Source organism: Kocuria sp. CPCC 205235, assembly GCF_040980905.1.
In the GTDB taxonomy this organism is placed as follows: Bacteria; Actinomycetota; Actinomycetes; order Actinomycetales; family Micrococcaceae; genus Kocuria; species Kocuria carniphila.
The window spans coordinates 1-57017 of sequence record NZ_JAVKPR010000007.1; the positions used below are offsets into that span (position 1 = coordinate 1).

The 57017-nt window shown below is 64.7% G+C and carries 54 protein-coding genes, 1 tRNA gene, 2 pseudogenes and 1 riboswitch (1 of these 58 running past the window's edge); of the genes and pseudogenes, 33 read left to right on the plus strand and 24 right to left on the minus strand.

Annotated elements, in window-relative coordinates; translation table 11 throughout:
- Nucleotides 1-72: 72 nt before the first annotated feature.
- The 5 genes and pseudogenes from RF638_RS06745 to thiO form a co-directional block, all read right to left on the minus strand.
- Nucleotides 73-198 (minus strand): annotated as a pseudogene (locus tag RF638_RS06745) (short-chain dehydrogenase); the annotation flags it as partial.
- Nucleotides 199-384: 186 nt separating this feature from the next.
- Nucleotides 385-1581: a molybdopterin-synthase adenylyltransferase MoeB gene (gene moeB, locus RF638_RS06750; RefSeq protein WP_129699596.1), complete on the minus strand. Its 1197-nt coding sequence runs from the start codon at nucleotides 1579-1581 to the stop codon at nucleotides 385-387.
- Between the two features lie 224 nt (nucleotides 1582-1805).
- Nucleotides 1806-2678 (minus strand): annotated as a pseudogene (locus RF638_RS06755) (thiazole synthase); the annotation flags it as partial.
- Between the two features lies 1 nt (nucleotide 2679).
- Nucleotides 2680-2934, minus strand: a complete 255-nt coding sequence (thiS, locus tag RF638_RS06760; protein ID WP_165189176.1) for a sulfur carrier protein ThiS — start codon at nucleotides 2932-2934, stop codon at nucleotides 2680-2682.
- A 12-nt stretch (nucleotides 2935-2946) separates the two neighbouring features.
- Entirely contained in the window at nucleotides 2947-4197 is a 1251-nt protein-coding gene (gene thiO / locus RF638_RS06765) for a glycine oxidase ThiO (RefSeq protein ID WP_368841686.1), read from the minus strand.
- A riboswitch (TPP riboswitch) is annotated at nucleotides 4195-4320 on the minus strand. It overlaps the preceding gene by 3 nt.
- Before the next feature lie 53 nt (nucleotides 4321-4373).
- On the opposite strand from thiO, the gene thiE reads away from it, so the two are divergent.
- A complete protein-coding gene (thiE, locus tag RF638_RS06770; RefSeq protein ID WP_129699598.1) occupies nucleotides 4374-5030 on the plus strand; it encodes a thiamine phosphate synthase in 657 nt (218 codons plus the stop codon).
- Here the strand turns inward: thiE and RF638_RS06775 are convergent, their stop codons facing one another.
- From RF638_RS06775 to RF638_RS06790, 4 genes are all read right to left on the minus strand, one after another.
- The gene (locus tag RF638_RS06775; RefSeq protein WP_238663006.1) at nucleotides 5031-5450 is read right to left on the minus strand and encodes a thiol-disulfide oxidoreductase DCC family protein; all 420 of its coding nucleotides are present in this window, start codon (nucleotides 5448-5450) and stop codon (nucleotides 5031-5033) included.
- Complete coding sequence (locus RF638_RS06780) at nucleotides 5447-6301, minus strand: PhzF family phenazine biosynthesis protein (protein WP_095796430.1); 855 nt, start codon at nucleotides 6299-6301, stop codon at nucleotides 5447-5449. Before RF638_RS06780 ends, RF638_RS06775 begins: the two co-directional genes overlap by 4 nt.
- Nucleotides 6294-7205 carry an alpha/beta hydrolase gene (locus RF638_RS06785; protein WP_165189179.1) on the minus strand — a complete coding sequence of 304 codons (912 nt, stop codon included), beginning with the start codon at nucleotides 7203-7205 and terminating at the stop codon, nucleotides 6294-6296. Before RF638_RS06785 ends, RF638_RS06780 begins: the two co-directional genes overlap by 8 nt.
- A gap of 62 nt (nucleotides 7206-7267) precedes the next feature.
- A tRNA-Pro gene (locus tag RF638_RS06790) sits at nucleotides 7268-7344 on the minus strand.
- A gap of 143 nt (nucleotides 7345-7487) precedes the next feature.
- Here RF638_RS06790 and RF638_RS06795 point away from each other — a divergent pair.
- Entirely contained in the window at nucleotides 7488-8756 is a 1269-nt protein-coding gene (locus RF638_RS06795; RefSeq protein ID WP_129699599.1) for an MFS transporter, read from the plus strand.
- Nucleotides 8757-8882: 126 nt separating this feature from the next.
- Here RF638_RS06795 and RF638_RS06800 read toward each other — a convergent pair whose 3' ends face one another.
- From RF638_RS06800 to RF638_RS06810, 3 genes are all read right to left on the minus strand, one after another.
- The gene (locus RF638_RS06800; RefSeq protein ID WP_368841636.1) at nucleotides 8883-11744 is read right to left on the minus strand and encodes an FAD-binding and (Fe-S)-binding domain-containing protein; all 2862 of its coding nucleotides are present in this window, start codon (nucleotides 11742-11744) and stop codon (nucleotides 8883-8885) included.
- 169 nt (nucleotides 11745-11913) lie between these two features.
- Complete coding sequence (locus RF638_RS06805; RefSeq protein ID WP_368841638.1) at nucleotides 11914-12828, minus strand: metallophosphoesterase; 915 nt, start codon at nucleotides 12826-12828, stop codon at nucleotides 11914-11916.
- Nucleotides 12825-14966, minus strand: coding sequence for a transglycosylase domain-containing protein (locus RF638_RS06810; protein WP_129699602.1), 2142 nt, complete (start codon nucleotides 14964-14966; stop codon nucleotides 12825-12827). Before RF638_RS06810 ends, RF638_RS06805 begins: the two co-directional genes overlap by 4 nt.
- A gap of 116 nt (nucleotides 14967-15082) precedes the next feature.
- On the opposite strand from RF638_RS06810, the gene RF638_RS06815 reads away from it, so the two are divergent.
- The 3 genes from RF638_RS06815 to RF638_RS06825 are packed head-to-tail and all read left to right on the plus strand — an operon-like array spanning nucleotide 15083 to nucleotide 16698.
- Nucleotides 15083-15277, plus strand: coding sequence for a hypothetical protein (locus tag RF638_RS06815; protein WP_095796646.1), 195 nt, complete (start codon nucleotides 15083-15085; stop codon nucleotides 15275-15277).
- A gap of 31 nt (nucleotides 15278-15308) precedes the next feature.
- Nucleotides 15309-15788, plus strand: a complete 480-nt coding sequence (locus RF638_RS06820) for a RidA family protein (protein WP_368841639.1) — start codon at nucleotides 15309-15311, stop codon at nucleotides 15786-15788.
- Entirely contained in the window at nucleotides 15772-16698 is a 927-nt protein-coding gene (locus tag RF638_RS06825) for a hypothetical protein (RefSeq protein ID WP_238663007.1), read from the plus strand. Before RF638_RS06820 ends, RF638_RS06825 begins: the two co-directional genes overlap by 17 nt.
- Before the next feature lie 78 nt (nucleotides 16699-16776).
- On the opposite strand, the gene RF638_RS06830 is transcribed toward RF638_RS06825, so the two are convergent.
- Nucleotides 16777-17454 (minus strand): Crp/Fnr family transcriptional regulator, encoded by a 678-nt coding sequence (locus RF638_RS06830; protein WP_016996325.1) that lies wholly within the window; start codon nucleotides 17452-17454, stop codon nucleotides 16777-16779.
- A 250-nt stretch (nucleotides 17455-17704) separates the two neighbouring features.
- Between RF638_RS06830 and RF638_RS06835 the strand changes: the two genes are divergently transcribed.
- On the plus strand, nucleotides 17705-18889 hold the full coding sequence (locus tag RF638_RS06835) for a MarP family serine protease (protein WP_095796438.1): 1185 nt from the start codon (nucleotides 17705-17707) through the stop codon (nucleotides 18887-18889).
- Here RF638_RS06835 and RF638_RS06840 read toward each other — a convergent pair whose 3' ends face one another.
- The 3 genes from RF638_RS06840 to acs form a co-directional block, all read right to left on the minus strand.
- Entirely contained in the window at nucleotides 18890-19714 is an 825-nt protein-coding gene (locus RF638_RS06840) for a glycine betaine ABC transporter substrate-binding protein (RefSeq protein WP_368841640.1), read from the minus strand. It lies immediately after the preceding gene.
- A gap of 10 nt (nucleotides 19715-19724) precedes the next feature.
- Nucleotides 19725-20189 carry a type II 3-dehydroquinate dehydratase gene (gene aroQ / locus RF638_RS06845; protein ID WP_368841641.1) on the minus strand — a complete coding sequence of 155 codons (465 nt, stop codon included), beginning with the start codon at nucleotides 20187-20189 and terminating at the stop codon, nucleotides 19725-19727.
- A gap of 98 nt (nucleotides 20190-20287) precedes the next feature.
- A complete protein-coding gene (acs, locus tag RF638_RS06850; RefSeq protein WP_368841642.1) occupies nucleotides 20288-22240 on the minus strand; it encodes an acetate--CoA ligase in 1953 nt (650 codons plus the stop codon).
- A gap of 203 nt (nucleotides 22241-22443) precedes the next feature.
- Here acs and nth point away from each other — a divergent pair, with 203 nt between their 5' ends.
- Entirely contained in the window at nucleotides 22444-23307 is an 864-nt protein-coding gene (gene nth, locus RF638_RS06855) for an endonuclease III (RefSeq protein WP_095796442.1), read from the plus strand.
- 17 nt (nucleotides 23308-23324) lie between these two features.
- Nucleotides 23325-24092 carry a CoA pyrophosphatase gene (locus tag RF638_RS06860; protein WP_095796443.1) on the plus strand — a complete coding sequence of 256 codons (768 nt, stop codon included), beginning with the start codon at nucleotides 23325-23327 and terminating at the stop codon, nucleotides 24090-24092.
- 68 nt (nucleotides 24093-24160) lie between these two features.
- Here RF638_RS06860 and RF638_RS06865 read toward each other — a convergent pair whose 3' ends face one another.
- From RF638_RS06865 to RF638_RS06875, 3 genes are all read right to left on the minus strand, one after another.
- Nucleotides 24161-25927 (minus strand): bifunctional 3'-5' exonuclease/DNA polymerase, encoded by a 1767-nt coding sequence (locus RF638_RS06865; RefSeq protein ID WP_368841643.1) that lies wholly within the window; start codon nucleotides 25925-25927, stop codon nucleotides 24161-24163.
- A gap of 96 nt (nucleotides 25928-26023) precedes the next feature.
- The gene (locus RF638_RS06870) at nucleotides 26024-26578 is read right to left on the minus strand and encodes a DUF1697 domain-containing protein (RefSeq protein ID WP_129699605.1); all 555 of its coding nucleotides are present in this window, start codon (nucleotides 26576-26578) and stop codon (nucleotides 26024-26026) included.
- 9 nt (nucleotides 26579-26587) lie between these two features.
- Nucleotides 26588-28003 (minus strand): aldehyde dehydrogenase family protein, encoded by a 1416-nt coding sequence (locus RF638_RS06875; protein WP_129699606.1) that lies wholly within the window; start codon nucleotides 28001-28003, stop codon nucleotides 26588-26590.
- 84 nt (nucleotides 28004-28087) lie between these two features.
- Here RF638_RS06875 and RF638_RS06880 point away from each other — a divergent pair, with 84 nt between their 5' ends.
- On the plus strand, nucleotides 28088-28762 hold the full coding sequence (locus RF638_RS06880; protein WP_368841644.1) for a peptidyl-tRNA hydrolase: 675 nt from the start codon (nucleotides 28088-28090) through the stop codon (nucleotides 28760-28762).
- A 33-nt stretch (nucleotides 28763-28795) separates the two neighbouring features.
- Here RF638_RS06880 and RF638_RS06885 read toward each other — a convergent pair whose 3' ends face one another.
- Nucleotides 28796-29494, minus strand: coding sequence for a Type 1 glutamine amidotransferase-like domain-containing protein (locus tag RF638_RS06885; RefSeq protein ID WP_095796447.1), 699 nt, complete (start codon nucleotides 29492-29494; stop codon nucleotides 28796-28798).
- A 155-nt stretch (nucleotides 29495-29649) separates the two neighbouring features.
- On the opposite strand from RF638_RS06885, the gene ssd reads away from it, so the two are divergent.
- The 7 genes from ssd to RF638_RS06920 all read left to right on the plus strand — a co-directional run bounded on the left by ssd (nucleotide 29650) and on the right by RF638_RS06920 (nucleotide 34668).
- Nucleotides 29650-30783, plus strand: coding sequence for a septum site-determining protein Ssd (gene ssd, locus RF638_RS06890; RefSeq protein ID WP_368629473.1), 1134 nt, complete (start codon nucleotides 29650-29652; stop codon nucleotides 30781-30783).
- Nucleotides 30780-31994 carry a TadA family conjugal transfer-associated ATPase gene (locus RF638_RS06895; protein WP_315277789.1) on the plus strand — a complete coding sequence of 405 codons (1215 nt, stop codon included), beginning with the start codon at nucleotides 30780-30782 and terminating at the stop codon, nucleotides 31992-31994. The genes ssd and RF638_RS06895 overlap by 4 nt, the downstream gene beginning before the upstream one ends.
- Nucleotides 31991-32782 (plus strand): type II secretion system F family protein, encoded by a 792-nt coding sequence (locus RF638_RS06900; RefSeq protein ID WP_315277791.1) that lies wholly within the window; start codon nucleotides 31991-31993, stop codon nucleotides 32780-32782. Before RF638_RS06895 ends, RF638_RS06900 begins: the two co-directional genes overlap by 4 nt.
- The gene (locus RF638_RS06905) at nucleotides 32779-33372 is read left to right on the plus strand and encodes a type II secretion system F family protein (RefSeq protein WP_095796450.1); all 594 of its coding nucleotides are present in this window, start codon (nucleotides 32779-32781) and stop codon (nucleotides 33370-33372) included. Before RF638_RS06900 ends, RF638_RS06905 begins: the two co-directional genes overlap by 4 nt.
- An 80-nt stretch (nucleotides 33373-33452) precedes the next feature.
- The gene (locus RF638_RS06910; protein ID WP_254049227.1) at nucleotides 33453-33701 is read left to right on the plus strand and encodes a DUF4244 domain-containing protein; all 249 of its coding nucleotides are present in this window, start codon (nucleotides 33453-33455) and stop codon (nucleotides 33699-33701) included.
- Between the two features lie 177 nt (nucleotides 33702-33878).
- Entirely contained in the window at nucleotides 33879-34214 is a 336-nt protein-coding gene (locus tag RF638_RS06915) for a TadE family type IV pilus minor pilin (RefSeq protein ID WP_238663010.1), read from the plus strand.
- Entirely contained in the window at nucleotides 34201-34668 is a 468-nt protein-coding gene (locus tag RF638_RS06920) for an Rv3654c family TadE-like protein (RefSeq protein ID WP_256382219.1), read from the plus strand. Before RF638_RS06915 ends, RF638_RS06920 begins: the two co-directional genes overlap by 14 nt.
- Before the next feature lie 57 nt (nucleotides 34669-34725).
- Here the strand turns inward: RF638_RS06920 and RF638_RS06925 are convergent, their stop codons facing one another.
- Nucleotides 34726-37074, minus strand: coding sequence for a DEAD/DEAH box helicase (locus RF638_RS06925; RefSeq protein ID WP_368841645.1), 2349 nt, complete (start codon nucleotides 37072-37074; stop codon nucleotides 34726-34728).
- A 251-nt stretch (nucleotides 37075-37325) separates the two neighbouring features.
- Between RF638_RS06925 and RF638_RS06930 the strand changes: the two genes are divergently transcribed.
- From RF638_RS06930 to proC, 7 genes are all read left to right on the plus strand, one after another.
- Nucleotides 37326-37790 (plus strand): pyridoxamine 5'-phosphate oxidase family protein, encoded by a 465-nt coding sequence (locus tag RF638_RS06930; protein ID WP_095796455.1) that lies wholly within the window; start codon nucleotides 37326-37328, stop codon nucleotides 37788-37790.
- A gap of 3 nt (nucleotides 37791-37793) precedes the next feature.
- Entirely contained in the window at nucleotides 37794-39524 is a 1731-nt protein-coding gene (locus tag RF638_RS06935; RefSeq protein WP_368841646.1) for a methyltransferase, read from the plus strand.
- A gap of 10 nt (nucleotides 39525-39534) precedes the next feature.
- The gene (locus tag RF638_RS06940) at nucleotides 39535-39969 is read left to right on the plus strand and encodes a pyridoxamine 5'-phosphate oxidase family protein (RefSeq protein WP_095796457.1); all 435 of its coding nucleotides are present in this window, start codon (nucleotides 39535-39537) and stop codon (nucleotides 39967-39969) included.
- 120 nt (nucleotides 39970-40089) lie between these two features.
- Entirely contained in the window at nucleotides 40090-42972 is a 2883-nt protein-coding gene (gene topA, locus RF638_RS06945; RefSeq protein ID WP_095796458.1) for a type I DNA topoisomerase, read from the plus strand.
- 41 nt (nucleotides 42973-43013) lie between these two features.
- On the plus strand, nucleotides 43014-43991 hold the full coding sequence (locus RF638_RS06950; RefSeq protein WP_368841647.1) for a Ppx/GppA family phosphatase: 978 nt from the start codon (nucleotides 43014-43016) through the stop codon (nucleotides 43989-43991).
- Nucleotides 43991-44797, plus strand: coding sequence for a sugar phosphate isomerase/epimerase (locus RF638_RS06955; RefSeq protein ID WP_095796460.1), 807 nt, complete (start codon nucleotides 43991-43993; stop codon nucleotides 44795-44797). The genes RF638_RS06950 and RF638_RS06955 overlap by 1 nt, the downstream gene beginning before the upstream one ends.
- Before the next feature lie 208 nt (nucleotides 44798-45005).
- Nucleotides 45006-45845: a pyrroline-5-carboxylate reductase gene (gene proC / locus RF638_RS06960; RefSeq protein WP_129699613.1), complete on the plus strand. Its 840-nt coding sequence runs from the start codon at nucleotides 45006-45008 to the stop codon at nucleotides 45843-45845.
- A 6-nt stretch (nucleotides 45846-45851) separates the two neighbouring features.
- Here proC and RF638_RS06965 read toward each other — a convergent pair whose 3' ends face one another.
- The 3 genes from RF638_RS06965 to RF638_RS06975 form a co-directional block, all read right to left on the minus strand.
- A complete protein-coding gene (locus RF638_RS06965) occupies nucleotides 45852-46652 on the minus strand; it encodes an alpha/beta fold hydrolase (RefSeq protein ID WP_129699614.1) in 801 nt (266 codons plus the stop codon).
- Between the two features lie 69 nt (nucleotides 46653-46721).
- A complete protein-coding gene (locus tag RF638_RS06970; protein ID WP_095796463.1) occupies nucleotides 46722-47390 on the minus strand; it encodes a TrkA family potassium uptake protein in 669 nt (222 codons plus the stop codon).
- The gene (locus RF638_RS06975) at nucleotides 47383-48831 is read right to left on the minus strand and encodes a TrkH family potassium uptake protein (RefSeq protein WP_129699615.1); all 1449 of its coding nucleotides are present in this window, start codon (nucleotides 48829-48831) and stop codon (nucleotides 47383-47385) included. The genes RF638_RS06970 and RF638_RS06975 overlap by 8 nt, the downstream gene beginning before the upstream one ends.
- 136 nt (nucleotides 48832-48967) lie before the next feature.
- On the opposite strand from RF638_RS06975, the gene RF638_RS06980 reads away from it, so the two are divergent.
- The 10 genes from RF638_RS06980 to RF638_RS07025 form a co-directional block, all read left to right on the plus strand.
- Complete coding sequence (locus RF638_RS06980) at nucleotides 48968-50179, plus strand: acetoin utilization protein AcuC (protein WP_238663011.1); 1212 nt, start codon at nucleotides 48968-48970, stop codon at nucleotides 50177-50179.
- Between the two features lie 44 nt (nucleotides 50180-50223).
- Nucleotides 50224-51168: an ArsR/SmtB family transcription factor gene (locus tag RF638_RS06985; RefSeq protein WP_368841648.1), complete on the plus strand. Its 945-nt coding sequence runs from the start codon at nucleotides 50224-50226 to the stop codon at nucleotides 51166-51168.
- A 42-nt stretch (nucleotides 51169-51210) separates the two neighbouring features.
- Nucleotides 51211-52551, plus strand: coding sequence for an NADP-specific glutamate dehydrogenase (gene gdhA, locus RF638_RS06990; RefSeq protein WP_095796466.1), 1341 nt, complete (start codon nucleotides 51211-51213; stop codon nucleotides 52549-52551).
- Nucleotides 52552-52638: 87 nt separating this feature from the next.
- A complete protein-coding gene (locus RF638_RS06995; RefSeq protein WP_095796648.1) occupies nucleotides 52639-53424 on the plus strand; it encodes a FadR/GntR family transcriptional regulator in 786 nt (261 codons plus the stop codon).
- A 153-nt stretch (nucleotides 53425-53577) separates the two neighbouring features.
- Nucleotides 53578-53676, plus strand: coding sequence for an AURKAIP1/COX24 domain-containing protein (locus RF638_RS07000; RefSeq protein ID WP_005504750.1), 99 nt, complete (start codon nucleotides 53578-53580; stop codon nucleotides 53674-53676).
- Between the two features lie 65 nt (nucleotides 53677-53741).
- Entirely contained in the window at nucleotides 53742-54041 is a 300-nt protein-coding gene (locus RF638_RS07005; RefSeq protein WP_095796467.1) for a glutaredoxin family protein, read from the plus strand.
- A 152-nt stretch (nucleotides 54042-54193) separates the two neighbouring features.
- Entirely contained in the window at nucleotides 54194-54865 is a 672-nt protein-coding gene (locus RF638_RS07010; RefSeq protein ID WP_095796468.1) for a histidine phosphatase family protein, read from the plus strand.
- Nucleotides 54866-54899: 34 nt separating this feature from the next.
- Entirely contained in the window at nucleotides 54900-55547 is a 648-nt protein-coding gene (locus RF638_RS07015; protein ID WP_095796469.1) for a TlpA disulfide reductase family protein, read from the plus strand.
- Nucleotides 55544-56302, plus strand: a complete 759-nt coding sequence (locus tag RF638_RS07020) for a cytochrome c biogenesis CcdA family protein (RefSeq protein ID WP_095796470.1) — start codon at nucleotides 55544-55546, stop codon at nucleotides 56300-56302. Before RF638_RS07015 ends, RF638_RS07020 begins: the two co-directional genes overlap by 4 nt.
- Nucleotides 56299-57017: the 5' portion of a cytochrome c biogenesis protein ResB gene (locus RF638_RS07025; protein ID WP_095796471.1), read on the plus strand. Its footprint extends 964 nt past the window's final position; the window shows 719 of its 1683 coding nt (coding positions 1-719); the start codon lies at nucleotides 56299-56301; the stop codon falls past the right edge of the window. The genes RF638_RS07020 and RF638_RS07025 overlap by 4 nt, the downstream gene beginning before the upstream one ends.

Consider the following 57017-nt stretch of genomic DNA (forward strand, 5'->3'; position numbering starts at 1 on the left):
CCTCGGCGTCTATCCCGGCACCGACGCGCCCGGCCCACGCCCCGCAGCTACCCTCTCAGCTGCGAAGAGCCTCTTGAGGTCAACGCCGATGACCCGGTGACCTTGGTCGATGAGCTGAGCGGCGGCGGCCTGACCGATTCCGGATCCGGCACCGGTGACCACGTAGACGCGAGGGGCAGCAACTTCAGTGGTGGGCACAATCTCTCCTCAGTGACACGGCCGACCCGGGCGGCGCGGCCGTCAACTTAATGGTGACACGCGTATCTGAAAGCAAGGGCTCGAGGCACCCCGTGTGGGGAAAAGCGGCCCTGCAATCTAAGGTGATGAGGGTGCAGAATCCATGCCGGGAATCGGCATGTGCATCACATGAGACTTCGATGCCCGTCAGTAGCTCGGCAGCGTGGGATCCACGTCTTGGATCCACGCCAAGACTCCGCCGTCCAGGTGTTTGACGGTGTCCTCCCTCAGTGCGTAGTCCGCGCGCAACGCACCGAGTGCCTGAGCGGAGCGCACCCCGGCCTTGCAATGCAGGATCACGTTGCCCTCCACCGAATCCGGTAGCGCGGACACACCTCGGTCCAGGATCTCCTGGAGCCGGACCTGCACGGAGCCCGGGATGGAGACCAGGTCTCGCTCCCAGTCATCGCGCACGTCGATCAGCGTGAAGGACGTTTCACCCAATGAGCGAGAGGTCAGTAACACAGCCAACTCGGAAGCGGTGAGGGTTTCGTGGGAGGCGGGAGAGGCGTCGTCGGCGGTGGGGAGGCCGCAGGCCACGGCGACCTGCGAGAGATCGGTGACCGGCGGACGATCAGGGTCCGGCAGGATGGAGAGCTCGCGCCAGGTCTGGGCTAGAGCGTCATGGATGAGCACGCGACCCACCAGCGGGCGGCCGATGCCGGTGATGAGTTTGAGCGCTTCGGTGACCATGACCGAGCCAATGGTGGCCGGGAGCATGCCGAGTACACCACCCTCCGCGCACGACGGCACCTGACCCGGCGCGGGCGCCTCCGAGAAGAGATCACGGTATACCGGACCGTGGCCGGACCAGAACACCGAGACCTGGCCGTCGAAGCGCAGGATGGAGCCCCACACGACCGGAATCCCCACGAGCTCCGCGGCGTCCGAGACGAGATAGCGCGTACCGAAATTGTCCGCGCCGTCCATGATCAGGTCGTAACCGGAGAAGATGTCCAGGGCGTTGTCGGTGGTCAGGCGCTCGCCGTGCGCGTTGACGGTGACCAGGGGGTTGAGGCGGGTCACCGCGTCCGCGGCGGAATCAACCTTGGGGCGGCCGATGTCCGCCATACCGTGCACTACTTGGCGCTGCAGGTTGGACACGGAGACCACGTCGTCGTCGATCACGCCGATGGTTCCCACACCCGCGGCCGCCAGATACTGCAGGGCCGGGGCACCCAAGCCACCGGCTCCGATGATGAGCACGCGCGCGTTCTTGAGGCGCCGCTGACCCTCGACCCCGAGTTGCGGGAGCGTCAGGTGGCGGGAGTAGCGCTCGAGTTCCTCGTGGTTGAGCTCCGGCGTGGGCTCGACGAGGGGCGGGAACGGGGAAACTGCGGTCATGAAACGTGCGACTCCTAGTGCGAGGGGGCGGACGAAGTGGGAGATGACAACGGCGCGGCTGACGGCGCCAACGGGTCCGCTCGCGAAGCTGACTGCCCGGACGACGGCGCGGCTGACGGTGCCGGCGGGTTCGCCGGTAAAGAGGACTGGTCGGATGAGGGCGCGGGCCAGTCCCCGCGAGGAGCGGCACCGTCGGTACCTGAGGCGCCGGCTCCCGTCCCGATCCGCCCCGCCATCGGCGAGGACGCGACGGCGTGCGTGCGGCGTGCGATCCGGCCTGCGCCGCGCGCCAACCGTCCGGCCTCCACCGCATGGCGCATGGCCTGGGCCATGTTCACGGGATTCTGGGCGCGGGTCACGGCGGAGGCGAGCAGAACCGCGTCGCAACCGAGCTCCATGGCCAACGCCGCCTCGGATGCCGTACCGATGCCAGCATCCAGCACCACGGGAACGCTTGCGCGAGCGGCGATCAGCTCAATATTGTGTGGGTTCAGAATGCCCAGACCCGTGCCGATCGGCGCACCCAGCGGCATGACGGCGGTGGCCCCGGCCTGCTCGAGGTGTAGCGCCAGAACGGGGTCATCGGAGGTGTACGCGAAGACTTTGAAACCGCGCGCCACAAGCTGTTCGGTGGCGTCGAGTAGTTCGAGACCGTCCGGGAGCAGTGTGTCCTCGTCCGCGATGACCTCGAGTTTCACCCAGTCCGTTTCCAGCGCTTCCCGCCCCAGCTCCGCGGTCAGCAACGCGTCCCGTGCCGTGTAACAACCGGCGGTGTTGGGCAGCACCTTGATGTCGTTGCGGTGCAGGATCCCGTAGAGGCTGTCCCGGGGTGTCGACGTCGCTGCGTCACCAACCGAAGAGGCGGTCCCGTTACGAGGTGCTTCAGCACCACCGCTGCGACCAGCGTCGGAACCCAGGCCAGCGCCGGAACCCAGGCCCGACCCGGGCGAGTAACGCCGCACCGCCACCGTGGTCAGCTCCGTCCCCGATGCCAGGAGCGCGCGCTCCAACATCGCCAGGTCGGTGAGGCCGCCGGTACCCATGATGAGCCGCGAACCGAGCGTCACGCCGTCGATGGTCAAGTCGTCGGTGGTCATTTCAGCCTCCCTGCACGGCGGTGACGATCTCCACGGTTTGGTTCGCCTCGAGCAGTGTGTCGGACCACCGCGAACGAGGAACCACGGCGTGATCCAGGGCCACAGCAATGCCCAGTGGCCTGCCGTCAGCCGCGCGGCCCGCGGCGGTGATGTCACGGCCGGTCAGATCCGCAACGGCATCGGCCACGGACAGGCCCTCGGTGAGAGGAACCGGATGTCCGTTGACCTGGATGGTGTCCTGAGGAGCGGTATTCATGTTGTTCACCTGTTACATCTCGGGGTGCGCGGGAGAATGCCGCGCGGGGTCGGTCGAGGTCAAGAAGTCGGAGTCGTGCTCGTGGCTGACGGCCGGGTCCGCGACACCGGTCGCCAGTTCTGCGGCCAACCGGGCGGCCACGGGAGTCAACAGAATTCCGTGCCGGAAATGACCGGTGCTGATCACCAGGCCGGTCACGGAGCACAACCCCATGTACGGCAGATCGTCCGGAGTCCCCGGGCGAGCGCGGGCCAGCATCTCCAGCACATCGCAGTCGTCCACAGCGGGCAGGATGGCGCGTGCGTCCCGCAACAGTTGGTGCACGCCACCGGCCAGTACGGACGCTCGCCCGTCTTCGCGACTCGTGGCGCCCAGCACCAACGTCCGGTCGGCTCGGGGCACCAGGTACACGGCCCGCCCGTGGACATGCCCGCGAACCGTGCGTGTGATCAAGTGTTCCTCCCCGGGCAGGAGCAGCGAATCGGGCACGCTCAGCCGCAGAATGTCGCCGTACACAGGGCGCAGCCGCAGGGTCAGGCCCGCGGGTAGCTGTCCGGTATCGCTGGTGTTCAGTCCAGTGGCCAGCACGACGACGTCGCTCTCGACCGTCTCGCCTCCCTCCAGGAGCACTCCGGTCACCTGGGGTTCGGTACCGCGGGTTGAGAGAACTCGTTCGACCTTCGCGTGGAACCAACGCGCGGGGCCGGGGTCTGTGGCACCGTTCAGCGTGTCAATGGCCGGTGCGTCCAGGGCTTGGATCAGGGATGCGGCGAGCAGTCGGGGGTCCACCTGATGGTCCGTGGGAACCCTGATGGCACCCGCGACATGCGGTGCGAGAGCGGGCTCTAGTTTCCGGGCCTGACGAGCTGTGATGTTCTCGACCTGCATGCCCGCGGCGCGCTGGTGGGCTGCGAGGTCCTGCAAGGCGTGTGCATCGGCGGAGTCGACTCCCAACACCAGGGTCTCTTCGGTGCGGTAGCCGGTGGGGAGCCCGGAGGCCGCGGAGACCCGCTCGATGAATGCCGGATACTCCACGGCGGAGGCAGCCATGAGGGGGTACAGGCTTTCCTGGCCGTACTGGGTTTCGGCGATCGGGGCGAGCATGCCCGCGGCAGCGTGGGTGGCTCCCGAGGCGGGACGGGGGTCTGCGAGCGTGACTGCTACGCCGCGGCGTCGTAATTCGAAAGCGGTCGCCAGACCAATCAAGCCGGCGCCCGCGACCACTGCGTGCCGTGGCGCACTGTGGTGCTGGACGGGTGGCATGGGTGCCACAACACTCCCTCCGGCGGCATGATCCGCATCAGGTTTCCGGTCGGCGGCTCACGCCCTCTCAGCCCGCTGCGGTGGTTGCCGGGGCAACAGTCGCGGACTCCCGTGGAACTACCGGTCATGTGACCGGTACCTCTCAGTGTAACCGTGACCCGTGGCACCATGGCCACATGAGTGAGCAACAGAGTCAGGGAACCCGTAGGCGTGATGCGTTCGCGAATGCCAAGTTGTACGTGTGTGTCACGGCGCGAAAAGAGCGCGGTGACCTGCGGGAATTCCTGCATGCCGCGTACGAGGGCGGCGTGGACATCATCCAGCTGCGTGACAAGAAACTCGAAGCCGCGGCAGAGATCGAGGCCATCGAGGTGCTCGGCGAGGTTGCACGGGAACACGGCAAGCTGTTCGCGGTCAATGATCGGGCAGACGTAGCGATGCTCACCGGTGCGGATGTTTTCCACGTGGGGCAGGGCGATCTCACCACCCCGCAGGCGCGCCAGTTGCTGGGCGATGACGTGATCATCGGCCGCTCGTGCCTGTCTCGTGAGCAAGTGGACGGAGCGATTGCGGACGAGGGCCTGGACTACTTCTGCACCGGACCCGTGTGGGAAACGCCCACCAAACCCGGACGTGCCGCCGTGGGGCTGGAACTGCCGAAGTATGCCGCGGAGCACGCGGGAGACAAGCCGTTCTTCGCCATCGGCGGGATTGACGCCGAGCGGTTGCCGTCCGTGCTCGAGACCGGCGCGTCACGGATCGTGGTGGTTCGGGCGGTCACGGATGCCACCGACCCGGAAGCTGCCGCTCGCGAGCTGCGGAAATTCTTGTAATTACGTAGTTCTGGGCTCGCAGTTTTCCGGGTGACATTCGCACCACGGCGTGACACCGGGGAACTTTCCGCGGTGATCCGCGACCCATTGGTACACGCGATCCTGGGCCGTTCGTACTGGTGGGATGCGGTAGAGCTTGCCAAAAATGCGGGTGCCGAGGGCGGTGTCCAGAGTCTCGGCTACGGCCGCTGCGCCGGCCGATGGTGTCCCGCCGACCACGGCCCAGACCGCAGTGTGAGCTTGTGATTCGGTGAGACCGAAGCGCTCCAGCACGTCAGGTTCCTGATACGCGTGGGTGCTGATGCGACGGTGCCGGTCGAGTCTGTGCACCCACCCCACGGCGCGGGTGCAGAAGCCGCAGCGGCCGTCGAAAATCAGGTCCAGGTGCGCCTCGGTCGGTGTGACTTGTCGGTCGGTCACAGAAGCACCGACCCACTGATGCACGTGGTGCAGTGCCCACCCACCCAGACATTCTCAGCGGCATCCGACGTGACGGTCACGCGCCCGCGGCGCCCCATGGCCGTGCCTTGCTGGGCAAAGTACGACGACGCCGCCTGGCCGGTTCGCATGAGCCACTGCGCCAGGCTCGCGTTGAGACTTCCCGTGACGGGGTCTTCGTAGCCGCCGGTGCCGGTCACGAACGCGCGGACCTCGAACTGCTGCGGGCTGCTCTCCGGATAGGGGCCCACCACGCCGATCTTGTAATTCCCCAGCGCCGGGTAATCCGGTTCGATGGCCAGGACATCGTCTGCGGAGGGCAGCAAGACAGCTGCCCACCCCGGCCCGTTGTCGACCCACTGATGGGCCACGATCTCCTCGTCATCCAGACCCAGTCCCGCAGTGACCTGCTCCAGCATGGCGGGATCGAAGTTTCCCGAGCGCGAGGTGGGCGGGGCGGCAAAGGTCAGAGCGCCGTCGTCGGTGGGGCGGACCTCGACCAGGCCCGCGGTGCATTCCTGAACAATGACGTCGCGGGAGCGAGGGGTATTACCCGCCTCGAGCCACGCGTGGGCCGAGCCGAGCGTGGGGTGACCCGCGAAGGGGAGTTCACCGCCGGGAGTCCAGATGCGTAGCCGGTAATCGGCGTCTGGCGAGGTGGGCGGCAGGACGAACGTGGTTTCGGACAGGTGGGTCCACCGCGCGAAGCGGGCCATGTCCTGGTCGCCGAGGTCCGTGCCGTCGAGGACGACCGCCACCGGATTGCCCATGTAGGGCTCACGGGAGAAGACATCGACCTGGGCGAACGGGCGCTGGCGCTGCTGATCAGTCATGGGTCGATTCCATCACATGCTTGACTGCGCGCATCATCTGTTCGAAACCCGGTTCCTCCACCGGAAAGTGTCCGGCGTTCTCCAGCAGCCGCCACGACTTCTGGGCACCAATGCGTTCGAAGAACGGGCGGCTGATCTCCAGCGGGGTCCAACGGTCGTCACCGGGGTGGAGGAGTAGCACGGGCGTGTCCGTGAAGTCCTCAGGTTCGATCAGGGGCGCAGATTCCATGTAGCTGCGTATCCAGCCCAGAGGCACACGGCCACCGCCGCCGCGCCGGTCTCTGACGACCTCACGTACCAGTCCCGGATCGTTGGAGATGTGCCGGATGTCCGCGATCCAACGGATCGGCACGCGCAGGTTGGCAGGTGGCCCTTGCACCAACTTCAAAAATGGCCCGGTGAGTCGTGCCAGCAAGGGATGCCACGTCAACCGCGCCCGCACACGGGGATCACGCGGATCCAGAAGGCACGTGACGATCAGACGAGCGGCGAGACCTGTGGCCGCGGCGGCGTCGTAAGCCAAAAGCCCACCCATGCTGGCACCCAGGATGATCAGGGGGCGCTCGTCTTCCTCCGCGCGAAGCAGGTCGATCAGGAGTTCGCGCCAATCGTCGTAGCGGATGCGCTCCGGGCGATCGGTAACGGTCATGCCGTAGCCGGGGAGGTCCGGCACCGTGACATGGGCCCCGAGCGAGGCGAAGTGCGCGGCGTACGGCCAGAAGGCATCGCTGTTCCCGCCGGCGCCGTGAACCAGGAGGATGCGTACCGGCGCGTCCGGGGCACCCACGCGGTCCAGGTGGACCTGGGAGTCACGCCAATGCCAGGTGTCGTGGGAACGGCGGATGTCCTGGCCGTTCACGGCCGGAACATGCTTCTCGTAGCGGCGGTCATGCGGAGTGGTCACTGCAGCCTTCCGATATGAAAAAATCCCCTTGCCGTCACGGATCGTGATGACAAGGGGATCGTTGGTCGGGATGACAGGATTTGAACCTGCGACCTCGTCGTCCCGAACGACGCGCGCTACCAAGCTGCGCCACATCCCGAAATTTGCAGGCGTGCCCGCAAACAACTGCTCCAGTTTAGCGGCAGGGGAGCGTGAATGTGAAATCCAGTGGCGGACTCGAACGTGCCGGCTGTCCACGACTTACTGACCACAGTGTCGGGAATCACAGGTAAGGTCCCCTATATGAATGCGCGGCCCGCCTCCGGTGACAACAACTCCCCGTCGAAGAGCAGCCCCATCACTTCTCGCACCTGGATCCGCGTGGGACTCGCAATGTTCGCGGTGGGTTTCGGAACTAACCTCTTCGCGCCGATGCTCGAGGTCTACCGAGATCAGGACGGCATTTCGGAAGCCTCCGTAACCGCGATGTTCGGCATCTACGCGGCGGGACTGGTGCCCGCGCTCCTGATCTTCGGCCCCGTGTCCGACCACTACGGCCGCCGCGCCGTGGTGCGACCGGCACTGATTCTCGTGGCGGTGGCATCAGGAATCCTCGCGGCCGGCAGCCAAGCGCCCGAGTGGGTGCTGTACGTGGGCCGGTGGATCATGGGTTTTGGTGTGGGCATGGCCATGTCCTCGGGCTCGGCGTGGATCAAACAGCTGTCCGTGGACCGCCCGACCGCCGGCCCGCGTCGCGCGACCATCGTCCTCTCGGCGGGCTTCGGCGGCGGACCACTGATCGCCGGCCAGTTCGCGGAGTTCCTGCCCGGTCCGCAGATCACGCCCTATCTCTTGCACATCGCCCTGGTCATCGTGACCATCCCGCTCGTCTGGGGCGTTCCCGAAACGCAGTTCCCCGCGGAGGGGCGCGTCAAACGGCCACCGCTCGTTCCGCGCATCGCACTGACGGGTCGGTTCTTCTGGGCGGTCGCCGCGTGGGCCCCGTGGGTCTTCGGCACGGCCACGGTCGCGTTCACGAGCATCCCCGGTTTCGTCACGGACAACGTTGAGTACCCGGTCGCCTACCTCGGCCTGATCTCCGGCGTGGGCATGTTCTCGGGTGTCTTCATCCAACCGGTCGCCGCGAAACTCGCCACGTACGGCTGGTTGCCACTCTCGGTCGTGGGCCTTGGCGCCGCGAGTGTCGGCCTGGTGCTGGGCGCCGTCGCGATCGAGGTGGACAGCGCACTGTTGGTGATTCCGGCCGCGATCATCCTGGGCTGCAGCTACGGCATCATGATGGTTTCCGGTCTGCGCGAGGTGGAGATCATTGCCGAACCCCACGAATTGGGTGCGCTCATCGGCGTCTTCTACACCCTCACCTACACCGGATTCGCGGTGCCGTTCGTGCTTGCCGTTCTGGGTCCCTTTGTGGGCGATCTCTTCGGCATCGGCCCGGTCCGTGGCTTCATCGCATGCCTGGCCTTCGGCGTGGTCGTGTGCCTCGTCTCGACCGTTCCGGTGGCGCGGGCAGCCTCACGAGCCGTACCGCACCCGCGTCGCGAAGTCTGACGACGCCGCTCGCTCACGCCATCGACATAGCTCCCGACTCGCGGGCCGGCTGTTCACCAACGTGCGTCCCGAGAGAGCGGTGCCACCCCACGAACGACGCCGCTCTGGGGCCAAGCCTGCTTAGCGTCACCTACTCACGCGCTCGAGCACTTGCAACACATGCTCGTAGGGTTTGCCGGTGGCTTCGGTCATGCCCTGCTCGCACGTGCGGTTGAGGGAAACGTAGGCATCGTAGTAGGTGCCGTTCACCTCGGCAGCTTCCGGGGCCGTGGCGGCCGCGGTGAGCTCGGGGTGCAGCATGCCGCGATCGCCGGCGTAGCCACAGCAACCCCAGGCGAAGGGAACGGTGGCTCGTTCCGCTGCAGCATTGGCCAGCCGCATCAGGTGGTCGTTGATGCCCAGCTGAACCGACGAGCACGTGGGGTGGACGGCCACAGAACGCAACGGGTCAGATACGGCGATCCGATCAAGCACATGCTCCGAGACGAATTCCACGGCGTCCACGAAACGCAGCGGTGCGTACTTCTCTGATTCCGCGGCCAGCTTTTGCATGGTCTCCAGCCCCTCGGTGCACGAGGACGCATCGCACACCACTGGCAGCCGACCGTGATCGGAGGCCTCCCACAGCGTCTCCAGGGTGCGGTGGGACATGGTCTCGTAACCGGTGGGCAGGCCCTTGGACTTCCAGGGGGTGCCGCAGCAGGTGGCGGTGATGCCCTCGGGAATGCTCACGTCCACGCCGGCACGCCGGCACAGCTTCAAGAAGGCCTCGGACACGGAAGGCCCTGAACCATCCACGGTGCCGAACATGGCACCGATGCACGCTGGGAAGAACACCGCCCGAGCTTGCTCTGCAGGGACGTTCGCGGGCGACGTCGTCAAGAAATCACGGGAGCGTCCACCCGCCGGGAGCTGAGGCTTGTACTGGGGAACACTGTCTGCGCCCAAAACCGCGCGTGCCACCGTGGTTGCACTGACGGGCAACACCGCAGGCAGCCGCTTGGCCACCGACAGGGCGAAAGCTGCCCCCGGTGCAGTCATGGACCAGGAGTGTGCCAGGCCCGCCCACACGAAATCCGCGACCTTCGAGTGGTTCTCTGCCCGCAGGCGCCGCACCAGGTCACCGGTGTTGATGTGCACGGGGCACGCGGTCACGCACATGCCGTCCACGGCGCACGTATCCAGGCCGGCGTAGTCGTATTCGCGGGACAGTCGCCCCGCCAGCTCGGTTTTGCCCGCCAGTTCCGCTTCCGCGATCTCTCGGCGCCCAGCAATGCGCTGTCGCGGTGTGAGCGTGAGGTTTTGAGACGGGCACACCGGCTCGCAGTACCCGCACTCGACGCACCGATCGACTTCTTCTTCCACGGTGGGCGCGGTCTTGAGATCGCGTAAGTATGCGGTGGGATCCTCGGTGAGAATCACGCCGGGGTTGAATCGATAATCCGGGTCGATCAGTCTCTTGAGCTCGAGCATCACCTCGTAGAGTTCGTCCCCGTACTGCCTCCGGACGAACGGCGCCATGATGCGCCCGGTGCCGTGCTCTGCCTTGAGCGCGCCGCCGCGGTCGAGGACCAGATCCACCATGTCCTCGGTGAATCGTTCGTAGCGCTTGAGCTGCTCCGGGTCAGTGAACTGCTCGTTGAGCATGAAATGCACGTTGCCGTCCTTGGCATGCCCGAAGATCACGGAATCCTCGTAACCGTGCGCGTCGAACAGGGTGGTGAGGTCCTCACACGTCTCGCCCAATTGCGGCACCGGTACCACGATGTCCTCGAGAAGCGCATTGGTGCCGGTGGGGCGGTTGCCTGCCACTGTTGTGTACAGCCCCTTGCGCACGGTCCACAGGCCGGCCCGTTCCTTGGGATCGGTGGTCAACTGCGCAGGGGTTTCCAGGCCCAGGCTCTCGAATAACGACGACGCCGCTCGCGCCTGGTCCCGCACCTCCACTTCCGAATCCGCCTGGTACTCCACGAGCAACGCTGCTTGCTGATCCACAGAGATGTCCATGATCACCGGGGGAGCCTGGCCGGTGCGCTGGGAGACCTTCAAAGAGGTCGCATCCAGCAGTTCCACGGTGGCTGAGTTGACGTCCACCAACTGCGGGACGGAACTCGTGGCGGCCACCACCGTGGGGAAGACGAGCAGACCGGTGGCCACGTGCTGATGAATGGGAACGGTGCGGAACACCGCCTGCGCTACGAAACCCAGCGTGCCCTCGGAGCCGATCATGAGGTGCTCGAGGATCCGCACGGGTTCCTCGAAATCGACGAACGCGTTGAGCCCGTAACCCATGGTGTTCTTCATCGCGAATAACCGCTCGATGGTGCGCACCGATTCGGGGTTGTCCATGACCCGCCGTCGCAATCGGAGAAGCCCCTCGTGAAGTTCGGGCTCGGCGGCGCGCAACTGGAAATCCGCATCAGAGTCCGCCGTATTGATCACCGTTCCGGAGGGCAGCACCACGGTCATGGATTCCAACGTGCGATACGTGTTGAACTCTGTTCCGCACGCCATTCCCGATGAGTTGTTGGCGACCACACCGCCCACGGTGCATGCGGCCTCACTCGCCGGATCCGGTCCGAGCTTGTACCCGTGGGGCGCCAGACGGGCGTTGACCTGACGGACGGTCACCCCGGGTTGAACGCGCACCCGGGTGCCGTTGTCCAGGACCTCGATGTCGCGAAAGTGACGGCGGGTGTCCACCAGGACCTGATCGGTCACGGCCTGCCCGGACAGCGAGGTGCCGCCCGAACGCAACGTGAGACCCAGCCCATGTCGTGCGGCCGCGGCGAACACGTTGCCCACGTGTTCTGCGTTCTGAGGGCGCACCACGGCTTGCGGCTGAAGCAGGTAATGGGAAGCGTCGTGAGCGAGCACCCGTCGCTCCAACTCACTCTCGGCGATGGCACCTGAACCGCATGCCTGACGCACCTGCGCGACGAATTGCTCGGCGGCTGTGACGGACTGTTCGCGAACGGGTGCGCTCATGGGATGCTCCTGCGGGGTGTGACTGTGCTGACACCCATGGTAAGACCACAGGCTGACAAGCATGTGGCATTGCCGCCCGGGGGAGGGATCTCTCAGCTACCTCTGCCGGCCTCAGCGCGCTTCGGCGCTGGAGATTTCGCCATCAAGAGCCAACGGATGGCCACGAAACTCAGTCAGTGAGCGTGACCAGAACTGCCTGGGGTGGGCAGAAAAGTCGCACGGGAGCGAAGCGGGATTCACCGAGTCCCTGCGAGATGTTCACCGGCATGCCCCGGTGGTTGATCAGGCCCTTGCAGATGGCGGGGTCCAGGTCGCAGTTGCTCACCAGGGCGCGACCTCCGGGGAGGCAGACCTGACCGCCGTGGGTGTGTCCGGCGAAGACGAGATCCGCGCCGTCGGCCACGAACCGGTCCAGGGTGCGCAAGTACGGGGCGTGTGCCACGCCGATACGGAGGGCGGCAGCGTCGTCCTCGAAAGAGGCAGCGGGAAAACCCGGGTGCCGGTCGTAGGCGAGGTGCGGATCGTCCACGCCCGAGAAGTCGAGCACCGTGTCCCGTACGCGCAGCCGATCGTGGCGATTGATGAGCCCGGTCCAGCCGGCGGCGTCGAAGGCGCGGTGCATGTCCTCGGTGGGTAGCCGTGTGTTGTCCACGGGATCCTCGCTGGCCGTGGTCTTCCACAGGTACCTGAACGGATTCTTGAGCTCGGGGGCGAAATAGCAATTGGAGCCGGGCACGTACACGCCCGGGAACTGGAAGAGCGGCTCCAGGATCTCCAGCAGATATGGAAGTGCCCGCATGTGGGAGAGGTTGTCGCCCGTATCGATCACCAGATCCGGGCGGAGGGCCGCCAGCGACTGGACGAAGCGCTTCTTGGCCTCCTGGCCCGGGACCGTGTGCAGGTCGGAGATGTGCAGGATCCGTAGCGGCCTGGACCCCGCGGGCAACGCCCGCAGAGTCTCTTGCCGCAGTTGGAACCTGCGCCGTTCACCAAAGATCCCCCACGCGGCGGTGCCCGCGCCCACGGCACCTACCCCTGCGGTAAGTGTCGCGGCTGCGCGGGCGCCGTTACTCATGGAACTCATTTGTTCGTGGAGAGCACGCGTGACGGCGGATCCGAGAACTCGGACGTGTCGTAGTCGCGGGCCACGTCACGCATGTAGTTCTGCCACTGGGCACCGGCGTAAGTGGAGCCGTCCACCCAGTCCGTGTCCGAGCCGCCCGTGCGGCCACCGATGGACAGACCGTTCAGCGAACGGGAGCCCAGCTCATAGTTACCGACCCACGAGGCGGTGGACAGGCCCTTGGTGTAGCCCATCATCCAGGTCTGGGTGGAGTTGTCGGTGGTGCCGGTCTTGGCGGCGGATGCGCCCGGAAGGTCGATATCACGCTGCCAACCGGAACCGCGGGTCAGAGTCTGGTTCAGGGTGTAGTTCACGCCCTGGGCCACTTCTTCCTTGATCACGCGTTCGCACTTGTCCGCGGGAACGTCATAGGTCTTGCCGGTGAAGTCCTCGACCTTGGTCATAGAGCGGACTTCACACATCACGCCATCGTTGGCGAAGGCCGAGAATGCACGAGCCATGGTCATGGGCGCGATGTCCACCGAACCGCCCAGCAGCGAGGACAGGATGGTCGTGTCCACGGGCTCACCGGTCTTGCCGTCGCGGATGCCCAACTGCTCGGAGATCTCACCGATGTCGCACAGGTCCAGATCGGCAGCCATGGCGAACAGCGCGGAGTTGATCGAGTTGTACAGGCCGTAGTCGACCTGCATCCGACGCTCGTAACCGCGCTCCGCGTTCTGGAACTCGAAACCGTTGCCGTCGTCGCCGGGCTCGTACTTCACGCCGCCGGGCAGGCAGGATGCGCGCCACTTGTAGTCGGCCGGGTAGTGCGTGCGGCTCGCGTCAATGGTGGCCTTCACGCCCTTACCCGCGTTGATCCACTGGGCCAGGGTCAGCGGCTTGTAGGTCGAACCCACCTGGAAGCCACCGGCACCACCCATCGTGGTGTCCACGTTGAAGTTGTAGGTGGTGTTGGAGTCGCCCTCGGCACCGGAGTAGAAGGTGTTCTGTGCCATCGATGCGATGTGACCGTTCTCGGGCTCCAAGGACACCAGGGCAGTGGAGACGTTGTCCGGGTTGTTGTCACGCGGCTGGGTCTTGTTGACCTCGCGCTCGGCGGCGCGCTGCGCGTTCATGTCCAGCGTGGTGTGGATGGTCAGGCCGCCGCGCTGCAGGGTGGCCAGACGCTCGTCCGGGGTGGCACCGAAGGCCTCGGACTGCATGAACTCGTTCTGCACGTAATCGCAGAAGTACGGTGCGGTTTCAGCGGCAGTGCAGCCGGAATTGCTCGTGTGGATGTCCAGATCCAGGGGAGCCGCAACGGCCTGATCGTGTTGCTGCTGCGTAATGGAACCGGTCTGCAGCATGGTGTCGAGCACCAGGTTGCGACGCTGTTCGGAGGCTTCCGGGTTCGCTTGAGGGTTGTAGTAGTTGGGGGACTGGACCATGCCGGCCAGGACTGCCGACTGCTGAATGTCCAACTCGGACGCCGGGATGCCCCAGAAGTACTGGGCTGCGGCCTCGACACCGTAGTTCTGGCCACCGAACAAGACAATGTTGAGGTAGCCCTCCAAGATCTCGTCCTTGGACATCTCCTGTTCCATGGACAGTGCGAGCTTGATCTCCTTGATCTTGTCCACCACGCCCTTGTCGGAACCAATGGTGCTGGCCTGCTCGCCGGCACGGACCTGCTGGTCGATGAGCAGGTTGTTCACGTACTGCTGAGTGATGGTGGAGGCACCCTGACGGGCACTCGGGCGCAAGATGTTGTTGCCCATGGCGCGCACGATACCGCCGGTGTCCACGCCACCGTGCTCATAGAAGTCACGGTCCTCAATGGCCAGGATGGCATCCTGCATGTGCGGGGACATGTCCGCCAGCTCGACCGGTTCACGGTTCTGAGCGAAGAACGTCGCAATTTCGGTTCCGTCGCGAGCGACCACCGTGGAGGAGCGGGACAGCGGACCCATCTCCATCTCATCCGGGAGGGACTTGAACCATCCGATGGAAGCGTTGGAAGCCATGCCAACTGCCGCTGCGGGCGGAACGAGTAACCCTGCTGCCACGATGCCTGCGACGACTGCGGTGGCGAGGAAAGCCACAACGTTGCCGAAGACCGAGGTGGACTCGGAGTCCGAATTCTTGCGTGATGCCATTGCGCCAGTGTACAAGCCAGGACTGGAAGCAAGTGTGCACCAGAGAGCACTGTCACAGTGGTTCGCCAGCAAACTTTGAACGGACATGACCGGAGCCTGGCACTAGGGTGGTGACCATGACCACTTGGGAGTATGCAACCGTTCCGCTCATGATCCACGCTACTAAGCAGATCCTCGACAACTGGGGTGACGACGGCTGGGAGTTGGTGACCGTCCTGCCGGGCACTCAGGCCGCCGATGTTCCCGCCGGTAACGTCAACGCACCGGTCCAGACCAACCCCATCGCGTATTTCAAGCGACCCAAGAACTGATCGACCTGCATCGAAAGGGCCACCCAGAACCATGAGCAGCTCGATTGAAGAACGCATCAAAGAACTAGGACTCACCCTGCCCGAGGTGTCCGCGCCGGTGGCGGCTTACGCTCCCGCCGCGGTCTCGGGCAAGTACGTCTACACCGCGGGTCAACTGCCGTTCGTCGACGGCGCTCTGCCCGCCACGGGCGTGGTGAGCGAGACCGAGGGTGAGAACCACGTCAGCCCGGAACGCGCCAAGAAATTGGCCGCGCGCTCGGCCCTCAATGCCGTGGCGGCCGTCAAGGCCGAGATCGAAGACCTGGACCGCGTGGTCCGAGTTGTGAAGGTCACCGGGTTCGTGGCCTCCGCCCCCGATTTCTACGGTCAGCCCGGCGTGATCGATGGCGCATCCACGCTCCTGGGCGACATCTTCGGAGAAAAGGGTAAGCATGCCCGTTCAGCGGTGGGTGTGAGTGTGCTGCCGCTGAACTCGCCCGTGGAGGTCGAACTGATTGTCGAGTTCAGCTAACACCACGGCTCGCGGGTCGGCCGAACGGTTGTTCCACGTTCCGCAGGCGCATCGGAAGGCCGCGTTGGCCTGGTTGGATCGGGGCGTGGGAATCCACGGTTCGGCCCCCAGGCACGCGTCCTCCGTAGTGGTGGTCCGCGATGGCGACCACGGTGTGGAAGCGCTGATGATGTTCCGCCCGGATCGGCCGTCATTTGGACAGCTTTCCTTCCCCGGCGGGCTCCTGGAACCCAGTGACGACGAACCGCTCATCTGGTCCGGACCTCGCCCCACCGAGTGGGCCAACAAGCTCGGCTCGGATGATATCGGCCTGGCTCGTCGAGCCGTGGTCGCCGCTGCACGGCGGGTGTTCGTGGAAACAGGGTTGCTCTTCGCCGGTTCCGAGGGCGACGGCATAGCCGAGCACGTGGACGGCGCGGACTGGATGCTGGCGCGTCAACAACTCTCGGACCTGGACATCTCTTTCGCCGGGGTCCTGTCCAACAGGGTGTTCGCCTTCAGAACCGAACTGCTGCGTCCGCTTGCTCGCTGGATGACCTCCGACTTCGTCCACCAGCGCGTGGACCTGAGATACTTCGCCGCGGTGCTCCCCGTGGGGCAGCGGTGTTCGCCCCTGAAAACCCGCGCCAGGGACTCATGGTTGGGGTGGGTTGATGCCGCGACCCTGCTTGAGCATCCCCACGACACTGCGGTACCCGCACTCTTTGCGGACCGGAACGCTCAGCACGGAGAATCCGGCCAGGAGTTCAATCTGGGAGAAGTGGCCACCCCGGGTGTCCAGACGATCCTCGGCATGATCGCGCGGGCGAATTCGGCCATTGCTTTCCTCAGCGCCCGCCGGGACATGACCGTTCAAACCCCGTCATTGGATGTTCGAAACGGTGACCCGGTGCTCGTACTGAACAACTGAAAACGCCGCGGCACCCGAGTGGGTGCCGCGGCGTCGTCGGCGGGTCGGCGCGTGACACGCGACCGCCGCGCGGAAGTCTTAGCGCGAACGCTGCTTGAGGCGCTGCAGGTCCAGGATGACCACGGCGCGCGCCTCCAGACGGATCCAACCGCGCTGTACGAACTCGGCCAGGGCCTTGTTCACGGTTTCACGGGAAGCGCCCACGAGCTGAGCCAGCTCTTCCTGGGTGAGCTCGTGAGCCACCAGGATGCCGTCCGTTGCGGGGCGGCCGAAGCGGTCCGCGAGGTCGAGCAGTGCCTTGGCGACGCGGCCCGGAACGTCCGAGAAGACCAGATCGGCCAGGTTCTCGTTGGTGCGGCGTAAGCGGCGGGCCAAAGCCTGCAGCAACTGCGCGGAGACCTCCGGGGAGCGGGTGATGACCTTGCGCAGGTTCTCGTGCTTCAACCCGGCCAAGCGCGTCTCGGACACGGCGGTTGCCGAAGTGGAGCGGGGGCTCGGGTCGAACAAAGCCATCTCCCCGAAAATCTCACCCGGGCCCATGATGGCCACCAGGTTCTCGCGGCCGTCGCTGGCGGTGCGGCCCAGCTTGATCTTGCCGGAAATGATGAAGTAGAGCTGATCTCCGGGATCGCCTTCGTAGAAGAGGGCGGAGCCGCGGGAGAGGTCAACCTCGGTGATCTCCTCGGTCAGCGCGGAAAAAGCTTCATCGTCCAGTGAAGCAAACAGCGGGGCGCGGCGGAGGACGTCGGTATCCAAGGTGGTTCTCCTCAACAGTTGGGGGTGCGCCGACTGAAGGCGCTATTTGTCACCATCGTAACGAGTTTCACACTTCACGGGGCTGACAAGCCCTTGCCCTGAGTGTGAACGCATCGTGTGACGGGTTTATGACGGTCTGTGATCAGCGTAACGCACGGTCCGGTTTCACGGTTTTCTCAGACCCGAGCCCTAAGCTCACTAACTACTTGTCTACCGCCCGCAGCCTGCGGCGCGACCTCGAAGGACGTACATGAACCTGGCACTTAACCTGCTCGACATCATTTTGGTGATGGTGTTGGTGGGCTACCTGATCGCTGGGCTGTCCAGGGGTTTCTTCCGCTCGCTCGCCTCACTGGTGGGCTTTGTGCTCGGCGCTGTGGCCGCGTTCTGGGCGGGGCCATGGATCTCCGCGCAGGTGGGTTCCGAGCTGCGCATCCCCTTTGTTCTCGTCACGGTGCTGGGTCTCCTGGTTCTCGGGCAGATTTTGGGCGGGCTTGTCGGAAACTTTCTGGCACGTCTTACCGAAAAGACAGGTTTGGGTGTGTTGGACCGCATTGGCGGGGGCGTTCTGAACGTTGCCGTTGCGGCCATCGTGCTGGCGCTGCTCGGTTCTCTAGTGGGCCAGTTGGGTATGCCGTCTCTGTCGCAACAGGTGGCGAGTTCTTCCGTGCTGCGCACCATTGAGAAGTACACGCCGGAGCCGGTCCGTGAGGCCATGACCCACACGCGCGACGCCGTGAGTGGTTCCCAGGGCATCCGCCAACTCGATTCTCTGCTGTTCCCCGTTGAGGCGGCCCCCGAACCGGAGCAGACCACCGACTCCAACGCGGTGGAGGCCGCGGGCCAGTCCGTGGTGCAGGTTTACGGCACCGCGGATCAATGCGCACAGAACCAGACCGGTTCAGGGTTCGTGGCCGCGTCCGGACTGGTCGTCACCAATGCCCACGTGGTGGCCGGTGTCGATCAGCCCGTGGTGCAAACCCGCGACGGTCGCGTGTATCAGGCCCACGCCGTGCAGTACGACGACGCTTCGGACCTCGCCGTGCTCTACGCCCCGGATCTGCCGGAGGCACCTTTGCCCATGAGCAATTCGGTGGAGCGAGGCCAACAGGTTTCCTTCGCTGGGTACCCGCTGGGCGGTCCGTACACGGTGCGCCCGGCAACGATCCAGGGTGAGGCGTTCGCCCCGGTCCAGAACGTGACCACCGGTGACACTCTCTCGCGCAGCATCATCCAGATCGCGGGTCGTGTGGAACAGGGCAACTCCGGCGGACCCATGTTGGACGCCAACGGCAACGTGGTGGGCGTGATCTTCGCCAAGGCGGTGGAGGGCGAGGCCGGCTACGCGATTCCCATGGAGCAGGTCACCACCATTCTGGAAGCCGCGGCAGGGTCGACCGCCCCGATTGCCACCGGCGAGTGCGTGATGTCCTGATCAGGCGAACCAGCCGTTGACCGTTTCAGGATTACGTTCCATCCAGTCCCGAGCCGCTTGCAACGGATCCTTGCCGTCCAGGTTCACGGCGCGATCCATTTCATTGACAGCCTCTAGCGGGTAATTGATCCGGGCCACCACGCGGCGAGTTTCCTCCGGAAGGTTGTCCCAGCTCTGGCGGTATGCCAAGAGCGACGCACGATCGGGTGCGGGGAACGCCCCGAGCGGATCGGCCAGCGGGCGCAGCTCGTACACGTCATTGAGGTACTGCGGCTGCCACAGTGGAGTGGCGAACCAGTCCCCTGCCTTCATGCGCTGGTTGACGGTGTCGATGATGGCTTGCAGGTCACCGATCTCCTGATGCCAGCCGAGCGCGGCCAAACCGTAGGACTCGATGAGCTTCTCGGAGCGCATGGTCAACCCCGCGCCGGGAGTGGTGCCCTGGACCGTGAGCGTGGTCATCCGTTCGGCCACCCCGGGCTTGGCCAGGTCCGCGAGCGAGAAGACCAGATCCTCTGGGATGTAAGCCGGAACGGCCCAGTAGAACATGCAGCCCTCGTAGAGCACGGCGGCTTCGACCGCATTGTCCTTGACCTGTTCCCAGTAGACCTCGTGCCCGCCGGGCAGCCAGGCGTCCGCGAACAGATCCATCTCACCGGCGGCCAGTTGCGGATACATCTCCGGGTGCGGTCCTTCGACCACGTCCACGGTGTGGCCCAGTCGCACCAAGACCTCCTCCACCACGGCGGCCGCTACCTGGTGGAAGGATTCGTCGATGCGTCCGTAGACCAGACGAGCGTTCGAAGACTGTTCAGCGGTGGTCATGGAGAGGGTCCTAACTGGTCGACGTGGACGAAGTCTTGTGAAGTTCGTTGGCCACGACCTGCACGCCCAGCTCGTACCCGAGCACACCGGCACCGGCGATGACGGCCGTGGCCTGCGGGGACACGAAGGAGACGTGGCGGAATGATTCGCGCTGGTGCACATTGGAAATGTGGACTTCCACAATCGGGATTTCGCACATCTCCAGGGCGTCATGCACGGCGATCGAGTAGTGGGTGAGGGCCGCGGGATTGATCACGATTCCACACGCATCGGTGCGCGCCCGCTGGATCCATTCCACGATCTGGCCTTCGTAATTGGACTGTTCGAAGATCACGTCCAGTCCGTACGCGGAAGCCTTCGCGCGCACGTTGGCTTCAACGTCCGCGAGGGTGGTGTGGCCGTAGATCTCGGGCTTGCGCGTTCCGAGGGTGTTCAGGTTGGGGCCGTTCAACACGAAGATCGGGAGCTCGCTCATGCTCCCATTCAACACGACTTCAACGCGACGACGCCGCTCGGCGACCGTTTCGGACGAAAGGTCACCGAGCGGCGTCGGCGGTGGGTGAAGGCGATCGGCTACTTGGTGCCGAGCGAATCCACGATCTGCTGCATGACCGTCTGGTCCGCGAGCGTGGACACGTCGCCCACGGGACGATCCTCGGCCACGTCCTTGAGGAGGCGGCGCATGATCTTGCCGGAGCGGGTCTTGGGCAGCTCGGGGACGATCAGGACTTTCTTGGGCTTGGCAATCGGGGAGATCTCCTTGCCCACGTGAGCGCGGATCTCTTCGGAGAGTTCAGCCTGGTCGCGGCCTTCGGAGGTCGCCTGGTCCGAGAGGATGACGAACGCGAACACTGCCTGACCGGTGGTCTCGTCCGCGGCACCCACCACTGCGGCCTCGGCCACGGACGGGTGGGACACCAGAGCGGACTCGATCTCCGGGGTGGAGAGACGGTGGCCGGACACGTTCATGACGTCGTCCACGCGACCCAGGATCCAAACGTCGCCGTCGGCGTCGCGCTTGGCGCCGTCACCGGCAAAGTACTTGTCGCCGAACTGGGCCCAGTAGGTGTTGACGAAGCGATCGTCGTCACCCCAGATAGTGCGCAGCATGGACGGCCACGGCTTGCGGACGACCAGGAAACCGTCGGTCTCGTTGGGCAGGGAGTTGCCGGCGTCGTCCACGACGTCCACGGCGATACCCGGCAGCGGGATCTGTGCCGAACCCGGCTTGGCCTCGGTCACGCCCGGCAGCGGGGAGATCATGATGGCGCCGGTCTCGGTCTGCCACCAGGTGTCCACGATGGGGCACTTGCTGCCACCGATGTGCTTGTGGAACCAGGTCCACGCCTCCGGGTTGATGGCCTCGCCCACGGTGCCCAGCAGGCGCAGGGTGCTGAGGTCGAATTCGGCGGGGATGTCCTCGCCCCACTTCATCATGGTGCGGATGGCGGTGGGGGAGGTGTAGAGGATGCTCACGCCGTACTTCTGCACGATCTCCCAGAAGCGGCCGCGGTGCGGGGAATCCGGGGTGCCTTCGTAGATCACCTGGGTGGCGCCGTTGAGCAGCGGACCGTAGGCGATGTAGGTGTGGCCGGTGACCCACCCGACGTCCGCGGTGCACCAGTACACGTCCGTCTCGGGCTTGAGGTCGAAGACGTTCTTGTGAGTGAAGGCAGCCTGGGTCAGGTAACCGCCGGTGGTGTGCAGGATGCCCTTGGGCTTACCGGTGGTGCCGGAGGTGTAAAGGATGAACAAGGGATCTTCAGCACCCTGCTCGGAAGGGGTGTGCTCGGTGCTCGCGGCTTCGAGAGCTTCGTGCCACCACACGTCACGGCCGTCCTCGAAGGGAACGTCGCTGCCGTTGCGCTTGACCACGAGCACGTGCTTGACGGTCTTGCCGCCCTTGGAGAGGGCCTCGTCCACGGCGGGCTTGAGCTGGGTGGGCTTGCCGCGACGGTAGGAACCATCCGCGGTGACCACGAGCTTGGCCTCGCCGTCGTCGATGCGGGAACGCAGGGCGTCTGCGGAGAAGCCGCCGAAGACCACGGAGTGGATGGCACCGATACGGGCGCAGGCCAGCATGGTGATGACGGCTTCCGCGATCATGGGCATGTACACGGCCACCCGGTCACCCTTGGACACGCCCAACGTTTCCATGGCGTTGGCGGCCTTGGAGACCTCGTCCTTGAGCTCCGAGTAGGTGTAGGACTTGCTGTCCCCGGGCTCGCCCTCGAAGTGCAGGGCCACGCGATCACCGTTGCCGGCCTCCACGTGACGGTCCACGGCGTTGTAGGCGGCGTTGAGCTTGCCGTCCTCGAACCACTTGGCGAACGGCGGGTTGGACCAGTCCAGGACCGAGTTGAACGGGGTGGACCAGCTCAGCAGATCGCGGGCCTGGTTCGCCCAGAACTCCTCACCCTGATCCTCGGCCTGCTGGTACAGCTCTGCGGTGGCGTTCGCCTGCGCGGCAAATTCCTGGCTGGGCGCGTACGTGCGCTGTTCCGATGCGTTTGAGTCCTGAGACATGGCGCTCCTTCGTGTGTCGCTACATGGCCATTGGCCGCGCAAGTACTCCCTGCGTGGCGCAGTTCACATTTGATCCCAGCGTAGTGGACTTCTCGTTGCCATACCCAACCGAACCGCGGGCGTGAAAAATCAAGTCGTGCTGTGACATCCCGGGCCTCGAAACGCGTTTGACCCGGGGTGCCCGGCCCAGCATGATCGAGACTATGGACAACCCCGTAGCTGCCGAGCACATCCGCCACGTCACGCCGGATGAGGCAGCCAAGGCGGCAGCGCGGCGTCGTCGGGCCGGGGAGGAAAGCTCACTCTCCGTGACCCGCCGCGCGCGGAAGATCCAGCGGATTCTCGCCGAAACCTACCCGTACGCCGTGGCCGAATTGGATTTCGACGACGCCTGGCAACTTCTCGTGGCCACGGTGCTGTCCGCGCAGACCACCGACGTGCGCGTGAACTCGGTGACGCCCATCCTGTTCGCGACCTACCCCGGCCCGCAGGAACTAGCCGAGGCCGAACCGGAATCCGTACAGGAGATCGTGCGGCCGCTGGGCTTCTACCGATCCAAGGCACGATCAATCCAAGCGCTCGCCAATCGCGTGGTGGACGAATACAACGGCGAGGTGCCGGGGAAACTCAAGGATCTGATCACACTGCCGGGGGTGGGGCGCAAGACCGCGAACGTGGTGCTCGGCAACGCGTTCGGGGTCCCGGGCGTCACTGTGGACACGCACTTCGGGCGGCTTGCCCGTCGGCTCGGGTGGACCACCCAGGAGGACCCGGTCAAGGTGGAAAAGGACGTCACCGCCCTGTTTCCGCCCAAGGTTTGGACGGAGCTGTCCCACGAGCTGATCTACCATGGCCGCCGCATCTGCCATTCGCGGAAGCCCGCTTGCGGAGTGTGCCCGATCGCGGATTTGTGCCCCTCCTACGGAGAGGGCCCCACCGATCCGCAGGTGGCGCGCAAGCTACTCGCCTATGAATTGAAACCCGGCCGCGAAGAACTGCTGGACCGGTACATGAACGGTGCCACGCGGCGAGAGCTGCGGGCCGAGGGGCACACGCTCAGCGCGTGAGTCGTGAAAGGACACCCATGAAACCTACGTCGCCCGGAACCGTTCACGCCCGCGAACAATTGTTGAAGTTGGCCCAAGAGGGGCACACGGTCTACATGGAGGACCGCGAGCCGTGGCGGATTGGAGAGCTTGCCGAGGACTACCGGCAGTCTGCCGTGCTGATCCTGTTCGGTGCGCTGGACCAAGTGCCCTCGGAATACGAGGAGCACGGTGAGGGGCCGGGGCGCGACTTGGACGTGTTGCTCGTCCAACGCTCGGCGAACCTGCGCTCGCACCCCGGTCAGGTGGCGTTCCCAGGCGGTCGCCTGGATCCACCGGACGGTGAGTTGGGTGAACTGATGACCGTTCCCGGTGGCGAGGTGAGCGCTCCGCACGTGCGCGGTGCGCTGCGGGAGGCCCATGAGGAAACGGGACTGGACCCGGACGGCGTGGAGGTGCTCGGAACCTTGCACCCTGTTCCACTGCCCATCAGTAATCACATGGTTACACCCGTCATCGGGTGGTGGCAGAGCCAGTCCGAGGTGGATGTGGTCGACCATGCCGAGTCCTCGCTGGTGTTCCGGGTTCCGGTGCTGGATCTGATCAACCCCGCGCACCGTTACTACGCGACTGTGACCCGAGGGAATCAGACCTATAAATCTCCGGCCTTTGACGTGCGGGTCAACGAGACCGGCGAAACCGTCACCGTGTGGGGGTTCACCGGCATTGTGATCGATCGGATCTTGGAATGGCTTGATTGGTCGGTCGAATGGGACCACAACGACAAGCGTCCGGCTCCGCTGTAAACCCGTGACGACCTGCCCGGGAAGGCTCAGCAAGTAGCGGGCAGGAGCATGTTTGCTCTGGTCGCGGTCTACTTTGCGTCCGCGTAACTGGTGACCACGCTCGTGGCCACCGGAACTTCCACCGGTACACGGCCGAACACGGTGCGCACCGCCTGATCGGCGGCGTCCAGAACCACTTGCTTGACCTGTTCGGCTTGTTCTTGAGCGCAGTGAACCATGACCTCGTCATGCAGGAAGAAGACGAGGTGCGCGTCCAACCCTTGCCGGTGCAAGCCCTGGCGGATGTGTCCGAGCCAGGCCAACGCCCACTCGGCAGCTGATCCCTGCACCACGAAGTTCCGGGAGAACCGGCCATGGGTCCGCGCCGCTTGGGTCGCGCGGCGCTCACCGGCGGCGGTTTCCGTGGCACGTTGGATCTCGAACCACTCTGGTTCCGGAAGTGGCGACCAACGCCCGAGATAGGTGCAGACCTGTTCTCCGCGTTCACCCACGCGGGCAGCGTGTTCCACATAGCCCACGGCCCGCGGGAACATGCGGGTGAGGTGCGGTATGAAACGGCCGGCCGCTCCCTGGGTTGCTCCGTACATGGCACCGAGTAGTGCGACCTTGGCGTGGGGCCGTTCCTTCAACTCTGAGCCGCGCTCCTGTCCCTGTTGGGCGATGGATTCGTACAGATCTCGATCCCTGGAGGCCTGAGCCAGGGCATCATCGCGGGCCAGGATGGCCAGTACGCGGGGTTCCAGTTGGGCGGCGTCGGCAACGACCAGGGTGCGACCGGGATCCGCGCGCACCGCATCGCGAATGAACTTGGGGATCTGCAACGCTCCGCCGCCGCGTGCGGCCCAGCGGCCGGTGACCACGCCGCCGACCACGTATTCGGGGTGGAAGCGGCCGTTGGTGACCCACGTGTCGAGCCAGTGCCAGCCGGTTGCAGAGAAAATGCGCGACAGTTTCTTGTACTCGAGGACGGGGGCCACGATCTCTTGTCTGCGAGGATCCGGTTGCCCTGCCACCACGGTCCACTCCTTGATCACCCAGGCACGTGTGGAATCGATGTCCACACCGGCGGTGCGCAGCGCCTTGAGGAGCTCGGGAGGAGAATCGGGATTGAGCGTGGGGGCAGCCAGGACTCGGCGAATCTCCTCGGCCAGCTTCTGCATGCGGATGGGGCGTTCGCCCTCTTTCGGGCGGGGGCCCATGGCGTCGGTGAGAATCTGTTCGTGGATTCCTGGATTCCACGGGATTCCCTGGTGACGCATGGTGGCTGCCACCAGCGCACCCTGCGATTCGAGACCCAGCAGCATCTCCAACCGTTTGGGGTTGCGTGCCGTGCTCACGGCGCGGATCTGTTCGGCCAGTTCTGCGACCAAGTCATCCAGGCCGGGACCGCGGTCCGTGGCCATGGCGAACAGCGAGGTTTGTGAGTCCTCCACCGGACGAGGACGTGGACCGGGAACATGTCGGGGGTCTGCCGGTTCGATGACTGGGGTGTACTGCATAGGCCGTGACTCGCCGGAATCGGGGTCCGGTGCTCCGGACCCCGGAGCGTCAGACGCGGTGGCCAGGATCGTTGCGCACAGTCCCAAGTCCCGGCATTTGGTGGCCCACACATCTGCTTCGCACAGGAGCGCGGCGGGCACGGACGTATCCATCCAGGTCCAGACGGGCGGCTGCACGCCTGCTTCCAACGCGGCGGCTTCGCGTGTGGAGACTATGCCAGGGAATTCCTGGTCCGTGACCGTCAGTGGTTGCCCCGCCCGCTGACCGTTGGCCGTGACCACCTGCAGGGTCCAGCCTCCGGCCCCGGTTTCCGCGGGAGCCACCACTATGTGCATGCGCTCATTATCGCGTGGGGCACTGACATGCTCCGGGCGGGCTCAGCGCTCCGCAATGAGTTCGAGTTCGAAGCCGTCCGAAACGCACACACTTTTTCAGTCCGGCGCCGCCACGTCCAGCAGTTCCGCGACCTTTCGAACCGTGCGCATGTTCCGGGCGGTGATGGTCATGTCCGGCAGTTGTTTACCGAGAGCGACCGGCAGTTTGGAAGCATGGATTCCCTTGTCACTGCCGTACCAAATATAGATTTCCGATCCGTCAACCACGATGCGTTCGTCGTCGTGGATCGGTAGCGCGGCCAGATCCAGCTCGGGGACGGGACGGTCGCAGAAGTGCACTTGATACAGCTTGTCGTCGGTGGCGATGTCGCGCAGCGGATCTGCGGCCAGCACCGCCGACAGTTCTTCGAACGTCCGGTGAACGACCGGGCTCAGGACACCGAATTCCGATTCGATGGCCGCTGACAACGTTTTGGCGAACTCCGCGGGGTCGCCTTGACGAACACAGATTAGGTTGCCGCTCTGCAGGTAAGTCTTCACCTCTTGAGCGCCGAGCTGTTCCGTGAGGAGGGCACGCAGCTCTGCCATGGGAACCCTGTTGTTGGCTCCCACATTGATGCCACGCAAGAAGAAAGCCGTTGGTCGGTTCATGGTCAGATCCTACGACCCAGGTGCCCTCCGCTTCTTGTCTCCGACCGGTGAGGTGGCCCGGTCCAACACGGATTTCACCGCGCCGTGGATGGGCGGATAGATCACACCCAGCGTCTCCGGTTTCAAGGGTTTGGAGAGCACCGCCCGCTGATGAGTGAACGTGTCGCGTGACCATTTACCGTGGTAGGTCCCCTGGCCACTGGCACCCTTACCGCCGAAGGGCAGATAAGGACTACCCACATGAGCGACCGGGATCCCGATGCTGACTCCACCGGAGGGCACCTCGTCCATGATGTAGTCGCGAACGGACTTGTCCGTGGCGAAGATGTACAGGGCCAAGGGAGCGTCCCGTGTGAGCATTCGCTGCACGGCTTCCTGAGGACCGCGCACCGGCAGGATGGGCAGGACCGGGCCGAAGATTTCCTCGCTCATCACGGGATCGGATTCGGCCACGGGGTACAGGACGGTGGGCGCGATATAGCGATCCTCCCGATCCACGTCACCGCCGCACACGATCTGCTCCGAACCCTTGGCCGGGAGCATGGCACTCACGCGATCCACCGCGCCGGTGTGGATCATGCGCCCATAGTCTTCCGATTCCTGCGGCCGAGCTCCGAAACTCTCGCGCACGGCTCGCGCGAGTTCCTCCGCCAATGACGCCGCAATGTCCTGGTAAGCATAGATGTGATCCGGTGCCACACACGTCTGGCCGGCATTGACGAACTTGCCCCACACGATCCGGCGTGCGGCCGCATGAAGGTCGACATCGTTGTGCACGTATGTGGGGGACTTCCCACCCAGCTCCAGGGTCACGGGAACGAGATGGCGAGCTGCGCGTTCGGCCACCGCGGTGCCCGTGGCGGTGGAACCCGTGAAGAACACGTGATCGGGGCGGGCATCGATGAGGGCAGTGGCGGCGTCGGCCTGGCCGGTGACTACGGCGACGGCTTCTTGGTCGAAGTAGCGCGGGACCAGCTCGGCAAAGAGCTGTTCGACGGCCGAACTGATCTCACTGGGCTTGATGACCACGCAGTTACCCCCGGCCAGCGCGCCCATGAGCGGAGAAAACTGCAATTGCAGCGGGTAGTTCCACGGCGAGATGATCACCACGACACCCAGCGGGTCGTACCGCACCCACGAACGGGCGGGAAAAAACTGCAACGGCGTGCGAACCGGCTGGTCCTTGTGCCATTTCTTGAGATTGCGACGTGTGTGTTTGAGCTCGGTGATCACCGGATAGATCTCGGTCATTGTGGCCTCGAACGGAGATTTCCCCAGGTCTTCGCCCAGCGCCCTTTGCCACTGCTCCTTGTGATTGAGCAGCATCGCTTCGAGCGCGTTGAGCTGTCCCCTGCGCCATTCCACAGAGCGGGTCCGCCCGGTACGGAAGGTGCTTCGGAGCCTGGCCACAACGTCAGCGTTCATGGATTCAGGTTACGGGTGGCTCCTGACATGCACAGCAGAACACCGGTTGTGGGGAGCGCGGATGCCGCGTGACACAGTAGAAAGATGTCCGACCAGATTCCCGATGATCACGACATCCCCTGGGCCATGCAATTGGCGGTCTACAGGGATCGGCAGTCTCCTGCGCGGCAGGTGGACGTGGCCGAGACCGCCGCGCGCGCCGTCGTCGCCCTGCTTGCGGACCCGCGATCCGCACCTGACGGCCCCTGGTACCCGGCCGTGAAGCACTGGCGCGACGCGCGTATCCGCAAACTGGTGCGCCGCGCGGACGGCAAACGCTGGACCGACGTTCAGGAACTCGACGGCGTGACGGTCACCCAGGCAGGTAGCGGGGAATTCGGCGACGCCGCCGTGCGCGCCTTTGTGCCCGGCCCGGTCAAACCGCTGCCCAAGGAACTGAACAAACTTCAGGTTTCGGGCACAACTTTTCCCGACGACGGCGCTTCAAACGTTACTGACGCGAAGGTCACCGTTGAGGTGCGGCCGGGGCTCGAGATGACCAGTGGCAAGCTTGCGGCCCAGTGCGCCCACGCCGCGCAATTGGCATGGGAGGCCATGTCCGAAGCCGAGCGGGAACAGTGGCGGGCGGACGACTTCAGGGTGCGGGTCGATGAACCGCGTGAGGCGGAGTGGGCAGCTGCCACTCGGCCGGTTGCCGTGGTGGACGCCGGGCTCACCGAACTCGACGGGCCCACCGAGACGACTCGTGCGTGGTGGTAGTGGGACATCAACCGGAACGTTTTCGTGAGCGGGCTACTGTGGCTCGGCGGATTGAAGCCTGACTCCTACGTGATCCCCGGCAGGAGTAATCCACCAGGCCAGCCCAGATCCCAGGACACGAGGATACCGCGCGTCATCCAGGTGGAGGGCAGTGTCTTCGTCCACGGCGACGGCGGATGACACGCCACCGGACGCCACCACCGCAATCGCCCGAGTCAGCGTGCCCGCCTGCGAGGCGTGAACGTCAACGGTCCACGGCACGATACCGATCCCCGCTTGCACGGTGAGGGCCTCCAGATCTTCTGAACATTCGGATGCGCACACCTCAATGCCGTCCATCGTGTATCCGCCGAGAATTGCGTACTCCGCGGCAATCATCGCCCCCGCAGAGAAACCGAGGTAGGGCGCACCCTTGCCGACCAGGTCACGCAGCTGTGGCATCGAAGCCGCGAGCGCAGAGTGATAATCGGGGGTTCGTCCACCGCCCACGATGATCGCGTTGAATCGTTGCAGGTCGCCGACGTCGCCGCTGAGCGGGAGGAGATCGATCCGGTCACGCACGGCGTGAAGGAGTTCGAGGTACGGGCCAGCGCTGTGCTCAGTGGTGACGGCATCACCGGTCAGGAACAAGCCGATGCGGCCGGAGCCGAGGGCGAGGCACTTCTCGAGAAAGGGAGCCACACAGCCTGGACTCGTGGAATCGGGACCCCCACCGACGAGTGTGATGTTCATGGTGCAAGTCTGACTCGTTGACGTCCCCCTGGCGAGGGTGCACTCGCGGTGACGTAACTGCACAGGCCTGATGACTGCCGTGGAGGGTTGGTCCTGACTCCACAATCGGGACCCAAGGTGGTCCTCAAAGCGGGTGATTCGACGACCGTAAGGGCATGACCCCTCCAGCGCACAGGTCCCCGAACACGGCGGTGATTCCGCGGACGCGCAGAGCCCAGCGCACCGACCCTGACCGTGCGACCGTCGATCGACGTAGCCGCGACTTACTGGCAGCAGCCTTGACCAGAACGGTCCATCTTCTGAGCACTGATCCGCAGCTCATCGAATCCGTAGAAGCCGTGTGCGTGAGCTGTCGCGTGGAACTGACGGTCACCGACAGCCTCGCCGACACGAAGGGCGCGGACACCTTGCTGGTCGATGCGGCGTCGGAGGTCGAACGCGTTCCCAACGGAGCGATCATCGTCGCCTTGGCTTCCCACCAGTCAGCGTGGGAACTCGCGGCCCGCAGCGCGGCGAGCGCCGTCGTCGTGCTCCCCGACGCCGCCGAATGGCTGGCCGAGATGCTCGCGCGCTCCGAACACGAAACAGGCGCGATCGAGCTCGGACGTGTCCTCGGCGTGGTGGGTGCAACGGGTGGTGTGGGCGCTTCGACGCTTGCGTGCTGGCTCGCCCAAGAATTCTCGGAGACCGGTGCGCCCACCGCGGTGGTCGATGCCGACCCCGGTGCAGCGGGCCTGGACTTGGTGCTCGGAACGGAATCCGAGGACGGCCTGCGCTGGCCCGAGTTGCACCAGTTCTCGGGTGCTGTGGCGGCGGATCAGTTGTGGGCGGCCATGCCGAGCGCGGGATCTCTGCGTTACCTCTCCTGGGACCGCCAGGGCACGCACGCCTCCAGTGTTCCGGTGGGCACCGTGATCCACGCGCTGAGAAGCGCGGCGACCTATCTGGTCGTTGACCTGAATGCGGACCGCCTCGAGGAGCAGGCTCAGTGGTGCTCAACGGTGCTAGTGCTCACTCCGCGCACCGTCAGGGGAGTTCTGGCGGCGACACTGGCAGTCCAGCGCTGCGGCGAGATCCCAGTGATGACCGTCCTGACCGGGCTCAACGTGGCGGACGTGGATGCAGCCATCGTGGAATCGGCAACCGGAGTCGGTTGTGCCGGCTCCCTCACATTCGACCCACGCCTCCCTCAAGAGCTCGACAACGGTGCCGTGTTGCAGCGGGGCAAACGCGCGAAACATGCGAAAGCCGTCCGTGCCATAGCCCAGCAGGTGGAGGCGCGGTCATGAGCGGCACGGAACTCGACACTCAGTTCACGGAAGACGTCCGCAATCGTTTACTGCAGGAAGGTGGTGCCCTCACTGACGCCCGGATTGCCCGCGCCATCCAGGACACCGGCCGCGTGCTCGGAGCGGTGGGATCTATCCGGGCGGTACAGCACATCAAAGCCGAGCTCACGGGACTCGGTCCGCTCGAACCGCTCCTGCCCACCGAAGGGCTCAGCGACGTGTATGTCAACGGGCACGAGAACGTGTTCGTGGAGACCCTCGGCGGCGTGACCCGGGTGCCATCTCCTTTCGCGAATGAGGCAGATGTTCGCGCGCTCGCGGTGCGTCTCATCACGGCGGCCGGTCGTCGGCTCGACGACGCCAACCCATGCGTTGACGTGCAGACTGCCACTGGACTACGTGTCCACGCCGTGATCCCACCGGTGTCCACGAGCGGCACGTTGCTGTCCATCAGGTTTCAGGCTCCTCAGCGGTTGTCCCTGACCGACTTGGTGTCCTCGGGATCCATCCACCCGTTCATGGCGGACGTGCTGTGTACGGCCATCTCCGCAGGGGCCAACTTGATGATCAGCGGGGCCACGGGGTCCGGGAAAACCACCGTCCTATCCGCGCTGTTGTCGCAGTGCGATCCGTCCGAGCGTCTGGTACTCATCGAGGACGCAGCCGAACTGAACCCGGAGCATCCTCACGTGGTGGGGATGCAGGCCCGGCACGACAATGTGGAGGGCAGCGGCGCCGTGGACCTGGCAGCGCTGGTGCGCCAAGCCCTGCGGATGCGCCCGGATCGTCTGGTGGTCGGGGAGTGCCGCGGGGCCGAAGTCCGTGAGCTCCTCACGGCGTTGAACACCGGACACGCCGGCGCCGGAACCGTGCACGCGAACTCTGCGCAAGCTGTTCCCGCCCGCTTGGCGGCGCTGGGCTCGCTCGCCGGGATGAGCCGCGAGTCCGTCGAGTTGCAGGCTGCCAGCGCCCTTGACTTGATCGCCCACGTGAGCAGGGGAGTGGACGGCAGACGCTTGGAGACCCTGTGCACGCTCGAGCTGTCAGGCGGTCAACTCATCACCCTGGCGGCGTTGAGCTGCGATGGTGGAGAACCGGTCAAGGGCCCGGGATGGCCACGTGTGGCGGAACTGTTGTCACGCCCCGCAGCTCGCGCGAGCGCATCTGACTCTGCATTTGTCGGCGCAGCACACCCGCAGGGTGCGTCATGATCCTCGCCCTGTCCGTGGGAAGTCTCATCGCCGCGGCGGGCCTGATGTGGGCCGGGGGAGCGGGTAGCCGCGCCCTCGTCGTCCACAGCGTCGGGGTCGCACGGAGCCATGACCCAGAACGCCAACGGACTTCGCTGGCCACGGTGTCCTTCGCATCCCGCCACTGGCGACGGGACCGCGCGGCGGAAGCGGCCCAATGGGTCACTCTGATCCGACGGCTGGCGGCTCTGCTCAACGCCGGTCGCAGTCCGTCCCTCGTATTCGGCCAGGCCTCCCGGGCCACGAGCCAGAGCCCCGCCAACCCCACAGCCGCCTGGATCGAACGTTTGTGCCGCGACGTACATGCGGCGTCGGAGCTGGGTGTCCCAGCCTCCGTAACCCTGGGCCGGATCGCGCAATCCACTCCGGACGTGTCTGACCACGAACTCGCTCGCTGGGCCCGCTCCGTCAGCGTGCAGCTAGCCGCGTGTTGGGAGATCTCGGAACGCTCCGGAGCATCTCTGTCGAAGACCCTGAACGGCTTGGCTGATTCTGTCGAATCACAGATCGATGCCCAGGCCGCTCGCGACAGCGCGCTCGCCGGTCCCCGAGCCACGGTGCGTGTCCTTGCGTGGCTGCCGGTCCTCGCACTCGGTCTCGGAATGCTCATGGGGACCGACCCGATCACCACCCTGATCACCACACCGTGGGGCCGAATCGCACTTATTGCGGGAGCTGTCCTCACGGTGGCCGGTCGGTTGTGGACCCGCCAGCTCATGCGGCACGCCGAGGGGGTGGACGGACCATGACCATTGCCCTGGCCACTGGACTCTTAGTAGCCGTAGCGTTTTTCGTCTGGTCATCGCCGCGCGCGGTCGCGTTGTCCTCAACGGGTCCCGCTGGCTCGATCTCAGCGCCGACCGACGACGCCGCTCTGTTGGCTTCGCACGGCAGCTCGCCCGGGTTACCCGCCGCCACACTCGTCGAGCTGACAGCAACTCAGCTTGACGCTGGACTACCTCTCGCGGAGGCAGTCTCCGTGCTGGCCCACAGCACTGCCGGGACCGGTCATCCCGAGCTTCAAAGGGTTGCCGCAGCACTTCGACTGGGTCTGGACTGGGACACCGCGTGGTCATCGGCCAACGAGTCACCCAGAGCGTTACTGGACTACCGCGATGCGCTCGAATTCACGGCGACGTCCGGGGCGGCGTCGGCGACGGTCTTGCGGGGGCAAGCCGAGCAAGTAAGGCGAGCCCAGTTCCGTCGAGCGGAACGTGCCGCAGAAGCGCTATCAGTTCGACTGGTGCTGCCGCTCGGACTGTGTTGTCTACCCGCCTTCATGTGCTGGGGCGTGCTGCCCGTGCTCATGAGTTTGCTGCCCAAGGTGTTCGCCTCATGATCCGCGGCCGAGCGCCGCCCGCGGGCCGCGACATCAACCCCAGATCCCCGCTCGAATCACCCACCACACAGGAGAACACCATGTCCCACACCACCGTCACCATCGTCCCCGCAGCTCCGCAGGTCATCCAGCCCGATGCCGTGCTGGAAGCCCACAGCACCGAACTCGTTCTTGGCTCGGATCACCCGGATCTCGGCGCATCCACCGCGGAATACGCAGTGATCGTCCTGGCAGCCGCCGCGTTCGGCGGCGTCATGGCCGCAGTGCTGTCCTCTGACTCCGTATCGGGTCTGCTGCTGGGCATCATCCAGAAGGCTCTGTCGGTGTAATCCGATGGGAGCAACACCGTTGGGTGCGCCTCGATGGTGAGGCGTGCCCAACGGACCCACCTGAGTTCTCGGAAAGGCACCGACGTGAGAACAGAGCAACCTTGGACCTCTTTTTCCACCGCTGGCTCACGGTCAGGCAGAGAGTCCAAAGACCCCTGCGATAGGGGTGCCGTCACCGTGGAAACCGCGGTCATCATGCCCGCTCTGGTGTTATTGCTTGCGGTCATGCTGGCCGCGGCGGCAGCCGGGATGACACTGGTCCGTTTCGAAGAAGCGGCTCGAGCGTCTGCCAGGGCCGCTGCTCGAGGGGAAACCGTGGCCGTCGCCCAAGAGCGAGCACGAGAGATCGCAGGGGATGATTCCACGGTGACCGTTGCCGCCGGCTCCGACCGGGTCAACGTGACGGTCAGCGGACCGGCACCGGGGATCCTGGGCCAGTGGAGTAGCTGGACACTTCAAGCTGATGCCATGGCCGTGACCGAAGGAGCGAGGAACGCAGATGTGGGCCCGTAGTGTTCCGGAAGCGGACAGGTGTCGTTCGGTCTGGTCGAGTCCGCATCGGGATCGCCAGACGGCCGCACGTGGGAGTTCCAAGAGTCGGAACCACCCCGATGAAGGGTCAGGAACTGTCCACGGCATGACCATCGCCGTGCTCATGTGTGCGCTGCTGATCGTGATCCTGTTGCTCGGGCAGGCGGGCATCTCGATGCACCGGGCCGCCAAAGCCGCAGACCTCGCCGCGCTCGCTGCAGCCGACACGGCCCGGGGCTTAGCGAGCGGCGTGCCTTGCGACGTGGCCCGGGCCGTAGCCCAGGAGAACGGCGCGGTCATGGATCACTGCGACCTGGTGAGTCCCGAACAAACCACCGTGGATGTCCGCACGAGCATCGCGCTGTTCGGCCCATTGGAACCGCTGGGCCCGGCCATTGGAATATCACGGGCCGGACCGCCGCCGGGAGAGCCGTGATGCAGTTCGATATCGGTGAGGTGAGTTATCCGTACGCCCTCGGAGACTGCTTAGCGCTCATTCCGCTGATGTGGCAGCCGGAGCGAACCGCAGCAACCCGTTCAGCAGCTTGAGCGCGTCGGCTTTATCCAGCGGATTGTTGCGGTTTCCGCACTTGGGAGATTGCACGCAGGACGGGCAGCCGGTCTCGCATTCGCACGCGGCAATGGCATCACGGGTGGCGGTGATCCAGCGGTGAAACATGTCGTAACCGCGCTCGGCGAAACCAGCACCGCCGGGGTGGCCGTCGTGCACGAAAATGGTGGGGAGCTCGGTGTCAGCATGCAAGGCGGTCGACAGCCCACCCACATCCCAGCGGTCACACGATGCCAACAACGGGAGCAGCCCGATCATGGCGTGCTCGGCCGCGTGCAGGGAGCCGGGGATGTCCGGTTCCTCGATTCCCATGGCGGCCAATTGAGGCTGGTCCACGGTGAACCACGTGGCTGTAGTGGTCAATTGGCGCGGGGGTAACTCCAACGGTTCTTCGCCTACCACTTCGTTGGAGGCGGTGAGTTTGCGCTGGAAACTGATCACCTGGGTTGTCACGTCCACGCTGCCGCGGTGAATGGTGATGGGACCCCAGCGTTGGGTGTCAGCCACGGAACGCACTCGAACTTCCGTCACATCGCGGGCCACAGTATAGAAATCCGGGAACGCGTGCCGCACGGAGGCCACGCTGAGTTCCTCGTCCAAATCCTCGACCAGGTACGTACGGCCCTGATGCACGTACACGGCTCCGGGATGTGCTTGGTAGTGGGACTGCGGAGCACCCATGGTTCCCAGCACCGCGCCGGTCTCGGATTCGATGATCTGCACGGGCCCGCCGTCCCCGGAACGGATGGACACCATGTCCGCGGGCCGTTCGGAACGCGTCCAGAACCAGCCGCTCGGGCGCCGTCGTAAGTGGCCGGCGGCCTCAAGGGATTGCACCACATCGTGGGCGGTGGGCCCGAACAACTCGAGTTCAGTGGTCCGGATGGGGAGCTCGGCCGCCGCGGCGCACAGGTGCGGTGCGAGCACGTACGGATTGGACGCCTCGAACACCGTGGCCTCCACGGGCACGTCAAAAATCGCCTCGGGGTGGTTCACCAGGTAGGTATCGAGCGGATCGTCTCCGGCGATCAACGTGGCCAGTGCATGTTGACCAGCACGCCCCGCGCGGCCGATCTGCTGAGTGAACGAGGCTCGGGTGCCGGGCCACCCGGCGACCAGGACGGCGTCGAGCCCGGCGATGTCGATTCCCAGCTCGAGCGCAGAAGTGCTTGCAACCCCCAATAGGCGACCGTCGCGCAGGGCCTGTTCCAGTTCCCGACGTTCCTCCGGGAGGAAACCCGCCCGATACGCCGCGACTCGGTGCGCCAGCGACGGGTCAACCTCTTCGAGTTGCCGGTGCGCGATCTGAGAAATCGTCTCGGCACCCCGGCGCGACCGAATGAACGCAATCGTGCGGATCTGCTGCAGCACCAAATCAGTGAGCATGTCCGCTGACTCGGCGGTCACCGTGCGTCGTGAGGGCGCGTTGTTATCGGACCCTCCCGGCGACTGCTCCGGCTCCCACAACACCACGGTGCGCGAACCATGCGGCGAGGTATCGCGCTCCACGGCCGTCACCTCGTCAGGTGAGGCACCGATTAATCGCGCAAACGATTCCTGCGGTGATGCACTGGTCGCGGAGGCCCCCACAAAGACCGGGTCCGCCCCGTAATGAGCGGCAATCCGCTTGAGGCGCTTCATGAGCACGGCCACGTGCGAACCAAATACGCCCCGATAGGAATGAGCCTCATCGATGATCACAAAGCGCAGCCGCCGGAAGAATCGCGACCAGCCCGTGTGATTGGGCAGGATGCCGTGGTGGAGCATGTCCGGGTTGCACAGGATCACGTCCGCGTGGTCGCGAATCCAGCGGCGCTCGCCGGTGTCGGTGTCACCGTCGTAGGTGGCCGCGCGCACGTCGTCGAAACCCAGCGACCGAAGGGACATCAATTGATCCGCCGCAAGTGCCTTGGTGGGCGACAAGTACAGCGCCGTGGCTTCCTCGGGGTGGTGTAACAGTCCAGGTCGGGAGGCGATGGCAAGTTTCCCACGATGAACGGCGTTGAGCACCAGCGACTGATACACCAGTGACTTGCCGGAGGCCGTTCCGGTGGCCACGATCGCGTGCCGAGGCGCCGTCATCGCCGCGACTTGATGAGCGAACGGTTCACGAATCCCCAGCCGCTCGTACGCCCGGCGGACGGCCGGGTGGATCCACTCGGGCCACGGTGCATATTCGGCCTCGCGCGCGGGTAGTTCGCGGACATGACGAACCTGCTCGGGCTGCGGTCCGCGGCCGAGCAAATTGACCATGTCCTGGGAAGAACTCACCGTCCTATTCTTCCGTACGCAGCAACACGCATAAGCCGCCCGAAATAGTCGTCTCGCTTCCCCCGGCCATCGACGGCGTCACACGGAAACGTCCCCGACTTATAACGATCCCGTCTTGCAACGACGCCGCCGCGACCAGCCCCCGTGCCGCTCGCCCTCCACAACGGGCGCGGTTTCGTCATACGGCAGTGATCTGCGCCAATTTAGCGGTGGTCTCCCCGCTGACACGGCGCGCATGGAATTATGGGGATATGAGCACTCCGGAGCAGGGACACCCCATGAACATTGCCAAGTCACACGATCAGCAGGACGAGGCCAAGCAGCCGCCCATTCAGGAGCTTTCCGAACAGGAGAGCTGGGACCTGCTCAAGCAGGCACGTTTCGCCCGGCTGGCTACTCGCGACGGCGATGAAATCGACATCACCCCGTTGAACATCGTGACCGACGGTGAGCGCTTGTACTTCCGCTCGGCCAAGGGCACCAAGGTGCTGCAATTGCAGCTGAACCCGCACGTGACCGTGGAAATCGATCGCGCGACCGGCTCCGAGGCCCACTCAGTGGTCGTGCGCGGGACCGCACGCATGTTGACCGAGACCGAAGACATTGAGCGCGTGGAGTCGCTGGGTCTGCGCCCGTGGCTCGAGACCGAAAAGCTAGAGTTCGTGGAGATCACCCCCACCCGCGTCACCGGTCGCAAGTTCCGCCTGGGTCACTGAGCATTGACTGATTTGCCCGCTGCCGCGCCATTTAGCGCGGTGACCGATGCGCCGCGCTCGCAGGACCCTCAGCTCATTCAGGATCTCCACCGAGACCTGGCAGACAGCAATTTCACCGTGGACGGTGTCACGGACATGCTCGGAGAGCGCGCCATGGACGCGTGGCTGCGGGAGCAACCGGTTCCTGCGCGCGTCGCCCTCGACCGCGCGAGCGAGACACAGCCGCGCCTGGCCGCGGTGATGGCGCTGTTCCTCCTGGGGGACGTCGTTCCCGCTGCGGACGTCGACGCCGCTCTGCCCACCGTGGGTGCCTCGGGGCTTGGGCGCCTTGGCCTCCTGGAATACGAGGGCGGCGGGACCAGGAGCAGCGAGCCGGACAACCTCAGCACCGCCAACGACGACACAGCCAGCAACGGCACCCCCAACGATGGGGCTGCGAACACCGACCTGGTGCGTGCGTCCGTGGATCTGCGCCCCTATTCCACCGATGTTGCGGGCGAGCTCTACGTGGTCAGCGACCTGGGAGCCTTCCAACGCCCCGGTGTGTTGCGCCGTGATCATGTGCTGGGCATTGGCGGAGCCTCACTGACGTTGGTCCGTTCCACCGAACGGCGCGACGTAGACACCGCGCTGGACGTGGGTACCGGCTGCGGCATTCAGACCTTCCACCTGCTCTCCCACGCTCGTCACGTCACGGCCACAGACCTTTCCGATCGGGCCCTGGCCACCACACGGTTCAACCTGGTGCTCAACGCCCGCGCGCTGGATCTGGACCCGTTCGACCTCGAAGCTCGTGCCACCCTGGTACAAGGCAGTCTGCTGGAACCGGTAGCGGGCCAGGAATTCGACCTGGTCGTCTCCAACCCGCCGTTTGTGATTACTCCGCGCCGCAGCAACGAAGCCGACGAGGAGCGTTTCACCTACCGCGACGGTGGCAAGGCTGGCGACCGGCTGGTCTCCGAACTGATCACCGCGCTGCCCGCCGTGATGGCTCAGGGTGCCACCGCTCATCTGCTGGCCAATTGGGAAATCCCCGACACGCCGGACACCGACCCGGAGAAGATTTGGTCCGAACGCGTCGAGGAATGGATCGCCCCGGGCGTCGGCGCATGGGTCATTCAACGCGAGATTCAGGACGTGTGCGAGTACGCGGAAACCTGGTTGCGGGACGCTTCACAGCAACGAGATATCGAAGCCTACGACGCCGCTTATCGCGACTACCTCGCGGACTTCACCTCGCGTCACGTGGGTGCGGTCGGTTTCGGCATGGTCCGCCTCGCGCGTCCGGAGCAACCCGGCGCCGAGACCGAGATCCTCCGGATTTTCGAGCACATCGACCACCCCATTCAGCAACCCATCGCGGCCACCCTGGCGGCGGAGTGGTCACGCGCGGAGGCGATGTTTCGCGGAGAGGCCGCGAGCGGCGTCGTCGCCGATGACGCCTGGCAGAACAAGCATTACTACGTCGCTCAAGACGTCACCGAGGAACGGCACGGCCGTCCCGGGGCCGAGGACCCGGCCCTGATCCTGTTGCGGCAGGGCGGTGGATTGCGCCGCACCGTGGTGCTCAGCAGCGAGGCCGCCGGTTTCGTGGGCGTGTGCGACGGCGAGCTGACGGCCCGCCAGATCCTGACCGCCCTGGGCACGCTGTTGGGGTGGGACGGCGGCCCATCGGAGCAATTGTTACGTGAAATCAGGGCACTCATCACCCACGGCGTGTTGGTGGAAGTGTAAGACTGAAGTTATGAGCACCGGCGAAACCTTTAATCCGATACTGCCCCTCGACACCACTGCCGTGTGGGAGCTTCTGGGGGAGCTTCCGTTCGGCCGCTTGGCCGTGCAGGCCGCAGGCATGGTGGACATTTTCCCAGTCAATTATGTGGCGAAGGACCGTAAGCTGTATTTCCGTACTGCACAGGGCACCAAGCTCGCGAGCCTGGTGGTCAACAATCACGTGGCTTTCGAAGTGGACCGTGTGGTCGGGGATCACGTGCAGTCCGTGGTGGTGCACGGCCGCGCACGTCGCCTGGAAACCCAGGCCGAACGCGACGCCGCCGAGCAGTTGCCACTGAAGCCCTGGGCGCCCACGTACAAGTACCACTTCGTGGTGATCGATGTTGACTCGGCCACGGGCCGTGAGTTCACCATGACCACGGAACCGGATCACGATCCGGCCTGAGCACCTGAACGAGTGGTAAAACCTCTCTTGTGAGACGGTGTGTAACCACGGGGGATTTCGTGCAGCCCCCATTGGAAGGACCAGACCCGCTCGAATCCACGGGTCATGACGAGGAGTACCGTGCCAACCAAGGCCACCAAGAACGCTGAAACCGGCAAGAGCCTGTTGATCGTGGAGTCACCATCCAAGGTGAAAACGATTGCGGGTTATCTCGGCGACGCCTACGAGGTCGAATCCTCGATGGGCCATATCCGAGACCTGCCGCAGCCTTCTGAGTTGCCCACGGACATGAAGAAGGGTCCGTACGGCAAGTTCGCGGTGGACGTGGAACACGGTTTCGACCCGTACTACGTGGTGAACCCGGACAAGAAGAAGAAGGTCACGGAGCTGCGGCGGAAGCTCAAAGATGCGGACGCCCTTTACCTCGCAACCGATGGGGATCGCGAAGGCGAGGCCATCGCGTGGCACCTATTGCAGGTGCTCAAGCCCAAGGTTCCGGTCTACCGTCTGACCTTCCCCGAAATCACCCGAGAGGCCATCGAGCGTGCCTTCGGTCAGCTGCGCGAGCTCGACAAGGATCTCGTGGACGCCCAGGAGACCCGCCGCATCCTGGACCGGCTCTACGGTTACGAGATCTCCCCGGTACTGTGGCGCAAGGTGTCCTCGGGCCTGTCAGCGGGTCGTGTGCAGTCGGTGGCCACCCGCCTGGTCGTGCAGCGCGAACGTGAGCGCATGGCCTTCGTCTCCGCCGACTACTGGGATCTCACGGGCACATTCGCGCGTCCCGAGGGACAGGACGCAGGCCGCGGCTTCACTGCTCGCCTGTCGTCCCTGAATTCTCAGCGTGTGGCCACGGGCAAGGATTTCTCGGATCGCGGCGAACTGAAGTCCGCTCGCGACGGCGCTCTGGTCCACTTGGACGAGACCTCAGCCACCTCGCTGGCCGCCGGCCTGCAGGACGCGGAGTTCACGGTTCGGTCTCTGGAGACCAAGCCCTATACCCGTCGCCCCGCGGCGCCATTCACCACCTCCACGCTTCAGCAGGAGGCCGCGCGCAAGCTGCGCTTCACCTCCCGCACCACCATGCGCGTGGCCCAGCGGCTGTACGAGAACGGTTACATCACCTACATGCGTACGGACTCCGTGGCGCTGTCCGACCAGGCGATCAACGCTGCCCGCCGGCAAGCGAAGGAACTCTACGGCGAGGACTTCGTTCCCGGTAAGCCGCGCGTCTACTCCTCCAAGTCCAAAAATGCGCAGGAGGCCCACGAAGCCATTCGCCCCGCCGGTGACTCTTTCCGTACGCCCTCGCAGGTGCGTTCGCAGCTGTCCGTGGATGAATTCAAGCTCTACGAACTGATCTGGAAACGCACCGTGGCCTCCCAAATGCAGGACGCCAAGGGATCGACCGCCACGGTCCGGCTGGGTGCCGCTGCGTCTTCGGCCGCGGGTGAGCTTTCCGGCGCCGACGCCGAGTTCTCGGCTTCCGGTACGGTCATCACGTTCCGCGGTTTCCTGGCCGCGTACGAGGAAGGTAAGGACGAAAACCCGGAGGCGGCGGCGTCATCGGCCAAGGCCAAGGACGAGGACAAGCGACTTCCGGTCATGGCAGAAGGTGACGCCCTGGATGCCACGGACGTCACCGCGGACGGCCACACGACCACCCCTCCGGCCCGCTATACCGAGGCTTCTTTGGTGAAGACCCTGGACGAGCTCGGCATCGGCCGCCCGTCCACCTACGCGGCCACGATCTCCACGATCATGGACCGCGGTTACGTGCAGGTGCGTGGCTCCGCGTTGATTCCATCGTGGCTGGCCTTCTCCGTGGTGCGCCTGCTGGAGGACCACTTCACCGATTACGTGGACTACGACTTCACGGCCGAACTCGAAGAGGATCTGGACCGTATCGCCCGCGGCGAGGAAGAACGGGTCAAGTGGTTGACCGGTTTCTACTTCGGCGATGGCCAGGCCGAGCACGGGCTCAAGCCCATCGTGGAGGACCTGGGCGAGATCGACGCCCGCGCCGTGAACACGATTCCCATCACGGACGAGATCATGCTGCGCGTGGGCAAGTTCGGTCCCTACCTGGAGGTGGGCGGCACGGTGGACCCGGAGACCGGTGAGATCACCGACCCGGTGCGCGCCAACGTGCCCCTGGATCTGGCTCCGGACGAGTTGGACGCCGCCAAAGCCCAGGAGCTCATGGAAATCGGCAAGGCCGACGGTCGTGAACTCGGCATCAACCCGGACAGCGGTCGCATGATCGTCGCCAAGGATGGTCGCTACGGCCCCTATGTGACCGAGGTGATCCCCGAGCCCACCCAGGAGGAGCTCGACGCGATCCCCACGGAGTACTACAAGAACGGTAAGCCCAAGCCCAAGAAGATCGAGAAGCCCAAGCCCCGCACGGCGTCCTTGTTCTCGTCCATGAAGCTGCAGGACGTGACCCTGGACGATGCACTCAAGCTGCTGTCACTGCCCCGCGAACTGGGTGAGGACACGGACGGCGAAACCATCACCGTGCAGAACGGCCGTTACGGTCCGTACCTCAAGAAGGGCTCGGACTCCCGGTCGATTGGTTCCGAGGACCAGATTTTCACGATCACCCTGGACGAGGCCAAGACCATCTACTCCCAGCCCAAGCAGCGTGGCCGCCAAGCGGCCAAGCCGCCGCTCGCAGACCTTGGAACGGACCCCCTCACCGAGAAGCACATGGTGATCAAGGACGGCCGATTCGGCCCGTACATCACCGATGGCGAGACCAACGTGACGGTGCCGCGTGCGGAGAACATCGAGCAGATGACCAACGCCCGCGCCTCGCAACTGTTGGCCGAGAAGCGCGCCAAGGGGCCCGCTCCCAAGAAGACCACCACGCGCGCCCGTTCCACCAAGACCGCAACGAAGTCCAAGACGGCGACCAAGTCGAAAACCGCGAGCAAGGCTACGGCCGGTACCAAGACCAAAGCCACGACCACTCGCAAGGCGTCGACCACCAAGAAGTAGTCCACCGCGGGCCTTGGCCTGCGGCTCAGCAAAGGAACCACATGCGGCTCTCAGTCCTGGACGTCGGATCCAACACGGTCCACCTGCTCCTGTTGGACGTCTACCCCGGTTCCAAACCGGAACCGTACGCCTCCCACAAGATGGCGTTGCGGCTCGTGGAACACCAGGACGAGCAGGGCCGGATCACCGATCACGGACGAGACCTGCTGACCTCGTTCGTGGTCGAGGCCCGGGATTTCGCGGTCGAGCACGACGCCGAGGACCTCCTGGCGTTCGCGACCTCCGCAATCCGCGAGGCCACCAACGGCGCAGACGTCCTGGACCACGTGCAGTCTCGCTCAGGGGTCACGCTCACCGAGATCTCCGGGGACCAGGAATCGGCCATCACCTTTTACGCGGTGCGCCGTTGGTTCGGGTGGGGCGCCGGTCGCATCATGGACTTCGATATTGGCGGCGGTTCCTTCGAAATGGCGGTGGGCACCAACGCACTGCCCACCGTGGCCACCTCGGTTCCGTTGGGCGCCGGGCGCATGTACCGCACGTTCTTGGGCGGGAGCGACGTCGCGTCCCCGGCTGACGTGAAAAAGTTGCGCAGGCACGTGCGCACCACGTTGAAGCCCGCTGTGGAGAAGATCGAGAAGGGCGGTCGGCCGGATCTGGCCGTGGGAACGTCCAAGACGTTCAGGTCACTCGCGCGCATTTGCGGCGCGGCGCCATCGGCCCAGGGGCCCTACGTTCCACGCATCATGCATTCCGAGGATCTGCGGTTGTGGACCCGGCGCATGGAGGCGATGACCGTGTCCGAACGCGCCGAGCTGCCGGGTGTTTCCGAACATCGCGCGGCCCAAGTGCTCGCGGGCGCTATCGTGGCCGAAACTGCGATGGATATGCTGGACATCGGAACCCTGCGCATCTCGCCGTGGGCGTTGCGCGAAGGGCTCATTCTGCGCCGACTGGACCGGTTGACCACCGGGGCAGCGATCCACACCGTCAACCCCAAGAATTTGGTGGCCAAGTGATGTCCCAAACCGAGGGTCCGTACCGACCGCACGTGGCACTGTCCACCAGTTCGCTCTACCCCAAGGGCGTACCCGAGACGTTCGATGCCGCTCGACGCCTGGGCTACGACAGCGTGGAAGTGCTCGTCACCCATGAGCGCATGAGCCAGCTGACCCACCAACTCCTGAACCACATTCAGGAGTATCAGGTGCCCATTTCCACCATCCATGCGCCCACGCTGTTGTTCACCCAGCAAGTCTGGGGCAAGGCCTGGACCAAGATCCAGATGGCCGCCAAGCTCACGGAACAGGTGGGTGCCGAAGTCGTGGTAGTGCACCCGCCCTTCCGCTGGCAGACCAAGTACGCGCGCAATTTCGTGCAGGGTGTGCGTGAGGTGTCCCGGATGACCGGTATCAAAATTTCTGTCGAGAACATGTACCCGTGGCGGGTGGCTGGTCGCAAGGCCGTGGTGTACTCACCCCACTACAGCCCTTTGGGTCAGGACTACGACTGGGTCACGTGGGACTTCTCCCACGCCGCCACCGCGCACATGGACTCCCTGGCTGCGGTGAAGGAACTGGGCTCCCGCCTGGGCCACGTGCACCTCACGGACGGCTCCGGGAAGACCATGGCGGATGAACACATGTTGCCGGGGCACGGTGTCCAGCCGGTGGCGGAAACGCTGGAATACCTGCGCGATACCCGCTGGCAGGGCGTAGTGGGCGTGGAGGTTTCTACTCGGAAATCCAAAGATGCCGACGAGCGGGACGCCTGGTTGTCCGAATCCTTGGCGTTCGCTCGTCGGCACATGGAGGAAACGGGCTAGGGGACCGTTCCCTGTTATTCACTCGCACCAATTGAGGTGTGATCAGCATAAGAACCCAGGTGGGGAACGAGCAGGGTAGAGCCTGAAGAACAACTGGCAGTTCTTTTCCGCCGGGGGCCCGCCACGCGAGGGTCGAGCGTTTTCATTGCTTCTGCGGGCGCGATACGGTCGAGAGAAGCCCAGATTCGCTATCGAAAGGAGCTTTCGCATGAGCGAGCTCGTCCTGTCTTTCCTCGGTTCGGGATCCATGAACGGATCTATCCTGCGCGGCGTCCTCGCCGGCGGCACGCCCGCCGGGCGCGTCCGCGCGACCACCAAGTCCGCTTCGTCTGCGGAGAAGCTGCGCGAGGACACCGGCGTCACCGTGCTCTCCGGCGAGGAGAACGAGAAGGCCAACCTCGAAGCCGTCAAGGGTGCAGACGTGGTGCTGCTGGGCGTGAAGCCCTACGCCATTCTGGATCTCGCTCGTGAGATCGCGCCGGCGCTGGAGCCCAAGACCGTGGTCGCTTCCGTGGCCGCGGGCATCACCCTCGAAGCCCTAGAAAAGGCACTCCCCGAAGGCCAGCCGGTGGTGCGCACCATGCCCAACACGCCCTCGAGTGTGGGCCGCGGCGTCATCTCCGTGACCCCCGGAACTCACACCACCAAGGAACAGTTGGAAGCCGTCAAGGAGGTGCTGTCCTCTGTGGCCACCGTGGTCGAGGTCGAGGAGCACCTGGTCCGCGCGGTCACCGGTGTATCCGGTTCCGGCCCGGCCTACGTCTTCTACCTGGCCGAGGCCATGCAGCAGGCGGGCGAGAAGCTCGGGCTCCCCAGCGACGTCGCGCGCGTCCTGGCCAAGGAAACCGTCGCGGGCGCGGGTGTCCTGCTCAGCCCCGACGACGCCGATCCCGCCGCCCTGCGCAAGGCCGTCACCAGCCCCGGCGGTACCACGGAGAAGGCCATCAACACCTTTGACGACCAGGGTCTGCGCGACGTTATCGCCGCCGGTGCCACGGCTTCGGCCGAGCGCGGGGACGAGATGGAACAGGAATACTGCGGCGACTGATTCTTATCAGTCCGCGGACCGGGCACGATGGATCGGGAAGTACGTGACCGGCTCCGCACCCGCCAGGAAATTGCGAATGATGTCCGTGACCACCTGGGGCTTCTCGAACATCAGCATGTGGGAGGTTCCCGGGACCACGGCGAGTTCGCCACTCCGGAGGGACCTGTAGAGGGCGAGCTGGCTTTCCAAGGTGACCAGATCGTCGTCGGCGCTCATGATCAGCACCCGCCCCGGGTACGTGGCCAGCGCGTCCGCGGGCGCGACGTCCCGGGCCGCAAGATCGGAGACCTTGCGCACGAGGACCGGGAAGTGCTCCGGCCCGTCGGGCGAGAGTTGGGCGTAACGGTCCACGATCACGGCGGGGTAACCGGCATCCGGAGAGTCTCCGGAGGGTGGTTGAGGTCGGATGATCCAGTCCTCCGCACCGAGCGCGGAACTGATCACGGTCAAGGACCGCACCAGATCGGGGTGCTCAAGGGCCAGGCTCGTGGCCACCATCCCGCCCGCGCTGTAGCCGATCACGTGCGCCGGGCCACCCCCAAGCGACTCAATGACCGCGGCAGCGTCGGCGGCCATCTCGGTGAGGGTGAAATCCCCTGTATCGGCGGTGCGCCCGAATCCCCGGCGGTCGTAGCCGACCACACGAAACGTGTCCGCGAGACCGAAAAGTGTCGGTTCGAATTCGTCGACGTCGCTCATGCCGCCGTGGAGGAGGAGGACGGGATCGCCTTCTCCTCGGTCCTCCACCCACAGACTGGCGTCTCGAATGTTGCGGTATTCACCCATGGTGATCAGTCCCTTGCCCATCGAGCGGCGTCGGATCCGGCGCCGGAGTTCCAGCTTAGATTTATCGTGGCTGGCCGACCTAGACCCGTGCTAGGGACGCGCGGCGAAACGTTCGATGAGGTCCACGTGCCCGGAGACGATCAACAGGTCTCGTGAGGTCACCATGGTTTCCGGGCGGGCGTAGGTGAAATCCTCGCCCGGTGACTTCACGCCCACCACGGTCACGCCGTACTTGGAGCGCACGTCGGATTCACCCAGTGTGAAGCCCTGGGTCTCGCGGGGCGGGTACATCTTGACGATTGCGAAATCATCGTCGAATTCGATGTAGTCCAACAACCGCCCGGATACCAGGTGCGCGGTCCGGCGGCCGGCGTCCGCCTCGGGGAAGATCACGTGGTGGGCGCCGATGCGCGCCAGGATCTTGCCATGGGCGGGGGAGATGGCCTTGGCCCAAATCCGGTCAATCCCCAGGTCCACCAGGTTGGCCGTGATCAGAACGGAGGACTCGATCGAGGTACCGACGCCCACGACCGCAGCGGTGAAGTCGGTGGCTCCAACCTGACGGAGAGCGTCGATGTCGGTGGCTTCGGCTTCGACCACGTGGGTGAGCTGACCGGACATTTTCTGGACCAGAGCGGCGTCGCGCTCGACTCCCAGAACCTCGTTGCCCTGACGGACCAGCTGCATGGCGGTGGCGGACCCGAAACGGCCCAGACCGATCACCAGGACCGGCGCGGAATGGGAGGAGTTCTTAGCCAATGATGGGCCTTTCTTCCGGGTAGGAATACAACCTACGCCGTGATCGCAACGCGAGTGCCGTGGCCACCGTGTTGGTGCCGATACGGCCGATGAGCATGATGATCGCCAGAACGTATTTTCCCGCGTCTGTGGCGTCCGCGGAAACTCCCACGCTGAGACCGCACGTGGCGTACGCGGAGATGACCTCGAACAGCACATGGTCCAGGGGACGGCCGGTGAGGCCGACCAGAATTGCGGAGCCCGTGAGCACCACCGTGGCTCCCATCATGATCACGGAAATGGCGATGCGCAGCACCGAATCCGGGATGGTGCGGAAGAACGCGATCACGGACTTGTCGCCGCGGGCCTCGGCCAGGATCGCCAGGAAGACCACGGCCAGGGTAGTGACCTTGATGCCACCGGCGGTCGATGCCGAACCGCCGCCCACGAACATCAGGGCGTCCGTGAGCAGCAGGGTGACCGGGGACGTATCGGTCATGTCCACCAGGTTGAAACCGCCCGAGCGCATCATGACGGAGGCGAAGAAGCCGTGGAAAATACGTTCACTGACCGGTTTCTCGCCGATCGTGGCCTGGTTGTCCCACTCGAAGCTTGAAAACAGCAGCCACCCGATCACCAGCAGGACACCCGTGGTCAACAGCGTCAACTTGGCGTTGAGGTTCCAGCGGGTGAAGCGGAACCCCGCCTCTCGCAGCACCAGGATCACGGGAAAACCCAGCGAACCGATGAACACGCCGATGCAGATGGGGAACAGGATCAGCCAGGAATCCAGCCCGGTGTGATCGTAGGGCACCAGGCCGTCACTGTGGGGGGTGAACCCCGCGTTGTTGAAGCTCGAGATCCCGTAGAAGACCCCGTGCCACAGGGCGGTATGAATCGGTTCCCCGGACACCAGGAAGCCCAGTGTCAGCACCACGGTCAATGCGGCCTCAATGGAAATGGAGGTCACCACGATGATCCGCAGCAGCGAACCCACCTCACCCAGGCGACCGATGTTGAGGGCCTCCTGGGTGATCAATTTGGACTTCAGGCCCAGTTTCCGGCCGATCGCCAGCGCCAGGAGCGAGGTCATGGTGAGGGTTCCCAAACCGCCGATCTGAATGGCCACGAGGATGATCACCTGACCGAACAGGGACCACTGGTCGGCCGTGGACACCGTGGTCAACCCGGTCACGGTCACGGCAGAGGTCGCGGTGAACACGGCGTCGGCCACGCTTGTTTGTTTCCCGGGTGCCGCGGACATGGGTAACCAGAGCAGAGCGGCAAAGGCCAGGTCCACGATGACGAACACGATGACGGCCAGACGTGCCGGGGAGGAGTTGGCGATACCGTCCACGAAATCGCGCACGCCGCGTGCCACGCGCGTGACGAACGGATCCCTGGTGACTGCGGGGTGCTCCGGGTGGTCGGGGACCGGATCGGCTTCTTCCAGCTCGCTCACCGCACCTCCTCCAACGACACAACTGACGAATCCATAGTGGCTGCACGCGGTGGCAGTCAGGACATTATTGCCCTAATTTCTCCGTCACAGTGCAATACGCGGCCCGGCGGGGCGTGGTCAATGATCTAATGGGAGTGTGAGCCCTGCAACAAACGGTAAAGGCGCCGTGTACCCCACCAGTGTTTATTGGGATCCCCAGTTGCTCAAGTACAACTTTGGGGATTACCACCCCATGCGCCCGTCCCGGCTGGACGCGACCATTCGGCTCGTACAGCAGCTGGGCCTTGACACCGCGGAAAACGTCCGCGTGGAGGTCCCGGAGGTTCCTGACGACCAAGTGTTGCAGCTGGCTCACAGTGCGGAGTACGTGAAATCGGTGCACGCGGTGTCGGAGGACCCCAGCATCGAAATCCCCGAGTGCGGTTTGGGTACCGAGGACACTCCCGGGTACGAGGGCATCCACGAATCCAGCGCCCGTCTGGTGGGCGGCTCCTACCAAGGCGCCGTGGACATTCTGGACGGTAAGGCCGTGCACGCCGTCAACTTCGGCGGCGGCATGCACCACGCGGCCCGAGATAAGGCCAGCGGTTTCTGTGTGTACAACGATTGTGCCGTGGCCATTCAGCACCTCCTGGACAACGGTGTGCAGCGCGTGGTTTACATCGACGTGGACGGCCACCACGGTGACGGCACGCAATCCATTTTCTTCGACGACCCGCGCGTGATGACCATCTCGCTCCACGAGACCGGCCTGTCCCTGTTTCCGGGAACGGGCTTCGCCAACGAGATCGGCGAGGGTCAGTGCGCCGGCACCTCGGTCAACGTGGCCATGCCCACGCGAGCGGACGATTCCCAGTGGTTGCGCGCCTACGACGCCGTGGTGCCGCCTCTCGTACGCGAGTTCCGTCCCGAAGTGATCGTGTCCCAGCACGGCTGCGACTCCCATTTCCAGGACGAACTGACCCACTTGCGGGTCAGCATCGACGGGCAGCGTCAGATCGCGTTGGCCGTCTCCGAACTTGCGGACGAGGTCTGTGAAGGTCGCTGGATCGCGACCGGCGGTGGCGGTTACGACTGCCACGACGCCGTTCCGCGTTCGTGGGCGCACCTCGTAGGAATCGCCAGCGGTCACCCCGTGGCGGTCACGACACCCGTTCCGCAGGAGTGGCGGACCTACATGAATGACAAGTACGGCGGGCACGCACCCGAAATGATGGGTGACAACGTGGACCTTTGGTGGCGGTCGTGGGAGATCGGCTTCGACCCCAATGACGAGACCGACCGGTCCATCATGGCCACCCGCAAGGAAGTCTTCCCCCAATGGGGCTTGGACCCCTGGTACGACTGAGCCTGATTGGGGCCTGATCAGGATTCACGTTTAGGGTGATTCCTATGGCCAATGATTCATATTCAGCTCTCTCAGACCCCACCCGTCGACGGATCCTGTCCGCCCTGCGCAACGGCTCACGTCCGGTCGGAGAGTTGGTCGAAGAGTTGGAGGTCTCCCAACCCACGGTGTCCAAACACCTCAAGGTGCTGCGCGACACGGGTCTGGTGGCAACACGGGCTGAGGGCCAGAAGCGCTTCTACAGCGTGGAGTCGCAACCCCTGAGAGACGTATCGGCGTGGATCGAGGAACTGCTGACCGCGGCCGTCGAGTCTGCGACGACTGCCGAAGTCGAAGCCGAAGACGCGCCTGGGAGGGCCGACGCGGTGGAAACCGCGGAATCGTCAACGACGGAAGCGGCGGAGGCTGCGGAGACGCCACCGGTCGAGGAAGCGTCCGAGGTGGTTGAGGTCGATCGGGACATTGCGGAGGATGCCCCGGAGATCACCGAGAACGACGAACCGGTCACCGCGCCCTTGCACGCGGAGGAGCCTCGGAACCTTCCGTGGTTCACCTCTGCCCAGGCCGTGGAGGAGCATGAGCAGGATCGAGTGGAAGCCGAGGTCACCGAAATCTCCGAGCCAATGGAATCCGAACCCGGGATTGCAGAACCACCCGCATTTGATGTGATTTCAGACGAAGAATCCGAAATCGGTCACGAAAATCTGCAAGAACTCCTGGAGGACTCCGAGGTATCAAACATTTCGACCCTGCCGGATGCTGTTGTCTTGGACACAGAGGTCGAGGTCACAGGCACTAGTGTGGGGGCTAACACCGACGTTACTTCCGCTGAGTCCAGCGCGGATTCTGACGAGTTCGCTGATCCGAACTCCACGAAACCCGAGTTCGGGATTCCCCCTGCTCGCAGCGGAGGCGCACACCGACGTCAAAGTGGTCTGCTGTCCACTCTGACCGGGTTCCGGCGGCGCGGGCGCAGCTCGCGACGCTGATCGAGCGGTGAGCACCTACAACCGAGAGACGGCAGGAGACCCATGCACGAGAATTTGATTCCGGTTCGGCAGGCAGTCATTGCTCGCAACCCCGGCGAGTCCGAGTTCCATCAGGCAGTGGACGAAGTTTTCGAGTCGTTGGGCCCCGTGGTGGCACGCCACCCCGAGCTGCTCGAGTCGGCCATTCTGGAGCGCATCTGCGAGCCCGAGCGCCAGATCATTTTCCGTGTGCCCTGGACCGACGACAACGGCCGCGTGCACATCAACCGCGGTTTCCGTGTGGAGTTCAATTCCGCGCTCGGCCCCTACAAGGGTGGCCTGCGTTTCCATCCCTCGGTCTACCTGGGCATCGTCAAGTTCCTGGGTTTCGAGCAGATCTTCAAGAACTCCCTGACTGGCATGCCCATCGGTGGCGGTAAGGGCGGCTCGGACTTCGACCCTTCCGGTCGCTCGGACGCGGAGATCATGCGTTTCTGCCAGTCCTTCATGACTGAGCTCTACCGCCACATCGGTGAATACACGGATGTGCCCGCCGGCGACATCGGCGTGGGTGGCCGCGAGATCGGTTACCTGTTCGGTCAGTACAAGCGGATCACCAACCGCTACGAATCCGGTGTGCTCACCGGTAAGGGCCTGGCCTGGGGCGGTTCGCTCGTGCGCACCGAGGCCACCGGCTACGGCACCGTGATGTTCGCCGAGGAAATGCTCAAGACCCGCGGCCAGGACATGGACGGGCGCGAAATGCTCGTGTCCGGTTCGGGCAACGTGGCGATTTACGCGATCGAGCGCGCACAGTCACTGGGAGCCAAGGTGTTGACCGCCTCCGACTCGAGCGGTTACGTAGTGGATCCCGACGGTATTGACCTTGACCTGCTCAAGCAGGTCAAGGAAGTGGAACGCGCTCGCATCAGCCAGTACGCCGAGCGCAAGGGCGGCCGCGCACGCTTCATCTCGGACGGCTCCGTGTGGGACGTACCGGGTTCTGTCGCTCTGCCGTGTGCGACCCAGAACGAGCTCAACGGCCGCCAGGCCAAGAAGCTTCTCGCTAACGGCGTGGAGGTCGTGGCCGAGGGCGCCAACATGCCCACCACCGCGGAAGCGGTCCGAATCTTCCGGGACGCGGATGTTCTGTTCGCCCCCGGTAAGGCGGCGAACGCAGGCGGCGTGGCCACGTCCGCACTGGAAATGCAGCAGAATGCTTCCCGCGACTCGTGGACTTTCGACTACACCCAGCAGCGTTTGCAAGAAATCATGCGCGGTATTCACCACCGCTGTGCTGAAACCGCGGATGAATACGGCATGCCCGGCAATTATGTGGCCGGTGCGAATATTGCTGGATTCATCAAGGTGGCACGGGCAATGTCAGCCCAGGGTCTGATCTGATTTCCCAGTCGTACGCAGTAAGCTCGTGAGTCGAAGCATCTGCTGAGGTTGGCACGTGCTCGACTGACGATTTTTAGGCTGGTGACCATGGCAACTCATCGTGAGGTTCTGCAATGGCTCGAGAACGAGCTGTTTGACGGCAACCTTGTGCTGGGTCAGCAATTGCCCACTGACAAAGACCTCGCTGCAATCTTCAGGGTCTCGCGTAACTCCATGCGGGAGACCCTGAAGGTGCTTGAGTCCCAGGGAATCATCAAACTGTTCGACGGACCGCACCGGTCCATCCTGCCCATCCTGGTCCGTGAACCGGCCGCCTCCGCAGGCCCCGCCTTGCAGCTGCACATGGCTACTTCTGAGTATCCGTTGCGGGATATTGTTCAGGCCCGTACGGAATTGGAATCCTGGGCCCTGGAGAATGCCTCGGAAAAGCACGTTCCGCTCGCGGAACTGCACGCCATCATGGCGGAAATGGACCGCGACGATCTGGGATTGAAGCGGTTCCACAATTTATACGTAAGCTTTCATATTGCACTGGTGAAGTCCTCCGGCAATACGGCCATCGCGGCGTTGTTCACGGCACTGCGCGATTCCGTGTACGAATACACCATGGCTCTCGTGGGTCATGTGCCGTTATGGACCACCACCTCCAGCAGGATCCGCGCCGAACACCGAGCGATCTGTAGTGCCCTGGAAGCCGGCGACTTCCAGATGGCCTCTCGTCTGACCGTGGAACACATCACCTATCAGTACCAGGAGGCCGGAGTTGATCCCGATCGCGGCCGCAACGGTGAGGCTGAGGACCACGGTGATGCGGCGGCGTCGGCGGAGCGTGCCCCGGTTGGCTTGAAGGGTCGTAGACAGGCCAGCGCCTGACCCCTCATTTTCAGGGATTAGCCCCACAGGCGGTAAGGTGGATCAATAGTTTGCCGTTCATCGGATTTTGCCGCCTGGTTTGACCGGCGGCGGGGTCGTGTTCACGCGCGACCCGTACAAACAGCCAACGTCTACAACAATGCGAGGGATCCTATGGGTTCAGTCATTAAGAAGCGCCGCAAGCGTATGTCCAAGAAGAAGCACCGCAAGCTGCTTCGTAAGACTCGTCACCAGCGTCGCAACAAGAAGTAAACGACTTCGCGGTAGGCCTCGTTCCACACGGAACGGGGCCTTTTCCGTACCCGTAGCATGGGCTCATGAGCCCGCCGCAGAATGTCAAGAAACCGTTGTTGTCCGCCGGAAACTGGGCAAACCAACCACCGGCTCACCGGGTGACATTGCTCACCAAGGACGGTTGCCACTTGTGCGAGGATGCCCGCGCGGTGGTTACCGCGGCGTGCCGAGACACGGGGAGTGAGTTCACGGAAGTAGACATCACCACCGATTCGGCGCTGCTGCGTGACTACGCGAATTACATCCCGGTCGTGTTCGTGGACGGCGCTCCGTGGGATCAGCTGCGCATCGACGAGCAGCGACTGCGCAACATGCTGGGTTGAAGGGCCAGCCCAGGCCGAGCCGATTCGGTCGATGAAGTGCGGGGGAGCGGGGGCGGAGAGCCGGGCCAGCGGCAATGAAACTGTGCGGCTCCGATAGTTCCCTAGGAGCCCCCTGAATTGGGCGGGAGCCGGGCTTTTGAGAGACTGTAACCATGCCTTCTGCGACCGTTCATTTGCTGCGCCATGGCCAGGTTCACAACCCTGACGCCATCGTCTACGGACGCATGCCGGATTACCACCTGTCCGAGCTCGGCGCGCGCATGGCGGAAGCGGCCGCCGCCGATTTCAGGGAGCGGGTGAATCAGGGTGACCGCTACGTCCTGCTGGCCTCGTCGCCGCTCACCAGAGCCCGCGAAACCGCAGAACCCGTAGCGCGCGAGCTGGGGTTGGACGTGGTCACCGAGGAGCGCATCATCGAACCCCGCAATCACTTCCAGGGATTGCACGTGGACGAGAAGGTGTTGTCGAATCCCAGGCACTGGCCGTTCATGCTCAATCCGCTACGCCCCTCGTGGGGTGAGCCGTATCGGGGGCAGGTCGCCCGCATGGCGGAGGCCACGCGCGATCTCGCCCGCCGCGCGGTCGAGATCGGCGGCGACGGCGCTCAGGCCATTGCCGTATCGCATCAGTTGCCCATCTGGCTGACACGCTTGTCGGTCGAGGGCCGCCCGCTGCCCCACGATCCCCGACGTCGCCAGTGCAACCTGGCGTCCATCACGTCCCTGACCTTCGACGACGTGAACGAACCGGCCGTTCCGCGGGTCAGTTACCGGGAGCCCGCGGCGCGCTACTACACAGGCGTCAACCAGCTTCCCGGCTCATAATTGCTCCCGAATCCACCCCGTACCGTCAGGTGACATGCCCGTGAAATTGGCCCGAGTCCGTTCCTCTCAAACTGCTCGTCCCCGCCGCTCGCGCACCCGCGTCGCGGCGGCGTCGTTGTCCGTGTGCGCCGCGCTGGTACTGACCGCGTGCGGCGGCTCCGAATCGGACAATCTGGCACAGCAGGCCAGCGAAGGCGGCAACAAGGGCTATGTGGCCGGCGACGGTTCCGTGAGTGAATACGCACCCGGTGAGCGCGGCGAACCGGTCGAGTTCGAGGCCAAGATGTTCGACGGTTCCACCGTTTCCGCTGAGGATTTGCGCGGCGAAACCACCGTCCTGAACTTCTGGTACGCGGGCTGCGCGCCGTGCCGCGCGGAGGCTCCCGATCTGGTGAGCCTCGCAAAGGACTACGAGGGTGACGCCACATTCATGGGCGTGAACCTGCGCGATCAGCAGGCCACCTCCGAAGCCTTCGAGCGAACCTTCGAGATTCCTTACCCCTCCGCCTCGGACCTCAACGGTGAAGTGTTGCTGGCGTTGAGCGATTACGTTCCGCCGCAGGCCGTTCCCACCACCCTGGTGCTCGACTCCGAAGGCCGTGTGGCGGCTCGCGTGCTGGGCAAAGCCGACCACTCCACTCTGAACGCCCTCATCAAGGACACGGTGGCCGAGACGGTATGAGCGGCAACCCCTTCGCCGAGGTCATCCTCGACGGTTCACTGATTGCCGCGCTACCCGTGGCGCTGCTCGCGGGACTCGTCTCTTTCGCGTCACCGTGCGTGCTGCCGTTGGTCCCCGGGTACCTGGGATACGTGACCGGCCTGACCGGTGTGGACCTGCAGGACCAGAAGCGCGGCCGCGTGTTCATGGGCGTGCTGTTGTTCGTGCTCGGCTTCTCCGCGGTATTCGTGGTGATGTCCGTGGTGCTGGCCCAACTGGGTGCGTTCGCCTGGTTCCTGGGGCAGCAGTGGATCATGGTGGTGCTGGGCATCCTGGTGATCCTCATGGGTGTCGTGTTCATGGGCGGTTTCTCGTGGTTCCAGCGGGATCGCAAGATCGAGCGGAAACCACCGCCCGGATTATGGGGCGCACCCTTGCTCGGCATGACCTTCGGCCTGGGGTGGGCACCGTGCATCGGGCCGACCTTCGCTGCGGTGCAAGCGCTGGTTTACGTGGACGGCGCCTCCACGGGTAAGGCTGTGATTCTCACGACCGCCTACTGCCTGGGACTGGGCATCCCGTTCGTTCTCATTGCCCTGGCCCTGCGCCGGGGTATGGGTGCCATGAAATTCTTCCGCCGTCACCGCCTCACGCTGCAACGCGTGGGCGGTGCTGTTCTCGTGCTGATCGGTCTGGCCATGGCCACGGGCGTATGGTCCGCGCTGGTCTCCTGGATTCAGGCCGAGTTCGTAACCGATTGGGTGATGCCGATATGACGCAGGTGCGCGATCAACGCGACCAGAAGGGCAACCGCAACGATTCCGTAGCGGTGCCCGCACTCGGCCCCCTGGGGATGCTCCGGTGGGCGTGGACCCAGCTGACCAAGATGTCCACGGCACTCGTGCTGCTGCTCTTGCTGGCCATTGCCGCGGTGCCCGGATCGATGTTCCCGCAGCGCATCCAGGACCCGGACGCGGTCAACAGTTACATCGAGGCCAACCCAACCTCTGGCCCGTGGTTGGACCGGTTCCAGTTGTTCGACGTCTTTTCGTCCTACTGGTTCTCCGCGATCTACCTGCTGCTGTTCATTTCCCTGGTTGGCTGCGTGCTCCCGCGTGCGGCCCAGCACTACAAGGCGTGGCGCTCCAAGCCGCCGCGCACCCCCAAGCGGCTCACTCGCCTGCCCCAGTACCGCCGCGTACTGTTGGGCGGACGTGACGGCGCCGAAGCGCCGTCGCCGTCGGAAGCGATCCAGGAGGCGACCAAGGCGCTCAAGAAGCGCGGCTACCGCGTAGAGGCCCGCGATCTGGACGGCGAGACGCCGTCCGTGGGTGCCGAGCGCGGCATGTGGAAGGAAGTGGGCAACATCCTCTTCCACGTGGCGCTGCTGGGTGTGCTGATCTCCGTGGCCATTGGTTCGCTGTTCGGTTACAAGGGTCAGAAGATCATCATCGAGGACGAATCCTTTGTGAACACGCTGGTCGCCTACGA

Coding starts and splice junctions, on each gene's coding strand:
- ssd (WP_368629473.1), top strand. CDS start 29,650: ATGACCCCTCCAGCGCACAGGTCCCCGAACACGGCGGTGATTCCGCGG.
- RF638_RS06900 (WP_315277791.1), top strand. CDS start 31,991: ATGATCCTCGCCCTGTCCGTGGGAAGTCTCATCGCCGCGGCGGGCCTG.
- RF638_RS06995 (WP_095796648.1), top strand. CDS start 52,639: ATGGCAACTCATCGTGAGGTTCTGCAATGGCTCGAGAACGAGCTGTTT.
- RF638_RS06870 (WP_129699605.1), bottom strand. CDS start 26,578: ATGAACCGACCAACGGCTTTCTTCTTGCGTGGCATCAATGTGGGAGCC.
- RF638_RS06865 (WP_368841643.1), bottom strand. CDS start 25,927: ATGCACATAGTGGTGGCTCCCGCGGAAACCGGGGCCGGAGGCTGGACC.
- nth (WP_095796442.1), top strand. CDS start 22,444: ATGGACAACCCCGTAGCTGCCGAGCACATCCGCCACGTCACGCCGGAT.
- thiS (WP_165189176.1), bottom strand. CDS start 2,934: ATGAATACCGCTCCTCAGGACACCATCCAGGTCAACGGACATCCGGTT.
- RF638_RS06880 (WP_368841644.1), top strand. CDS start 28,088: ATGTCCGACCAGATTCCCGATGATCACGACATCCCCTGGGCCATGCAA.
- RF638_RS07005 (WP_095796467.1), top strand. CDS start 53,742: ATGAGCCCGCCGCAGAATGTCAAGAAACCGTTGTTGTCCGCCGGAAAC.
- RF638_RS06820 (WP_368841639.1), top strand. CDS start 15,309: ATGAGCAGCTCGATTGAAGAACGCATCAAAGAACTAGGACTCACCCTG.
- RF638_RS06835 (WP_095796438.1), top strand. CDS start 17,705: ATGAACCTGGCACTTAACCTGCTCGACATCATTTTGGTGATGGTGTTG.
- RF638_RS07010 (WP_095796468.1), top strand. CDS start 54,194: ATGCCTTCTGCGACCGTTCATTTGCTGCGCCATGGCCAGGTTCACAAC.
- aroQ (WP_368841641.1), bottom strand. CDS start 20,189: ATGAGCGAGCTCCCGATCTTCGTGTTGAACGGCCCCAACCTGAACACC.
- RF638_RS06860 (WP_095796443.1), top strand. CDS start 23,325: ATGAAACCTACGTCGCCCGGAACCGTTCACGCCCGCGAACAATTGTTG.
- RF638_RS06930 (WP_095796455.1), top strand. CDS start 37,326: ATGAGCACTCCGGAGCAGGGACACCCCATGAACATTGCCAAGTCACAC.
- proC (WP_129699613.1), top strand. CDS start 45,006: ATGAGCGAGCTCGTCCTGTCTTTCCTCGGTTCGGGATCCATGAACGGA.
- RF638_RS07020 (WP_095796470.1), top strand. CDS start 55,544: ATGAGCGGCAACCCCTTCGCCGAGGTCATCCTCGACGGTTCACTGATT.
- RF638_RS06815 (WP_095796646.1), top strand. CDS start 15,083: ATGACCACTTGGGAGTATGCAACCGTTCCGCTCATGATCCACGCTACT.
- RF638_RS06840 (WP_368841640.1), bottom strand. CDS start 19,714: ATGACCACCGCTGAACAGTCTTCGAACGCTCGTCTGGTCTACGGACGC.
- gdhA (WP_095796466.1), top strand. CDS start 51,211: ATGCACGAGAATTTGATTCCGGTTCGGCAGGCAGTCATTGCTCGCAAC.
- RF638_RS06875 (WP_129699606.1), bottom strand. CDS start 28,003: ATGAACGCTGACGTTGTGGCCAGGCTCCGAAGCACCTTCCGTACCGGG.
- RF638_RS06965 (WP_129699614.1), bottom strand. CDS start 46,652: ATGGGCAAGGGACTGATCACCATGGGTGAATACCGCAACATTCGAGAC.
- thiO (WP_368841686.1), bottom strand. CDS start 4,197: ATGCCACCCGTCCAGCACCACAGTGCGCCACGGCACGCAGTGGTCGCG.
- acs (WP_368841642.1), bottom strand. CDS start 22,240: ATGTCTCAGGACTCAAACGCATCGGAACAGCGCACGTACGCGCCCAGC.
- moeB (WP_129699596.1), bottom strand. CDS start 1,581: ATGACCGCAGTTTCCCCGTTCCCGCCCCTCGTCGAGCCCACGCCGGAG.
- RF638_RS06910 (WP_254049227.1), top strand. CDS start 33,453: ATGTCCCACACCACCGTCACCATCGTCCCCGCAGCTCCGCAGGTCATC.
- RF638_RS06950 (WP_368841647.1), top strand. CDS start 43,014: ATGCGGCTCTCAGTCCTGGACGTCGGATCCAACACGGTCCACCTGCTC.
- RF638_RS06810 (WP_129699602.1), bottom strand. CDS start 14,966: ATGGCATCACGCAAGAATTCGGACTCCGAGTCCACCTCGGTCTTCGGC.
- RF638_RS06885 (WP_095796447.1), bottom strand. CDS start 29,494: ATGAACATCACACTCGTCGGTGGGGGTCCCGATTCCACGAGTCCAGGC.
- RF638_RS06940 (WP_095796457.1), top strand. CDS start 39,535: ATGAGCACCGGCGAAACCTTTAATCCGATACTGCCCCTCGACACCACT.
- RF638_RS06905 (WP_095796450.1), top strand. CDS start 32,779: ATGACCATTGCCCTGGCCACTGGACTCTTAGTAGCCGTAGCGTTTTTC.
- RF638_RS07015 (WP_095796469.1), top strand. CDS start 54,900: ATGCCCGTGAAATTGGCCCGAGTCCGTTCCTCTCAAACTGCTCGTCCC.
- RF638_RS06920 (WP_256382219.1), top strand. CDS start 34,201: ATGTGGGCCCGTAGTGTTCCGGAAGCGGACAGGTGTCGTTCGGTCTGG.
- RF638_RS06780 (WP_095796430.1), bottom strand. CDS start 6,301: ATGACTGATCAGCAGCGCCAGCGCCCGTTCGCCCAGGTCGATGTCTTC.
- RF638_RS07000 (WP_005504750.1), top strand. CDS start 53,578: ATGGGTTCAGTCATTAAGAAGCGCCGCAAGCGTATGTCCAAGAAGAAG.
- thiE (WP_129699598.1), top strand. CDS start 4,374: ATGAGTGAGCAACAGAGTCAGGGAACCCGTAGGCGTGATGCGTTCGCG.
- RF638_RS06800 (WP_368841636.1), bottom strand. CDS start 11,744: ATGAGCGCACCCGTTCGCGAACAGTCCGTCACAGCCGCCGAGCAATTC.
- RF638_RS06805 (WP_368841638.1), bottom strand. CDS start 12,828: ATGAGTTCCATGAGTAACGGCGCCCGCGCAGCCGCGACACTTACCGCA.
- RF638_RS06795 (WP_129699599.1), top strand. CDS start 7,488: ATGAATGCGCGGCCCGCCTCCGGTGACAACAACTCCCCGTCGAAGAGC.
- RF638_RS06955 (WP_095796460.1), top strand. CDS start 43,991: ATGTCCCAAACCGAGGGTCCGTACCGACCGCACGTGGCACTGTCCACC.
- RF638_RS06895 (WP_315277789.1), top strand. CDS start 30,780: ATGAGCGGCACGGAACTCGACACTCAGTTCACGGAAGACGTCCGCAAT.
- RF638_RS06985 (WP_368841648.1), top strand. CDS start 50,224: ATGGCCAATGATTCATATTCAGCTCTCTCAGACCCCACCCGTCGACGG.